Origin of the sequence: Mycobacterium sp. MAA66 (genome assembly GCF_041261665.1) — a bacterium.
GTDB lineage: Bacteria > Actinomycetota > Actinomycetes > Mycobacteriales > Mycobacteriaceae > Mycobacterium.
Window position 1 is genome coordinate 1,191,455 of the sequence record NZ_JBGCCC010000001.1, and the last position, 56,627, is coordinate 1,248,081.

Genomic DNA, 56,627 nt, shown 5'->3' on the forward strand with positions numbered 1-56,627 from the left:
GGCGGCGTGTCCGATGACGCGTATGGTCTCGGGATTGCCGTTGTCGACGGCGAAGTTGATCGCCCGCGCCCGCTGCTGGCTGACATTGGCGGCTGCGACGGGTGCCAGCTGCGCGAACCGGTCCGGGAACTCTCCGAAGAAGTCGAACTCCGCGCGCAGGTGCTGGAAGTGCCCCGAGGTGAGCGACGAACCGATGTACGCACCAGCGGAGGTGCCGACCACCACCTGCGCCTGCCCTGCCGGGTCGACGCCGGCCTCCATCAGGCCATGGAAGAAGCCGCAGTACCAAGCCAGGTAGTACTCGCCTCCCCCGCCCAGGACCAGGGTCCGATCCAGGCCGGTGGCCAGTTCGGAAGCCGTCGGTGTGACGGGCACCGGGCGGGCCAGGCCGTCGTGAGCGAACAGCTTCCTCGAGATCGAGTCCGCGAGGTCTCGGGCGGGCTCAGCGTGCGCAACGCCCGGCACCGACAATGCGGCTGCCGCGAATCCGGCGCCAAGCCCGAATGCGCTGCGTCGCGAGACTTTCATCGGCCTCCTGTGCTGACGTGGTGTGACTGCTGATATTAATCAACGCACACGTCAGATAGACCGGGAAGTCCCCCAACCGACGCAGTCGGTGAAAACAAATGAGGGCTGATGCGGATTACTCCACATCAGCCCATCATTGTGTTCGGATCAGTTAGATCGCGGTGACGCCAATGGCCGCCGGGCCCTTGGCACCCTGTCCAACCTCGAACTGCACGCGCTGACCCTCGTCCAGCGTCCGGAATCCGCTTGCGCTGATCTCCGAGTAATGGACGAACAGGTCTTTGCTGCCGTCATCGGGGGTGATAAAGCCGAAGCCCTTCTCACCGTTGAACCACTTCACAGTTCCCTGTGCCATTTAGAACTTCTCTCATCTAGCCGAGGATGTACCAAAAACATCCACGCCGGAAACCCTAGCACCCCGTTAGTAAACGCGCGTACCACATGGCCTAGGCGAATCGAATTTTCATCGTCGCCATGCCGAAGATCTTCTTACCTGCAGACTTGGCACCGACGATGACCACCCCGTCACGCGTGTCAGGGTCGAGCGACTTGATCCGACCGGTGAACTCGATGTCCCCACGCTGATCGGCCGGGACGATCGCGGGTGCGGAAAGTCGCACCGCGTACTTGGAGACGGCCCCCGGGTCTCCTGACCATGAGGCGACGAATCCCGCGCCGAGCCCCAAGGTGAGCATGCCGTGCGCAATCACATCCGGCAGGCCGGCCAACTTGGCGATGCTCTCGTCCCAGTGGATCGGGTTCGCGTCGCCCGCGACGCCCGCGTAATTGACCAGGTCACCGCGCGAAAGCAGTAGGTGACGCTCGGGTAGCTGGTCGCCGACAGACAGGGTCTCGAATGCGCAGCTGCGCGGCGCGCGGGTCTCACCACCGTCGGAGATCCGCTGCTGCTCGCTGGCGGGTCGGACCGTCTTGACGTAGTCGGTCACCGCGGCCTCGGCCGCAAGCACGTCGACGTCGTGCATCATGACCTTCCGCACGGCCGTGGTGATCGCCGGATCGACCTCGTCCGCCGTGACTCCGACGACCGTGGTGTGCATGGTGTGAACGGTCTCGCCTGCGGTATCGACGAACGTATTTGTGATGGTGATCATGTCCCGGCCCGCGATTCGCCGCACCGATGACAGCTCGACGTCGGTGAGGAGCTCATCACCGACGACGATCGGCCGATGCTGTTCGAAGACCTGCTCGGTCTGCACGTAGGTGTCGTAGCCCACGACCACCTCTTGGAGCAGCTTCTGATTGGCCGCCATGGCGGGGATCGCGGTGAACGTCAATGGCGCCACCAGACCCGAGTAACCCAACGCGGCCGCGGCCTCCTCATCCCAGTGCGCCGGGTGGTAGTCCTGCACTGCCCGGGCGTACTCGCGGACCTTCTCCTGGCCTACCCGGTAGGTCCGGTCCGCCTTGTAGTAGTGGCCAACCCGCTCTTGGATAGCGGGCGCATCGGTTTCCGTGGTCATCGACTCTCTCACTCCTGGGTTCAGGTGATCGTAGTCCGGCCGGTATCGGATACCAGCAATCTCTGATGGGATGCACGGTTTCAACCAGCGGGTCTATCGACACATCGGATGGCGGACATGGCAAATCGACACATCCCGCCGGCCGTCCAGGTGCGTTCGCAAATTTTGACGCGGCCGCCAACGGCAAACCGTAAACTCACCGGGCACTCTGGTCATTTCGCAGGGCTGGCCCACGGCCGATGCTCAGCAAAAGATGTCATCTACTGAGCAACATGGGGAGCTGATGGACACGCGCTACGGCAGGTACGTCGGACGGGTCGGCGCACTCGCCGTCGCACTCGGGGTCGGATACGCCATCGCCACCCCGGCAGGTATCGCCTGGGCCGCCCCTGATGATGCGACCCACTCCTCCCCCTCCTCGGACACCCCGACCAATGCATCCGGTCCATCGCATGCCGCAGCCACGCCACACGGGCGCCCCGGTGGCGCTTCGAAGCAGAAGCCGAAGAAACCGAGTCCAGCGGGTTCTGACGATGCGCCGTCCGGCACCGCTGCCACGACACCTGCGGACGGGACGTCCGTGTCGAAACCGAGAAAACCCAAAGCAAAGCCGAAGCCGACCGCCAAGAGCGATATCGGCACAACGGACTCCGCATCGAGCGCGAGCCAGCCACAGCGGCCGCGGACCCAGACGCCCGTCGCAGCGGTCGTGTCGCCGAGTCCCATGGCGCCAGTAGCCGCTGTGCCGGTACCCGTCGGCGTCGCGATGCAGCCGACGACTTCGGTCGCGGTGGCCGCGGTCCGCCCTGTGGCGGTGAACCCGATTCAGGCCTCGATCACCAACGTGATCACCAGCGTCGTACGTCCGGTGTTGTCTTCATTGCTGGGTGCGTTCCCCGGTGGCACTGCGGAGTCGCCTCTCGCGTGGACGTTGCTTGCCGCAGCGCGGAAACAAGTAGGAACGACCGAAGCCACTGCCATCGCCGCGACCGCGACCCCGATGACCGCCGCGCAGCCGGCGGCAGCGACGGTGACCAACCAACCGCCGACCGCGGACGTCACCTGGGGCAGGCCCGATGCGACGACGGGCAAGGTGCTGGGACAACTGACCACCAGCGACCCGGAAGGCAACAAGGTCGCCGTAGGGGTGCTGACTCCACCGAGCGCGGGCACGCTGACCTACAACGCCAAAACGGCTACCTTCACCTACACGCCCACGACCGCGCAGCGATTCTCGGCCAGCCAGTCGTCCGCCACCGACACGGTCACCATGACACTTGGTGTGACAGACGGGGTCAGCCCCGTCGCGGTCACGGTGAACATCCCCGTGAGCCCATCACCGTTCTACAAGTCCACCGACATCACCACCGTGACCGCCCCCAGCGCGGTGGCGACCACGAGCAATCGTGCATACATCACGAGCCGCGACGCCGGTACCGTCACCATCTACGACACCATCAAGAACACGGTGATCGCCACCTATCAGGTGGGCGCGGCACCTGACGGTATAGCGGTCAAGAGTGACGGCACCCGGCTATACGTGTCGAGCTCGACCAACAACACGGTCACCGTCATCGACGGCGTGACGGGCAAGGTGAAAGCCACACTGGCAGTTACCAATCCGACCGCCATCACGATCAACCCCAGCGGCAGTACGGTCTACGTCGCCAACGGCAGCAGCGCGACCGTCACCAAGATCAGTACGTCGACCAACAAGGTCGCCGGCACCGTCAAGCTCGCAGCGGGCCTCAACCCCACGGAGCTCGCGGTGAGTTCCGATGGCAACAAGGTCTACGTCGGCAGCGCCACGTCGGCGGGCGGCAATCTCTCGTGGTTCTCGTCCGGCGCGACGACAGCCACGACGCTCAGCAATATCGCCGGTGCCCCAATCGGTCTCGCAGTAAGCCGGACCTACCCGATGTTGTTCGCCGCCACCGGCACCGGCGGCATCACCATGGTCAATACCACTACAGGCGGCACAACAACTTTCGACCTCGGTCAACCACTGAATGGTATCGCCCTGACCAACGACGGCAGCGCGTTGATGATCACCACGAGCACCGGCCTGCTCGCGGCGCTGAACACCACCGCCGGCGGATACGCAGGAGTCACCAGCATTCGCGACACCACGGCCGGCCCGGAGACGGTGCTGCCCGGCGTCGCGCTCAGCCCGGACGGCACACAGATGTTCGTGACCGACGCCGACACCAACAGCGTCCACGTCGTCTCACTCGTCCCGCCGAACACACCACCGTTCTCCAGCGCTCCGCAGTACAGTGTCTCCAACCCGTCGACGGGCGCGCTCGCCGGGACGGTGGGGGTGGTCGACTTCGACGGTGATCCACTTACCTACACAGTGAACACCAAACCCACCAAGGGCAAGTTGGTCTTCAACTCCGACGGAACCTACACCTACACACCGACTTCCACTGCTCGCCATGCCGCATCCGTGCCGGGCGCACCGAGTTCGGTGACACAGGACTCGTTCACCATCACGGTCTCCGATGGCCGCAACGGCACCCTCACCGAGACCGTCCCTCTCACCATCGACCCGAAAAACACTGCGCCGACAGTCAAGACGACCATCGGTAATCCCAGTACCTCGACGGGCGTCGTCAAGGGCACCGTCGCATCCTCCGACAGCGACGGCGACAAGCGGTCCTACTCGGTGACCGGCACGCCGGCAAAGGGCACCGTGACAGTCACCTCAAGCGGGTCGTTCACCTACACACCCAACGCTGCTGCCCGCTCGGCCGCGACCGCGCCGAACGCCACCCACGACGACAAGATGGACACGTTCACCGTCACGGTCGACGACGGCCATGGCGGCGTCGTGCCGGTCACGGTGAATGTCAAGATCGGTGCTGCCAACACCAAACCCTTTGGGGCCAAGGCGACCTTGACGAATTCCGACCCGCGCTCAGGAGTGGTTACAGGCACCGTCGGCGCCACCGACACCGACGGCGACACGCTGACCTATACCGCGAGCGGCACGACGAAGGGCACCACCGTCGTCAACGCTGACGGGTCCTTCACGTACACGCCCACCGCCGCTGCCCGACTGACGGCTTCGAAAGTGGGAGCCAGCACATCCACCAAGTCAGAGACCATCACTTTCACCGTCAGCGACGGATTCGGCGGCACTACAACGGCATCGGTGAAGGTATCCATCGCCCCGAACCCGTCAACCTCTGCACCTCCATCGAATGTCACTGTGACAGTTGGTAATCCGTCGACAGCCGTTGGCACCGTGACCGGTACGGTCACCGCGTCCGGCTACCAAGGCGACCCGTTGGCATACAGCCTCGGTACGGGGCCGGCGTCCGGCGTCGCGAAGGTGACATCTACGGGTCAGTTCACCTACACACCCAATGTGGATGCGCGGTACCTTGCGCTCGCGGTCCCCGGACAGAACACCGATAGCTTCACCGTCAACATCAGCGACGCGTTCGGTGGAACGGCCACGGCGACAGTGAATGTCACGATCGCCCCGCCATCGGCAAGCGCGATCGATCAACGTGCGACGACGATAGGCGTCAACACCCAGCAGCTGTACTTCTATTCGCAGACCGACACCGACAAGGCCTTGGGTCTGCTCAAAGCCGCCGGCGTCGACACGATTCGAATCATGTTGCCGTGGGCCGGAGTCGAATCCACGCAGGGCACGTACGACTGGAGTGCGGTGGACCGCATGGTCAACAGCGCCAACGCCAACGGCATCAAGGTGCTCGCCACCGTCGACTCGACGCCGGACTGGGCTGCGGTACCGGGTCAACCGCTGTACCAAGGGCAGCCGGCCAATCTCGCCGCGTTCGGCGATTTCATGAGCCAGGTCGCGACCCGGTACCAGGGCAAGGTCGCCGACTACGAGATTTGGAATGAACCCAACTACAACGGCTTCTGGGCCCCCACACCCAACTCGGCGCAGTACACCGCGCTGCTCAAGGTCGCCTACACCGCGATCAAGGAAGCCGACCCGAACGCCCTCGTCATCGCCGCCGGAGTAGCAGCGGTGGCGGAAACGCCGGGCGGTCCGGCGATCAACCCGGTGACCTTCCTGACCGAGATGTATGCGGCCGGCGCCGCCGGATACTTCGACGCGCTGTCGTTCCACCCGTACCAATACGGCGTGATGTTCTCGGTCGGCGAAGGCCATGCCGGCATGCCGATCACGCAAGCCGAGCAACTGCACGCGGTGATGGTCGCCAACGGTGATGGCAACAAGAAGATCTGGGCCACCGAATACGGCGAACCGACGTCCGAAGTGTCCGAAGACGCCCAGGCTGCGTACATCGGAGACTTCCTGCGTACCTGGCGCACACTCGATTACGCCGGCCCTGCGTTCATCCAGGCCCTGGTGGACTATCAGGACCCCGACCCCGCCCAGGCGACAATGGGCCTGTTCCATGAGGATTGGACACCCAAGCCCGCGCTCGGTGTGCTCGAGCAGGTGATCGCGGAGAACGCGGCCATCGTCGCCGCCGGGGACGCTGCCGGCGTGGTATGACAATCAGCGTGCGCCGCTCAGGCTCTGCGGACATCGGAGCCATCATGGCGTTGATGGGCCGATCCCGAGGCGATGCGTTGTCACCCGCGCAGCGAGCCGAACAGGGCTTTGTCCAAGGTGCGATGAACGCCGAGATGCTGACCCGGTTCCAGCAGGGAACCGGGGTCTTCCTGGCCGAGGAAGACACTCGGTTGGCCGGCTTTGCGATGACCAGCGTCGCCGACACGACACCTGGTGGTCCGCCGAAGCTCGCCGCGGACGCAGCCAAACGCGCTCTCGGAGAACAACAACGGATCTTCATGTACGGCCCGGCTGCGGTGACTCCCGAGTTCCAGGGACGTGGCGTGTTGACGACGCTGCTGAGGTACCTCAGCCGGGAACTGTGCGACCGATTCGATGTGGGCGTGGCCTTCGTCGAAGACGCCAATCAGAAATCCCTTGCCGTACACCGCCATTACGGAATGACCGAGGTTCCGGGGTTTCGTCACCAGGACCGGGACTACCACGTGCTGGTCTTCCCGCTCGAGCTGTTCACTGCCGGCGCCAAGGTCAGGCGGCCAGCAGCACCCAACTGACTGCGCACACCGTCACCAGGCAGACCACCGTCAGCGGCAGACCGAATCTGACGAAGGTGCCGGTGGAGTACCCACCCGGACGCATGACCATGAGATTCGACTGATGGCTGAACGGGTTCAAGAACGTGAACGAAATGCACGTACCCACCATCGTCAGCAGGAGTACGGGATTCAGGTCGGTTCTGGCCGCGATGGTCAGTACGACCGGCGTGAGGATGGCGGCCGCCGCAGCGTTTGTGACGACATTCGTCAGAACGGTGGTGCACACTGCGAGCACTACCACGACCAATACCGTCTTACCACCCGACAGCGTCAAGACCGCGTCCGAAATATAGCCTCCTAAGCCACTTTTCACGACAATCGCGCCGAGGCCGATCGACCCGGCGATGATCGCCAGGATGTTCCAGTTGAGCGCACGTACCGCCGAGCGGGGCGTCAAGACGCCGGTGAGGACGATCATCGACGCGCCGGTCACTGCGATGAGTTCTACGGGAGCCAAGCCGAAGGAACCGGCCACGATGACGGCCGCCAATATGAGCAGCGCGATCCACGTCTTGCCGGTCTGCGGCGCCTTGCCGGCTGTCTGCTGCCACAGGCCGACCAGCGAATGCTCGTCGAGGGCGGCCACCGAGTCGGCGGTGACCAGACAGAGCTCACCCGGTTCTGCCGGCGCTTCCCGCAGCGCTCCGGTGGTCTGCGCGGCCACCACCATGATGTCCTCGTCGTCCTCCAGGTCACGAACCGTAGCCTGCTCGTTGGTGGCTATGGCGACCAGGTAGAGGGGCTTCGGTGACAACCCGAAACGCGGGCTGCCCCAGAGGATTCGGACCCCTTCCTCGGTGGCCCGATAGATCAACCGGTCATCGGCTTGCAGCACGGACAGCATGTCGACCGGCTTGCCCCAGCGCCGGATTTCCACCAGTTCGAACTCGACCGTGGTTTCGATGCCCAGTTCGGCGGCAGTGCGGCCGACCGCATTTGCCTGGGTCGCGACCGGGATCTCGGCCTGCCAAGACAGGTCGCGTTCCTTGTCCTCGCTTCGCCCGCGCAACATCGCCGGCGCCGTGAACAGCAGGACCATCCAGCCCACCAACGCCACCGGAACCGCGATGGGCACGAACGAGAACATGGTCACCTCGGCACCCGAAGGTGCCGCCAGGGCGGCGATGAGCAGGTTCGAGCTGGTGCCGATCAGGGTGGCCGAGCCGGCCAGCGTGGTGGCGTGCGCGATGGGCAGCAGCACGCCCCGAGAGGCAACGCCGGAGCGCTGCTGTAGTTCCTTGGCAGCCGGGATCAGCATTGCGACGATCGGTGTGGTGTTGATCAGCGCCGAGATGAAGCCGACCGGCGGGATGAGTCGGCGCAGCGCCTGCCCCGAGGTCTGCACGCCCGACAACAGCCGGTAGGTGGCCCGCGAGACCACTCCGGTGTGGAGCACACCTTTGGCGATCACCAGCATCGCCGCGACGGTGATCACGCCCCCATTGCTCAGACCGGCGAAAAGCTCACCGGGCGTGGCGATCCCGAGCAAGCCACCCGCCACGAGCGCGCAAATCAGGGCCAGTACCGCCGGTAGCCGCCCCGTCGTCATCGCCACCAAGGTCAGGATCACGATCACTGCTGCAGTCAGTGCCACGCCATCCATTGTCGGCCATGGGCCACCAACCGATGACTAGCAGCCGGGCTCGTACAGCGGTATCCACTTGTTCTGGAACCAGAATCCCCACTGTCCGATATTCGGATCGAAGGTCGGATTCACCGTCTGACCCTGGTATGCGAAGGGTGGTGGAGGTGTCGCGTCGCGACGGAGTGGCTGCTGTTGGCACGCCGGCGGCTCGGTGTCAGTGCCGTCATCGGTGGCGTTGTCGGTGGTGTTGTCGGGCAACTGCCACCACCACCAAGGCGGTTCGGTCGGCGGCCGGTGCCACGGCGGCCGGTTGCCCGGTCCGCCACCGGGCCCGACAGGTGGTCCGCCGGGTCCGCCGTGCCCGTTCGGAGGTCCGCCGGGTGACTCGCCACCGGGGCCACCGTGGCCACGCGGGGGCGCGACCGGGCCGAGTGCGCCGCTGTCAGGCGGCGGTCCTGCGGCGTCGGCACTGCGCGGCGGCGCGCTTCGGTCTGGCTCCGATGAAGGGCCGCTCGGACCGGCGGGTGCCTGTGGAGCACCCGGTGAGGCCGGCGGCGCCCCGGACTCGCCGGCACCCGTGCCCGACTGGGTCGCGGGGCCGGAGTTCGACGGAGCCGACACCTCAGGCCCGCTGGGCCCGGAGATGCCTGGTTCGCCGCCCGAACTCGGTGATGAAACACCGCCGCCGGAACTCGGTGATGACACCGCGCCGCCGCCGGTCTCGGCTGACGAACCGCTCGACGACGAACCGCCACTCGTCGATGACGACGACCCCGAAGAACTCGAACTACCCGAGTTGCTGGAACCAGCAGACGAGCCTGAGTCGCTGGGCGCCATCGGCGCCGGTCCGGTCTCCAATCCCTGCGCGACGACGGCATTCGCCACTCCCGCTGTGCCACAGAATAATCCGATCCCAAGGCCCGTGGCGAAGGCCGTGCTGACAACTCGTTGTCCAATTTTCATGGCGTGCCTCCCGGCATACCCCCACCAACGCTGCGGCCGCGATCACCGAAACGGTGCCGGCCTCATCTTCGCTGCCTCCCTGCGCAGCATCGTCGAACTATCCATTTCGTCCGAGTGAAGCCAAGTTAGGACGCGAGGTTAGCGAAGGGCTCTGCGGGCGTTATACGTGAGCTATGAATGCTGGAGCTGCCGAGCAGATGTGCGACGGCACATTCGAACGAGCGGCCTGAATGCACATCAATTGCCATGTGGGTCAGCGGCGTTGAGCGTTGCCACCACATGGTCGTAGTCGCCACGTGCTTCACCGTAGCGCAGGAACTTGACCCGTTCGACCTGGATCTCGGCGGCATCGGGCTGAGACTCGTGGATACCGATCACTTCGGCGACGAACTGGTCCAGTGGCATGGCGAAATCACTCTCGCGTTGTCCCGGAAGCAGATCGGTGGCCACCGTCGGCGGCTGCAGCTCCAGAAGTTGCACCGAGGTGTCGGCCAGCTGCAACCGCAGTGTCTCGGTAAGCATGTGGATGGCAGCCTTCGAGGCGTCGTGGCTAGGCGTTGCTTTAACGGGCGCGAAAGCCGGACCGGATGAGACGGCGATGATCGCGGCGTCACGCTGTTGTTGACGATGCTCGATGAATGCGGCGATCAGTCGGATCGGGCCGAGGACGTTGGTGGTGATCACCTCCTCGGCAGAAGACAAAAACCCTTCGGGCTGATGCCAGCCCTCGATCTTCATGATCCCTGCCATCGCGACGAGAACATTCAGATCGGGGTGCGCGCCAAGCACATCGGCGGCAGCTGCCGTGACACCTGCGGGATCGGCGGTATCAATGCGGACGGTGTCGATGCCGGGGTGTTGGGCCGCGATCTGAGTAGCCGGTCCACACGACGGCCACCGATGATGACGGTGTTGCCCCTGCCCTGCAGCGCGAGGGCCAGGGCTAACCCGATTCCGCTGGTGGCGCCCGGGATGAAGACGGTGTTGCCGGTGATTTTCACGGTGTGGTCCATCCTGTTGACGGTTGGATTGCTGCCGCACGTACTTTCATGAAAGGCGACTATGAGTGGGCCCAGCACGTCATGCGCGGCAGATGGTCACAGGACGCTCTGCCGGCGTGAGCAAGTCGCTGAAGCCAATGCGATGCAACATCTCGCTCCGTAACCGGTCCAGGACGACGAAGCCGACATCGTGGCGGCGCCGACCTTCTTGCGGCAGAATCTGCGCGGCGGCGCAAAAGGCAGGGGAAACAACAATGATCGAATCCTGGGATGTGGTCGGCCGGGCGAGCTACGTGTCGTTCACCAGCTACCGCAAGGACGGCAGCGCCATATCAACCCCGGTCTGGATCGCGCCCGGCGAGGGCAAGCTCTACTTCTTTTCAGAGGTCGGCTCGCACAAAGTGAAACGCATCCGTCGCAATTCCGCGGTGACATTGCAACCCTGCGACATTCGGGGCAATATCGTTGCCGGCTCGCCGATCGTCGACGGCACTGCACGCGTCCTCGGCTTCGAAGACGCCGGCAGAGTCCGCAAGATCATGAACCGCAAGTACTGGTTGCTAGGGCCGCTGAGTGAATTCGCCGTCTGGATTACCCGGCGCCAACAGGCATCATTCGCCATCGAGATCTCGCCCCGCGACCCTGCTCAGCCGTGACCTGGCTCAGCCTTGCAACACCGAGACGACCTTCTTGGCCGTCGCCTTCGCCGACCCCGGGTTCTGGCCCGTGACCAGCCGACCGTCGACGACGACATACGAGGCGAATGGAATCAGTCCTTTCTCGTAGCGGGCGCCGCGCTTCTTCATCTCGGCTTCGACGTTGTAGGGCACCAACTTATCGACGCGAGCCACCACCTCCTCCGCCCAGGAGAACCCGGTGAGCTTGCGGCCGGCGACCAACAGCGATCCGTCGGACAGTGTGGTATTGAGCAAACCGCAGTAGCCGTGACAGACAGACGACACAACTCCCCCACGCTCGAAAATCTCCCGCGAGATGCGTTGCAGGCCTTCACTATCAGGGAAGTCGAACATCACCGCGTGACCGCCGGTGAAGTAGATCGCGTCAAAATCGGCGGAGTCGATGTTCGCGGGTGAGGCAGTGTTCACCAAGAGCGCCATCTTCGCGTCATCGGCTTTCCACGCCTTGGCGCTCTTGTCATAGTTCGGGAACTTCAGTGATCGCGGTTCCAGCGGCGAGAGGCCACCGTTCGGGCTGACGATCGTCTGCTCGTACCCCGCCTCGGCGAAGACGTGATACGCGTGCGTCAGTTCCGACAGCCACAGGCCGGTCGGCTCGGACGGGTCCGCGTAGTGCGAGACGTTGGTGACGACGTTCAAGATGCGCTTGGCCATTCACCAAGCATTGCGCTTGTGGCCTGGCGGCGCCGCGAAGTGGCCGCATCCGACAAATCTGTCCGATGCACTCCTCAAGGCAAATATCGACGCGACCTCACAGCGGATAGCTAACGTCGCCCAATCTCGCTGCTAAAAATCAGGCGCTGCATTGAGGCATGACAAACAAACCATCAAGTCCCATTGGGCACGTGGCATCGGTTGTATTGGCCGGGGCCGCGACCGTCGCAACGTTTGCGCTGTTCAGCACCGTTTCTCCCGCCAATGCCCAAGCCGCCGTGGCATCAGGTTCGATAGCAGCGACAACTTCGGCCGGCCCGCAATCCCCACTGACCGGCCGCATCATCGCCGTTGACGATGACAACGGGAACAGCGTCAACGACCAGGGCCAAACGTCCGGCGATATCTTCACGCAGAATGCTCAAGACCAGAGCACCGCATGAGGAAGTAGATCGACGGCGCTGCCCGGCGCTGTCGTGAGATCGGATCCTTTGTGTCCCTTGAGTGTTCAGGACGCCGATTCGCGCGACAGTTCTGTGCTCACCCGACGCTCCACCAAGAGCGGCACGAAATCCCTGATCGGGCTGGACGCGAAACACTCACGCGCACGCTGCACCGAATAGGCGATGTCCGACGGATCGCGCGATGGGTGTCGCGTGACCAGGCGAGTCATCACCTCGGCCATCTGCTGGTCTTCACTCATCGTGAGCATCACGCAATATATTCTGACCTACTTGCCGCGCAATCGCACCCAGCTCAGCTGCCATACCGGTAACGCCGGCGAGACACTCCAACCACAACCGGCACTCGTGTGTCGCCGGCACGTAACCGACGGTCAGTACAGTCGCACCCATGGCCGCAGACTCCCCCGATTTGGTCGAGCAGACCTTTCAGGACCTGCTCGCCGCGGCGCTCGCAACAGGCCGCAGGCCTGCGCATAACACTGTCCTGGGCCCAGCGTGCCAGGTCGCGATAGACATCGTGGCCCGCGAGCACCCCGACGCCGCGCCGGAACACATCGTCGCCGCCTATGACGCCTACGCCATCGAGAGTCTGGGCACCACCCCTTCGATCGGACTACCGGACGATGATCCATTGACCGCCAGAGCCGCCGAATATGCCGCCATCAACGCACTGGTCGCCCAGCTCAGCATCACCTATCCGAACGTCGATCCCCGGACGGTGACCGCAATCGTGCGCCGCATCCACGCCGACTTCCACCATCATGCAATCCGCGACTTCATCCCGCAGTTCGTCGAGCAGGCCGCACACCGAAAACTCGCGTGACACCTGACGGTCGCCAGATCAGGCAGAACCCGTTGCACGACAATCGATTTGAGACTCGACGCCGTCGCGTCTGACGTTTACGATGTTTTGCCATGGCCCGTAAACTCGCGACAGCCGATATGGTCGGCCTCCCCGATTTGCTTGACTTCGTCCGTCCCCGGCACGCGATGGTGCTCACCACGTTCCGTACGGACGGGTCCCTGCAGAGTTCACCGGTCACAGGCGGCCTCGACGAACAGGGACGGCTCGTCATTGCCAGCTATCCACAACGCGCCAAATGCGTGAACATCCGCCGGACACCCACCGCCAGCGTGGTCGTGCTGTCCGCCGAGTTCAACGACGCTTATGTGCAGGTCGACGGTGACGCTGAGGTGATCGACCTCCCGGATGCCGTGGAACCACTGGTCGACTACTACCGCGCGATCGCCGGAGAGCACCCCGATTGGTCGGAGTACCGCCAGGCGATGGTCGATCAGGGCAAGTGCCTGATCCGGATCACACCGCGCCGCTGGGGGCCGGTGGCCACGGGCGGCTTCCCGCCCAAGTGATGCCCCACCAGTATTGATCTAGGCTGCAAGGCTATTCAGTGTCCCTGACAGCGTCGAGGCGCTGATTCACCCGAGTCAGCGCCTCGTCGAAGACCTCCACCTTTTCACTACGCTTCTCACTGGCCGGCTGGGCAGCGCCGCGGCCGCCCTCGGCCTCCACTCGGGCAGCGCCCTGGCGCCGCAGCAAGCTGAAGTTCTTCTCGCGTGCTTGCCTGAGTCGACCCTGCAGTTCCTTCAACGACTTCTCGTCCATGCGTGCGAGAGCGTCGGGATGGCACTCGCCGATCAGCGCGTTTTCCTGTGGGGTCAGGTTCACGTGGTTGCTCATCATTGATTCATAGCCCGGGGCCGCAACACGTGTTAGCCGAATCGCCAGACTGCACAGATTGTTTGAAGCTAACTGGTGGCCGTGACCGCGTGCTCCGCTGCGCGACGGCCAGAGAAGACGCAATCAGCCAAGGAAAGTCCGCTGACGTATGAATCTGCGCACAGACCGATCGCCGTACGGCCGGCAGCGTAGAGCCCTTCGATCGACTGTCCTGCAGGAGTTTTCACAGTCCCGGTGAGCTCGTCGACCACGAGACCACCAAGGGTGAACATCGGGCACGGATTGATCAGGCTGGGCTTGATAGATATCTCGATCAATGAGAAAGGCCCCTGCTCGACCGGATGTACGAAATCGGCGGGCTTGCCCATCGGATCGGGCAAGCCTGCGGCGGCCGCCGAGTTGTGGGCCTCGACGGTGGCGCGCAGCCCTGCCGGATCGACTCCGGCCTTGGCTGCGACCTCTTCCAAGGTCGAGGCCGAGACCCGGTCGGTGCGCAACATGGCTTCCATCTGCAGACGCTGAAACCAGATGGCCTGCTTGGGAAGCTGTGCCCGCGCCTGGGTGAGCAATGAGTGGTCGGCCAGCATCCACCCGCGGCCACCGTGGTCCTGAATCATGGCGTGGCCTACGGCGGCGCCGTAGCGCGTCTCGTCGATGAATCGTTGGCCATCTGCGTCGACCACGAGGGCCCCGAGGAGCGCGCTGGGCGGAGTGATGAAACGCCAAGCGGACACGTTGTCCAGTCGATCGACAGCGGCGCCGACATCGGCCGCGAGGGTGATTCCGCTGCCATCGTCCGCGGTGGTACCGAGCTGCAGCCCGTCGCGGTACGCCGGCGCGTGCTCGGCGATCCATTCTCGATTGGCGATATAGCCACCCGCACTGAGGATGACGGCCTTGCGCGCATGAATGTCGACCGTGCGCGCGTACCGACGTTCCAGACCGCTCATCAGTCTTTCCATCGTGGCCCGTAGCGGCGGGTAGTAGATGCCCGGCTTGATCGCGAGTGCGGCATACGAACGGTAACGGCGCTGAATCCGAGCCGGTGCGTCGGCCAGTGTGCTGGCCCGGACCCCGACCACCCGACCGTCAGCGTTGGTCAACAGGGACACGGCGCGAGTGAGGAACTGCGTGCGCACCCCGAGAGCGGCTGCCGAGGCCGCGAGAGGCTGATAGATCTTTTTGCCCGACGCGCCTGCGCCTTTGGCCCGATGCCCGCGTTGCGCCGGCGGGGTGATGGTGCGAAAGCGCCCGGAGTTTTCACTGCCCGAGTAGTAGAGGTAGTACTTGTTGTTCGGGTACGACGTCTTGTACGGACACACCGAGGCCTCGAACGGCACTCCATGGTCGGTGAGCCAGTCGATCATCGCGGGGCTGGTGTCGACGAAACGTCGCAGTGTTTCGGGACGTACGGAATCGCCGATCTCGGCCTGCAAGTAGGCGTACATGGCGTCGGCGCTGTCATCGACACCAGCCTCGCGCTGAACCCAGGTACCGCCACCGGCGTAGATGATTCCGCCCGAAACCTGAGTCGCCCCACCACCGTTGAATCGGTCGATGGCCAGCACCTCAGCACCCCGCGATCGGGCTTCCAGCGCAGCGCAGACGCCCGCGGCACCGTAACCCACCACAAGAACGTCCGTTGACTGTGTCTTTGGCATGACTCTCCCCGACAACCACCGTTTGTACTTCTAGTTTGTACCACAAGTACAAACTAGAAGTGGGGGTTCAGCTCGTAGACTGCGCTCGTGGCTGAACAAAATGGGCGAACGGTGCCCGCGTCGGTTGCTGACAAGCTCTACGCCGCGACAGACCTCATCGCCGCCCGCGGCCTGGAGAACACCAAGATCGAAGACATTGCCGCGGCATCGGGCGTCCCGAAAGCGACGCTCTACTACTACTTCAAAGGCAAGGACGACATCCTGGCCTTTCTTCTCCGCGATTCCTTCGGCGGACTGGCACGCGAGGTCGCCGCGGCCGCCGACGGCCCCGGTCTGGGTCGGGACCGATTAGCGGCCGTAATCCAGGTCCAGATCGCCCACACCATGGACCGCCCAGGCACCAGCCGGGCACTCGTCGGTGACCTCGGACGCGCAATTCGGTTACCCGAGCTGACGTCGTCTGTGCAAGAGGCCTTCTACGAGCCGATCGCTCGGGTACTTGCGGCGGGTGCTGCCGACGGCTCTTTGAAGGACATCGACGATCCGCAGACCGTCGCGATCAGTATCTTCGGCGCCATGATGATGACCGCTCTGCTACACAACGTCATCAACTCCGAAAAGACGAAAGACGCTGTGGCCCAGGACGTGATCGAACTCATCATGAACGGGATCGCAGCTACGTGAGGTGGCGTCGCGGGCCCAGTCCGCGACAGCTCCCAAGGATCAGGCAGGCTTGACAGCGATGCCCGCCCCACTGCCCGATCCCCCGCTCCTTCTGGATGACCCGGATGACCTGTCCGCGCTGCGCACGCGCAGCGCGGATGCCGACGCGCTGTACACCGACTTTGCCGCGTGGGCGGAGGCGAATGGCACGTCGCTGTACCCGGCGCAGGAAGAAGCGCTGATCGAATTGGTCAGCGGCGCCAACGTGGTGCTGGCCACCCCGACCGGATCGGGCAAGTCGCTGGTCGCCACCGGTGCGCTCTACGCGACGCTGGCCGCAGGTGCGGACGCGACGAGTAAGACAGGTATCGGCCGCAGCTATTACACCGCGCCGATCAAGGCGCTGGTCAGTGAGAAGTTCTTCGCCCTGTGTGACGTGTTCGGCGCGGTCAACGTCGGCATGCTCACCGGTGACGCGGCAGTCAATGCCGACGCGCCGATCATCACCTGCACCGCGGAAGTGCTGGCCAACATCGCACTCCGGGAGGGTGCGCAGGCCGACATCGCGCTGGTGGTGATGGACGAGTTCCACTTCTACGGAGATCCAGATCGCGGCTGGGCGTGGCAGGTGCCCCTGCTGGAACTGCCGCGCGCCCAGTTCCTCTTGATGTCCGCCACCCTCGGCGACGTCACGTTTCTGCGCAAGGACCTCACCCGCCGTACCGGACGCCCGACCGCTCTGGTCGCCAGTGCCCAACGCCCGGTGCCGCTGTTCTACTCGTATGCGACGACGCCGATGCACGAGACGATCCAAGATTTGCTCGACACCAAACAGGCACCGATCTATGTCGTGCATTTCACCCAGGCCTCGGCGCTGGAGCGCGCGCAGGCGCTGATGAGCGTCAATGTCAGCACCAAGGAGGAGAAGGCGGCAATCGCCGAAACCATTGGTGCGTTTCGCTTCTCGTCGGCCTTCGGCGCCACACTCTCGCGGCTGGTCCGGCACGGGATCGGGGTGCACCATGCCGGGATGCTGCCCAAGTACCGGCGACTGGTGGAGCAACTCGCCCAGGCCGGCCTGCTCAAGGTCATCTGCGGTACCGACACCCTCGGCGTCGGCATCAATGTGCCGATCCGGACCGTGGTGTTCTCGGCGTTGTCAAAGTACGACGGCACCCGCACCCGGTTGCTCAATGCCCGTGAATTCCACCAGATCGCCGGCCGCGCCGGACGGGCCGGCTACGACACCGCAGGCACCGTCGTGGTCCAGGCACCCGAACACGAAGTAGAGAACCTCAAGCAGTTCGCCAAGGTGGCCGACGATCCGAAAAAACGGCGAAAGCTGGTGCGCCGCAAAGTTCCCGAAGGCATGGTGCCGTGGAGTGAAGCCACCATGAACCGGTTGGTCGACGCCGCTCCGGAGCCGTTGACGAGCAACATGCGGGTGTCGACGGCGATGATTCTCGACGTCGTGGATCGGCCCGGAGATCCGTTCGTAGCCATGCGCCGACTGCTTACCGACAACCACGAGCCGCGCAAGAAGCAGCTGCGACTGATCCGTGAGGCGGTCGGTATCGCCCGCTCGCTGCTGCAGGCCGGGGTGATCGAGCGTCTCGAAGAACCGGAAGCCGACGGGCGCCGGTATCGGCTGACCGTCGACCTGCCACCTGACTTCGCACTGAACCAACCACTGTCCACCTTTGCACTGGCAGCCATCGACCTGCTCGATGCGACATCGGAAAGCCATGCGCTGGACGTGGTTTCGGTGATCGAGGCGACACTGGAGGATCCACGCCAGATCCTGGCCGCCCAGTTGAACAAGGCCAGAGGCGAAGCCGTTGCGCAGATGAAGGCCGACGGTGTCGAGTACGAGGAACGAATCGAGCTTCTCGACGACATCACCTATCCCAAACCACTCGACGAACTGCTCGGCCATGCATTCGAGGTGTACCTACGCAGCAACCCATGGGCGGCCGACGGACGACTTTCCCCCAAGTCGATCGTGCGTGAGATGTGGGAGCACGCGATGACATTCCGGGAATTCGTCAGCGGCTACGGCCTGATGCGGTCCGAGGGAGCGGTGCTGCGGTACCTGTCCGACGCCTTCAAGGCATTGCGGTCCGGCGTCCCGGCCACTGCCCGTACCGAGGAGATCACCGACATCGTCGAGTGGCTGGGCGAGCTTGTCCGCCAGGTCGATTCGAGCCTGCTCGACGAATGGGAGGAGTTGACCAGCGGTGCCGAGCCACAGCAGGTATCGGTCGCGACGCCGGTACGGGCGCTCACCGCCAACACCCGCGCGTTCACCGCGATGGTGCGCAATGCATTATTCCGGCGGGTAGAGCTGTTCGCTCGGCAGCGGTGGGACCAACTGGGCGAGCTCGACGGTGCTACGGGGTGGACCGCGGAACGCTGGGCAGCGTTGGGGGCCGGATATTTCGACGAACACTCCGACGTGGGCACCGGCCCCGACGCCCGCGGTCCAGCACTGCTGGTCTTCGATAGGCAGCCCGATGTGTGGCGGGTGCGGCAGATCCTCGATGACCCCTCTGGCCACCACGATTGGGGGTTCGAGGTCGAAGTGGACCTCGCTGCTTCGAACGAGGCCGGAACGGCGGTGCTGTCGTTGACCGACGCCGGGCGACTGGATTGAGCGGCAGGACGGCTACGGCGACGACGCAACGATGAGGTCCATCGCCTCTGCCACACTGTCGGTGCAGTGGATCAAGGCAAGGTCGGATTCGGAGATCTTTCCTCCCGGCAGAACCGTGTTGCGGATCCAGTCGACCAGACCCGACCAGTAATCGACTCCTAGCAGGATGATCGGAAACTCGGTGACCTTGTGTGTCTGCACGAGCGTCAAGGCCTCGAACAGCTCGTCGAGAGTTCCGAATCCTCCAGGCAGGCAGACGAACGCCTGCGCGTACTTGACGAACATCGTCTTACGGACAAAGAAGTAACGGAAGTTGATCCCGAGATCGACCCACTGGTTGAGTCGCTGTTCGAAAGGCAGCTCGATACCCAGACCGACTGAGTAGCCGCCGGACTCGCTGGCCCCACGGTTGGCCGCCTCCATCGCCCCGGGACCGCCTCCGGTGATCACCGCGTAGCCGGCTTGCGCCAACGCGGTTCCCAGTTCACGCCCGAGCCGGTACTCGGGCGAGTCCTGTTCGGTCCGAGCGGAGCCGAAAACCGTTACAGCCTTGGGCATTTCGGCGAGCGTATCGAATCCCTCGACGAACTCGCCCTGAATCCGCAGCACCCGCCAGGGGTCGGTGTGCAGCCATTGGGTGTCATCGTGTCGGTCCAGCAGACGCTCATCCGCGGTGGTGACGGTGCAGCGTTTGCGACGCAGTTGCACCGAACCGCGAATCTGAAGCCGGCTGTCGTCGTTCTCGGTCACGCGTGTCAGAGTAAGGGACGCCGCGCCGGCCGATTGCAAAAGGAGTAGCGACATGGAAACGCTAAGCGTTATGTCGATCCAACTCGCTGCGTCGCCGAACGTCTCCTAGTTGATTGCCGGTGGTGGTGGGTGGAATGGTTGGTACCACCACCATTGGGCGTGTTCGCCGGTGGGTCCGGGGCATGGTGGGACGTCGGGTGGTGGGGTGGTTGGCGGACGGGCCAGTGACCGGCTGGTGAGTTGTTGTCCGGTGGTGTCGGTGACGATGAGTTGGTCGGCGGGTCCGGTGATGGTGATGGCGCCGCGGTGATGCAATCGATGATGGTAGGAGCACAGCAGTGCCAGGTTGTGTAGTTCGGTGGGGCCGCCGTCTTCCCAGCGCTGGAGGTGGTGGGCGTGCAGGCCGCGGGTGGCCCCGCAGCCGGGCACCACACAGCACCGGTCCCGGTGCTCCAGGGCCCGGCGTAGGCGGCGGTTGATCTGCCGGGTGGTACGTCCGGCGCCGATCACCTGCCCGCGGCGCTCTAGCCATACTTCACAGGTGGTGTCGCAGAGCAGCAATCGACGTTCGTCATCGGTGAGCAATGAGCCCAGATGCAATGCGGCCATGTCATTTTCGATGTCCAGGTGTACGACGACGGTGGTGTGCTGTCCGTGCGGGCGGCGGGCCACCTCGGTGTCCCAGCCCGCTTCGATCAGGCTCATGAACGCATCGACGATGTCGGGGAACGGCGGCGCCTGCTCCGACACCGACGCCTCGGTGTCGTGATCACGTTTCCAGTCCGCGATCAACCCATCGTGATGGGATGCCAACGCGGCGGCGAATGTCGCGGCCTGCAGCTTGGGTAACCGGATCCGCCAGGTCGTGTACTGGTCGCCGATCGTCTTGGTGATGAAGCGCTCCGGCTCAGGCCGCGGATCGGGGTCAGGGCGCGGTTCCAGTTTGACCGCGGTGCGCAACTGGGTGACGGTAGCCACTGCGGCCAGTTCGGCATAGTGCGCATCGGAACCCTCGGCAGCGTGTTCGGCGATCACCCCGACCTGATCCAACGACAGCCGGCCTTCGCGCATCCCGTCGGCGCAGCGCGGGAACCCCGCCAGCCGCTGGGCGACCGCGACCATCACCGCTGCATTGTGTGGTGTCACCCCGGTTTTCCAGGCCACCAACGATGGCAGTGACCGGGCGCCGGTGGCACCCCACAATCCATCGCGCTCGATCTCGGCGACGATGTGCACCAGACGACCGTCGATCGCGTTGCGCTGACCGGTCAGCTCCGCGATCTCCTCGAACAACACCTCCAGGCGCTCACCGGGATACGCCCCGGTGGCCAAAGGTGTTGCGGCGGTGGACATAACCCCATCATCGCAGAGGCCACCGACAAATTCTCGCCCCTGACAATCCGACCATCGCTGGTCACCAGCTGATTCCGGCCGGCACACCAAATTGAGAGACAGGCGCTTCGCAGGAGGTGCGCCGACCTTCGATCCGATGCTGCCAAGTACCGACTCATCTACGACCGGTCGGCGAGATCGACCCGTGAGGAGCCGGGTGCCGATGGCCATATTTTTAGTGCAATGCAGTTTCACTATTAGTGCAGCCGAGTTGCAGTAATTGCGCAGATCGGCCCACCCGCGGAACGGTGGTCGACCCCTACTGCGGTAGGAGAAGGTCCAGGTCGAAATTTCCGACCGCAGCACGATCCGATTGCACGCCGCGCTTCCTACGCTACTGAATACACAGTGCACAGCCGATTTCGGACATCACGACCAAAGAAGGTCCCGGCACCGGCGCACGAAAGCGAGAGGGCTTATGGACAATCCGCCGGATTCGTCAAACACCAGATGCCCACGGGTAGCCGTGGCGGTGGCAATGGCGGTCGCCGCCACGGTCGCGGGCGCCGAACCGGTATGGGCGTCCCCGGCGCATCGGATGCTCCTACTCCCAAACATGCACACCTGCGACTTCCAGCCCGTGACATCCCAATTCGGTCGCGCCGGGGCAACGTCCTTTGCGGATATCACCTTCGACGGGCAAACCGCTGTCGCGCACATCAACATGACACAGGGCGCAGACAACGCCCAGTATGTCGTCCGGATGATTCCAGCCCCACACGCGGTACTGGGCTGCGCAGCAGGCGACCCCGGCATCACCACCGGACTGCTGCACACCGATGATTTCGGTACCGGCAGCGTGACGCTGCAGGCTCCACTTGCACGCTTCACCACCGGCGTGTGGCTCGCGGTCGATCTGCCGTCCGCACACTCGCAGATGCCACGAGAGTTCTACAGCAGCAACTACATCGCGTCGGTCTGATCAGCTAGAGCCGGATACTCCAGCCGATTTGACGCGATGGCGCGCGCCAGCGCAATGAAGGGTGCGCGTTTCACCGATTCCGACGTGCCGGGCGCCTCCGGATGCCATTGGATGGCAAGCACCCAACCGTCGCTCGCCTCGAACGCTTCGATCAAACCGTCTGGCGCGTATCCCGTGGCCACGAGACCTGTACCCAGCGACGCGATGCCCTGGTGATGAGCCGATGCGACGACGACGGTGTCCGCGTCATGTGCAGCACGAACGCGACTACCCGTCGCGAGGTTGACCGGGTGCCACGCGAATACCTCACCGGCAGTTGCGCTCTGGTGCGCTACTTCGCCTGGCGCCAGATCGATGTGGAGATCGCCGCCGCGCGCTACGTTCAGCACTTGTGCTCCGCGACAGATTCCGAGCACTGGTAGGCCCACGTCCTGTGCCCGTGCGGCCAGGGTGAAGTCGAGTTCGTCTTGCTCGTCGTTGACGTCGTACACCGCAGGGGTCGCGGCCCGGCCGTAGCGCAGCGGGTTGATGTCGCCGCCGCCGGTCAGCACGAGTCCGCCGGCATCGGACAACGACACAAACGGATCGTCGACCACGAGCGGTGTGAGTCCCGCGCTGCGCACCAGCTCGACGATCCGCTCGAAGAGCTCATTCGCAGCGGTGACGCGGGGATCGTCGCCAACTGACAACCGACGCGGCACGACGACAACCCGTGGGGTCACCTTTGGGTCCTTCCTGACGGCACCTGCTCAGAAGTATCCGGAGTTGGGCGGAAGTGTGCCATTGACGACGAAATCTCCAGTTGCCCAGGCTTTGTATGCAAGCGGGTTGTGGCTTGCGATGATTCTCGCGTTACGCCAGTGGCGGTCCAGATTCAGTGTCCGCGCGGTGGCCGACGCGCCGGCGGTGTCGAACAGCCGCTGTGCGGCGTCGAGAGTGAGCCGTTCAGCGACGAGTTGCGCCTTGGCCACCTCGATCGCCGCAGCACCGATGGCCTGCTGGTCGTCGATCCGATCCGAATCCACCACTCGATCCAGTGCCTCCGCAGCACTGATGGTGACGGCCTCGGCGGTCGACGTCCAGGCCGCTATCTCCCCGACGGCCTGCAGCACGAACGGATCCTGCGTGGCTGAAGTACCGAGCGAATGTGCTGCCGGACGTGCCTTGTTCTGGATGAACCAGATCGCGTCGCGCAACACGCCCTTGGCTATTCCCACGGCCACCGCCGTCAGGTAGAGCTGCAAGAAGGTCTGGCTGTGTGCCAGGCGGCGGTCTTCTGGAACCAGCGAGATCTCCTCGTCGTAGACCGGCACGGCGTCGAATGACGTTGCCCCGCTGGCAGTCAGCCGCTGCCCGAATCCGTCCCAGTCGTCGAACAACGTCACCCCGTGTCGGTTGGCAGGGATGATCACGTGCACTTCTCGGCCGTCCTCACGCTCGGCGGAGACCGCGATCAGATCTGCGTACAAGGTGCCGGTCGAGTAGAACTTGCGGCCGTCCAACCGATATTGACCGGGACCGTCGGCACGCAGCGTGGTGCCAGTCGACGCCGGCGATGCGCCGACAGCTTCTGTGATCGCATTGCCGACGATCTTTCCGCCGATGATTTCGGGAAACCACCGAGCACGTAGAACATGGCTGCCGCGGTTACCCAGAAGCCGTTCCACGAATCCGAAATGGGCGCGGAGAGCCTGGGCCACGTTGGAGCTCGCCGCCGCGATGTCGATCACCGTCGCGACGACGTCGACGATGGAACCGCCGGGGCCGCCGAATTCGCGCGGTATCCGCAACGCGAGTACCCCGGTGTCCGCGATCGCCCGTGTCGACTCGTGGTGCAACGTGCGGTTCAGTTCGTATCGGGCGTCTTCCTCGGCGAGTGTTTCGACGACCGACTCCAGTAGTGCCCGCCGATCAGCGACGGAACCAGCGGCCAATGCCGTTACGGTCATGGGGTTTTCCTTCTCAGCTCATCGGAATAGGGGCATGATGTGGGTGGCGAAACGTTCCATCTCGGTTTCCAGCGGTTGGAACTGCAGCATGAACAGGTCGATGCCGAGATTGGCGAACGCCGTGATCCGTTCGGCCACTTGCTCGTAACTGCCGACCAGTCCGGCCAGGGTGCCGCCGTTGGTGCCGACACGAGCGACACCCTCATGGACCTTGAACATCGCAGTGGCCGCATCGGCCCCCGCGGTGCGGTCACGTTGCCCCGAACTGTCGACGAGGCTCTGCAGGTAGTGGAACTCGCGCTGAGCTTCTTCCTCTGACTCCCTGGCGATCACAAACGCCGACAAGCCGAACTGCAACGGATCCAGCTTATTTCGTTCGCGCCGCCGCATATCGTCAACGAGTTCGGCGACCTCAGCCGGTGGCCGTCCGTTCAGGAAGAACACATCGGCCTGCGCTGCGGCCAAGGCCCGGGCCGCGTCGGATTCACCGCCCAGATAGACCCGAGGTGCACGCGTGAGCGCGGGCCGCAACTGGGCGCCGGCTGCTACTGCCCCGTCAAGCCCCGACTCGATGGCCTCACCGCGCCACAGTCGCCCGACCACGTCAAGCCATTCGCGTGAGTATTCATATCGATCACCATGGGTGACGTCACCCAGACCGATCGCTTCCAGCTCGGGAAGAAACCATCCGCTGACCAGATTGATCGCCAACCTGTCGGCGGCAATCTGCTCGATATTTGCAACAGTTTTCGCAAACACCAGCGGATTGAACAGCAGTGGCTTTATCGCACCGATCAATTCGACACGGCTGGTGGCCTCGGCGAGCCCTGCCAGCGTCGACCAGGTTTCGAGCACGTCGTGTTCGGGGCCGCCCGGGTGCAGTACGTGTTGGGCCACCAGGGTCGAATCGAAGCCCAGTTGTTCGGCCCGCACAATGAGATCGCGCGTACGCCGGTAACTCGCGTCGGGCATCTCGATGGGATGCGTTCTGGCACCCCATGTTCCATAGACGGGAGCCCACACCCCGAATCGAGGCGCAGTCAGTGTGGCGGTCATGAGTTGGCCAGGTAGCGCTGGAATTCCCAGTCGGTGACCGCACTGGAATATTCGTCCCACTCACTCTGGGCAATCTCGGCAAAGTCGTGCACCGAGTCGGCGCCCAGGATGTCCAAGATGGCGTCATCACTGCGGGCCAGGGCGATGGCGACGCCGAGCGATTCCGGCAGCCGCACACCGACGTCGTAGAGGTTGCCCGTCAGCGGTCCCGGCGGATCACGCCTGGCTTCCAGGCCGGCGACTACGGCAGCCAGCGCGGATGCGATGAGCCAGTATGGATTTGCATCGGATGCGCCCGTTCGGAGCTCGATTCGCGTTGCCCCCGGCGAGGATTCGAGTAGCGACCTGACTGCGGACGTACGGTTGTCCCGGCTCCAGGTCAGAGTGGCCGGGGCAAACGATCCGGGCACATACCTGCGGTAGGCGTTTACCGAATGTGCGCCGAACAACGTGATCGATGGCAGGTGTTCGAGTAGACCGGCTATCGCATGTAGTCCGATCTGGCTCTCTGTTCCGTCGCCGCCGGCCAGCACCGGCTCACCGTCCCTCCACAGGGAGATATGGAGATGCGCAGAGCTGCCGGAATGCTCCGAGAACGGCTTCGGCATGAACGTCGCCAACTTGCCGTTACGCCGGGCGATTTCCTTTACCGCGTACTTGAGCCTGGCACTGTTGTCTGCGGCGTCGAGCGCGTCGCTGTAGACCAGGTTCGCCTCGACTTGACCGGGTCCGTACTCGGTGAGCAACCCCTCCAACGAGGTGAACGATCGCAACACCGAATAGAGCTCACCGAGTAGTGGCTCCAATGTGTTGGCGTTCTGTAATGAGTACGCGTGCACGTCGTTCTGGAAGATCGATCCATCAGGATTGAGCAAGTAGAACTCGAACTCAGCACCGACCTTGGCCGTGTATCCAAGTATCTCGAGCCGCCGGATCACTCGCCGTAGGACACCTCGGGGATCCAGTGGTGACGGCGTCCGATCGTGGGAGACGATGTCGGAGATGACGTGCCCCACGCCGGGCCGCCAGGGCAGCTCTCGGAAAGTACCCAAATCGGGTATCGCGAACGCGTCGGGGTAACCCGTATTCCAATTGGTGAGGCGAAGGCTCTCGATTACCCGCGCGTTGGTGTTCCACGCGAGTGCCCCATCGCAGAAGCCGAAACCTGGTGCTTCGGCGCGCTGCAGGAACTGGTCCGCGGGTACCCGCTTGCCCAGTGCGTGACCGAACTGGTCGCTCCAAGCGACCTCGACCTCGGTGATCACCGCGGTGTCGATCAGGTCGACAAAGCCCCTGTGTCGCTGGTCAATTCCGGCTTCTGTGGTCACGGACATGTCAGCCCTCCTCTGCTACATCGATAGACGTCTGGCTGCGAGGTGGCACCACTCGGGCTCGCCTGAAGCCCAGTACCGCACCGCCGACAAAACTCAGCACGAGCACCAGGATCACGGCCAAGGCCAATCCCGACGAACCGCCGACCAGGTCTTTCAGGTTCACCAGGATCAACCCGAGGAACGCCACCAATCCGGCTAGTCCGAGAGCCGGGGCGATACGGACTCGCCACAACGAATAGTGCCGCCGGTCGCGCGAGAAGAATTTCAGGACCGCTGCGCTGGTCAGCACCATCAGCGCGAGAACACCGACCGTCGTAATCCCCGAGAGCCAGGTGTAGAACTCGGTACTGGGATCGAGTTGGGCCACAGTGGCCACGCCGACAACGGCAAGGATCAGCGCCGACAGTGCCAGCGACGCGATGTGTGGTGAGCCATGACGGGTGTGCGGCCGGCCAAAGGCAGCGGGCAGAACTCCGCGGCCGGACAGCGCGAAGAGGTATCGGGACACCACGTTGTGAAAGGACAGGATGCAGGCGAAGAGACTGGTGACGAAGAGGACCTGAATCACGTCGGCGCCGACGGCACCGAGGTAACGCTGCGCGGTGTCGACAAGCATGGTGCCGCCGGAATTCGTTGCGCGTTCCACAGCTTCGTGGTCGCCCCAGGCCGAGATCAGTGCCCAGCTCGACACCGTGTAGAAGAGTCCGATGACGGCCAGCGCGATGTAGGTCGCGTAGGGAATGGTCCGGTCCGGGTCGCGTGCCTCGTCCCGGAAGATGGCCGTGGCCTCGAATCCGAGGAACGAGATGATCGCGAAGAGCAGCCCGATTCCTGGTGCCCCCGAGACGATCTCCGTCGGGTTGAGCAGTCCTGTCGACAATCCATGGTCACCGCCGCGGCCGACGATCACAGCGTCGAGCACAACGACAATGGCGATCTCGGCGATGAGCAGGACGGCAAGCACTCGACTGGAGAGCTCGATGTTGCGGTAGCCCAGATACGTGATGACCGCGAGCCCGGCCAAGGCCCATACCGGCCACGGCAGCTGCGGTACGCCGACCAAGGCCAGCAGGCCGCCGAGCTGAGGACCCAACAGGCCATACACGGCGGCTTCCATGGACGCGTAGGTGAGCACTGCCACGAACGCCGCACCTATCGCCGGACTGACCCCAAAGCCTTGCTGCACATAGGAAAAGAACGCTCCGGCCTCGCGAACGAAGGGCGTCATGGCGGTGAAACCTATCGCGAACAACAGCAGCACGACGGTGGCAATGACAAAGGTTGCCGGGAAGCCAGGGCCGTTGCCGGTTGCGATGCCGAGCGGCACCGGACCACCGATGACACCCAGGGGTGCCGCCGCGGCCAGCACCATGAAGACGATGGCCAGGATTCCTAGATTTCCGCGTAAACGCTCACCGACGGCGGGAGAACCGCCATCGGCGCGTGCGGCGGTATGTTCGACCGTCACGACCAGTCCCCTAGATGCTCGATGAATGTTGTTGAATACAAAAACTATTGGCTTCCGCTCGACGGCTCCAGCCAGGAGTACACCGGCGCTGACAGTACGTAACATTGGGTAACACTGAGGGCACGTGACGGTTCACAGATCGCGCGACCATCGGTAGTGTTCCTGTCACACGACGGTGGCGAGCATCATCCAAAGGGGTTGCCGATGGGCACTATTCGATCGATACGGGGATCCGGCGAGGTCTTACGCGTGGGTGCGACTCCGGTGCCCCACGCAGAAATCCTGGACCACATCCGGCCAGCCCTCGCTCGTGACGGAATCGACCTCCACATCGACGTATTCGATACATTCGATGAGCCGAACCGGCACCTGGTCACCGGGTCCATCGATGCAAACTTCTTTCAGTATTTGCCTTTTCTCCAAGAGTTCAACGCCTCTTCGGCCCTGCAGTTGATCCCAGTCGCACCGGTGCACATCGAGCCATTCGCCCTCTACTCAGAATCCATTGCCGATCTCGCCGATGTGCCGACGTACGCACAGGTGGCGCTTCCCGGAGATCCGGCGAACGTCGGACGGGCACTGCGCATCCTCCACGAGCTGGGTCTGCTGACCCTTCGCCATGAGGCGCTCGACCATCCAGGCCTGGACGCGATCGCGGACAACCCAAAACAATTGCTGTTCAAAGAGATTGCCAGCGCGCGTCTTGCCGATGTCCTGGCCGACTTCGATCTGGTTTTCCTCTTCGGCAACTACGCGATGGATCGCCAGATCGACCTACGCTCGGCGCTGTACTGCGACCGGGCGAACAGCGCCTATGCCGAATACCTCGTGGCGCGACCGGACAACTGCCACAGTGAGCCAATCAGGTTGTTGGCTAGCGCATTACAGTCAGAATCCGTGCGGGCATTTCTGGCCCGCGCGTACGGAGACCAGGTTGTTGCCGCGTTCTGAAGGTCAGGCGGACCGGATCGGTCGCTGGCCCCGGAATCGCGTCGAAGGGTGCGGATCGAACCGGTAGCCCTGGCCGCGCACGGTCGTCAACGTCATCGCATGGACCCCCAGCTTTATCCGGATGCGGCGGACATGGGTGTCGATCGTCCGCAGTGATGCAAACCCGTAGTCCCAGACGTTCTCGATCAACTCTTCGCGGGAGATGATCCGACGGGGATGCTGCGCCAGGTACGCGAGCAATTCGAATTCTTTGTACGCCATCGAGATCGGCCGCCCATCGGCGCTGACCTGCCGTGTCGATCGGTCGATGACCAATCCGCCGGCCGGCACCGCCGCCGAGGTCGGGCCAGAATCCGGGGTGATCGCCGCTTTTCCCACCCGGGCACCGGGCACCCGATACGCCATGTACGCGCTGAACTCGTCGATCAGGGCCATTACCTGATCCTGAGCATCGTCGGTCGCAGTGGGAAGCTCCACCGTCAGCACCACTTTCGATGCCCGGACACTGCGGCCCTGATACATCCACGCTCCCTTGTCGATCAGAACTCGATTCTGCGCAACGGCAACGGCCGTGGACACCGTTAGCGTCAGACTGAATCGAACCCGTCACCATCAGGGGCCCGCACCGCGGGGTACGGAACGACGTCCCGAGCCGCGGCGGTGGCTCTCATCCCGGTTCCGACGTCGGTTTGTATCCGGCTGCGGACTGGCGCAGCTGCCAAATCTGCTCAGGGCACAGCTCATCGATGGCCTGGTTGATCAGATAGCCGGCCTGGTATTCATCGGCGGTCTGCTGATCAGCCTTGACCTGGCCGATCACCACAGAATAGGGATGGCCCGCGCCGACGTCGTCGCACAATCCGCGCCCGTAGCGCAGCGCATCGTCGGGCCCGGCGAACTGGTAGCCGGGTCGCACCGTGATGTTGATCAGGTAACCAGCTGTATCTGCCTGTGCTGCAGGCGGATTAAGCACCGCAGCAGCCAATGCCGCAACAGCAGCGGCTGCGCCGGCGAGGTGTCTGTGGTTGAGGACGTCAGTCACGTTGCGTACTCCTCGTTGGATACGAGTGCGGTCTGTCGGCATCCATCCTGCCCCAAGTACGCTGCGCTGGCTGTCCGCAAGCTGCAGGTCCGACCTCTCGTACGACCCCGCCTGGTCCGGCGCATGACCGACGACCAGGATAGATTCATGCCCTCACTTCTGTGGTTTCGCCGTGATTTGCGGCTACGCGATCATCCCGCGTTGCTCGCCGCCGCGAATGCGGGCCCGGAGGTTCTCGGCTGCTTTGTGTTGGATCCTCGCCTAGAGGCTTCCTCCGGTGCGCGCAGACTGCAATTTCTGGGCGACTGCCTCCGACACCTACACGACGATCTCGACGGTCGGCTACTGGTAACCCGCGGGCTTCCGGAAGAGCGAATTCCGTTGATCGCCAAAGAACTCAACGCCAGTGCAGTTCACGTTTCAGCCGAGTTCACCCCCTTCGGGCGTCGCCGCGACGAGAGGGTTCAGGCAGCGCTTGGGGCGGTGCCGCTGGTCATGACCGGCTCCCCCTATCTGGTCTCGCCGGGCCGTGTGGTGAAAGACGACGGCGACCCATATCGGGTGTTCACACCATTCTTCCGACGTTGGCGCGAGCACGGCTGGCGGGCGCCCGCCCAATCCGATGTCCAATGCGCCCGCTGGCTTGAGCCGGCTGAGCTGTCCGACGCCTCAACCGGATCGGTGGACATACCAAACCCACGGGTGCCACTGCACTGCGCCGCCGGTGAGCAGCATGCCCTACTCCAGTGGCAGAAGTTCATCGAAGAGAACCTGGGGAACTACGCCGGACAGCGCGACTTTCCAAACATCGACGCGACCAGCCAGATGGCGGTACATCTGAAGTTCGGCACCATCCACCCGCGCACCCTGGTTACCGATCTCTCGCTGGACCAACCAGGCGACGCAGCATACCTGCGCCAGTTGGCTTTTCGCGATTTCTACGCCGCGGTGCTGCACCACTGGCCGCACAGTGGGTGGTGCAACTGGAACCGGGACTTCGACGCCATCGAGACCGACACGGACACGGCTGCGATGCAACTATTCGAAGCGTGGAAGGACGGTCGGACCGGGTTCCCGTTCATTGACGCCGGTATGCGTCAATTGCGCGAGACCGGCTTCATGCACAACCGACTTCGGATGGCCACTGCCTCATTCCTGGTGAAAGACCTGCATCTGCCGTGGCAGTGGGGAGCCCGCTGGTTCTTGGAACAGCTGCTCGACGGCGACGTCGCGAACAATCAGCACGGCTGGCAATGGTGCGCCGGCAGCGGCACCGACGCTGCGCCGTATTTTCGGGTGTTCAACCCGACAGCGCAGGGGCAGAAATTCGACCCGGACGGTGACTACGTTCGCCGGTGGGTTCCCGAGCTGGCCACCGTCGACGACGCACATTTGAAGAATGGACCGCGACCGGCCGGCTATCCGTCACCGATCGTCGATCACGGGCACGAACGGGCCGAAGCGCTGTTGCGTTATCGGGCCATCAAGGCCGGCCGGGCACATTCTGGTAGCCTCGAAAACGACTAGCCGAGGCGGCTGACCGCCAGGCCCGAAGCGTTCAGCTTCGGCGACTTGGCAATTGAACAGTCAGTGCCACAACGATTTTGACCATGCCGATGTTGACGGCTGCTAGTTGAACGTCATCGACGAAAGGAGTCCGGTGCGAATCACCACCCTCCTGATCACCGGAGCAGCCAGTGCCGCGAGTGCGGCCTTGGGCGGTCTGGCGACCGGCCCTGCCGTCCGATCGCACTGGTACGAACAACTGGACAAACCCGCCTATCAGCCACCGCAAGCGGTGTTCCCGATTGTCTGGCCCGCGCTGTATGCCGACATCGCGGTTGTATCAGCCGCCACGATTGATCGACTGAATGCTTCCGGGGCCGAGAGTGAACGCCGGGGCTATCAAGCCGCGCTTGCGGTCAATCTGGTGCTCAATACGGCCTGGTCGTGGGTGTTCTTCAGAAGACACCGGATTGGCTCTGCAGTCCTGGTCAGTGCCGGCCTGACCGCCAGCAGCGTCGACTTGGCTCGGCGTGCACAAACCGTCCTCGGTCCGCGCGCAAGACCGCTGGCGCTCTATCCGCTGTGGTGCGGTTTTGCCACCGTGTTGTGCACAGATATCTGGCGGCGCAATCGGCGGCCCTGATTCGCCGCACTCCCCTACGCCGTCGACACCGTGTCCGGTCCTCAATATGCTGTCGACACGGCGCTCGCACCCGGCGAACGCGCGTCTTTCGGAGGACTGGAGATGAGCCGGTCGAAGCCCGTTGTCCTGATGCTGCTCCCCGCGATGGATTACGACCCCACCGAGTCGGCCGTGATCTGGGACGGCCTGACGACCGCCGGAGTCGAAGTCCAGTTCGCGACCCCAGGCGGTGAGCCCGCGTACGCCGACTCTCGGCTTGTGGACGAGGGCTTCTCGGTGCTGTCGCCTGTTCTCATGACGCGGCCGGACGCACTGTCGGCTTACCGGCGCATGACCGACGATCCACTGTTCGCACGGCCCCACGCCTACGACGGCATCGATATCGACGAGATCGACGGTCTCTTCATCCCCGGCGGCCACGCCAAGGGTGTCCGCTCGCTACTGGAATCCACAGTGGCACAACAGGTTGCTGTATCGGTGTTCGACCGGAACCTACCCGTGGGCGCCGTCTGCCACGGTGTGCTCCTGCTCGCCCGCTCGATCGATCCCTCGACGGGACGGTCCGTCCTGTACGGACGCCGCACCACCGCGCTCACTGAGTCTCTGGAATTGAGCGGTTGGCGCTTGACCCGGCTCTGGCTGGGCGATTACTACCGCACCTACCCGGTCACTGTCGAAGCCGAGGTCACTGCGGCTCTGGCCTCGGAGCAGGATTTCGAGCGCGGACCCAGTTTCACCGTGTTGCGCGACAGCTCGGGCCACCTCGGCCGCGGGTTCACCGTGCGGGACGGCCACTATCTGTCGGGCCGGTGGCCCGGCGATTGCCATCGGCTGGCCGCGGAGTACGTCGATCTGGTGCTCGAGCACTGCCGTTCGAGCGCCGGCGACTGACGACGGGTGCCGCCGCCTACTCGGTACCGAAGCCGAATGTTGTTGTCGAATCGTAGGTTTGGCCCGGGTTCAGGGTTGTGCTCGGGAAGTTGGGATGATTCGGCGAATCCGGGAAGTGCTGGGTTTCCATGGTGAATCCCGCACCTTGCCGGTAGATATGCCCGCTGGTACCCGTGAATGCGCCGTTGATGAAGTTCGACGTGTAGAACTGCACGCCCGGTTCGGTCGTGGAGACGGTCAGGGTGCGCCCGGTCTCGGGATCCTCGATCTTGGCCGCCTGCACCAGCCCAGTGTTGTTGGCGCGGTTGATCACCCAGTTGTGGTCGTAGCCGTGGGCCAGCAGGAGCTGCGGGTCGTTGGCATTGATGTGTTCACCGATCGCCGTCGGCAACGTGAAATCGAATGGGGTGCCCTGGACTGGGGCTATCTGCCCCGTCGGGATCTGGGTGGCATCGGTCGGCGTGTAATTGTCGGCATTGAGGGTAAGCTTCTGGTTGTAAATACCTAGCGTGCTCTCGCCGGCCAGGTTGAAGTAGCTGTGATTGGTCAGATTCACCACAGTCGGCGCATCGGTCGTCGCGTGGTAGTTGATGCGCAGTTCGTTCTTCTCGTCGACGGTGTAGGTGACCGTCGTCGTCAATGCGCCGGGATATCCCATTTCCCCTGAGGGACTGACATATTGGAGTTTCAGCCCAACGCTGTCACTGCCGTTCTGCGGGCTGGCCTGCCATACCTTCTGGTCGAATCCCACCGTGCCGCCATGCAGGCTGTTGCCGTTGTTGTTGATCGGCACGTGGTACGTGGCGCCATTCAGCTTGAAGGTCCCCTTGGCGATGCGGTTGCCGTAGCGGCCGATGATCGCACCGAAGTACGTCTTCCCGTCGCCGGTGTTGTTCACGTAGCCATCCAGCGTGGGGAAACCGAGCACCACGTTGTCAGCTCGGCCGGCACGATCGAGCGTCTCGATCGACTGAATGATGCCGCCGTACGTCAGGATCCGCACGCGTACACCGTGACCGTTGTTCAGTGTGTATCGACTCACCAGGGTGCCACCCACCTGGCCGAACGGCTCACTGGTGATGGACGGTGCGCCGCTGCTCTCGTTTGTTTTCGTCGTGCTGTTACTGCACGCCGCCAACCCCACCACGCCCGCGATAGCGATCAATTGCTGTAGTCGTTTCCCCCGCATGACGCTCCTGACTCTCCCTGGTGATGCAGCAGTGGAGAAGCATTATTCGCCGCACACGCGTGGCGCGAGTGTCATATGAGGCGATTCCGGCGGCTTGTCGTCTCCACCGAGCACATCTGTGCCGCGTAACGAGAGGCGGCTCTCGCTCCCGGTCGAGAATCATCGCCGGCGTACCACGACCACTGTCGCACTGACGGGCTCTACACCAGGACACCTTCAGGTACTTGCAATCCGCGAGGAGCAGCCTGATTCTTGGTGTCATGACCGCAACAATCGACGCACGCGACGTCGGCACACTGCCGCTCGCGCCGAGAAACCCACTGCCCTTACGGCAGTTGCTCACGACGCGGCAATTACACACCGGACTGGTACTGCTGAGTGAAGTCGGTGGACCGGTGAGCCGCATCGCAGTGGTGCCCAAGGTAGTGACCCCGCCCATTGTGCTGGTCACCTCACCCGGCGGTATCCGCGACGTATTAGGCCGCACCGACAGCCTTGCCGAGCGTTGCCAGATCCACGAAGAGGTACGAAACATTGTGGGCGACAACCTCTTTGTGCTACCCAACCGCTCATGGGCGCCGCGGAGACGCGCACTGCAACCGGTGTTCACCAAACAGCACGTCGACGGCTTCGGCGGACACATGACCCAGGCGGCGCGAACGACCGCCGATCGCTGGCGCGCAAGCAGCGAAGTCGACCTCGACATCGAGTGTCGTCGACTGGCCATGCGGTCGCTGGGCTACTCGATTCTCGGTCTCGACATCAACGAACACAGCAACACAATCGCAGAGAACATGCACGTCGCATCCCGTTACACGGCCGACCGCGCCCTGCGGCCGATCCGGGCGCCACAGTGGCTCCCGACGCCGGGACGCCGTCGTGCTCGCGCCGCGGTTGCGCGGATGCGCCACATGACCATGGACATCCTGCAGGAGTGCCGGGCAGATCCGACTCGCGATGCGCCCCTGGTCAAAGCGCTGCTTGGGGCCACCGACCCCGACACCGGCCGGTCGCTCTCCGACGACGACATCTGCAACGACCTGCTGATCTTCATGCTGGCCGGCCACGACACGACGGCGACGACGCTGACGTACGCCTTGTGGCAGCTGGGCCACCATCCGGAGATGCAGGACCGAGTCGCTGCCGAGGTGGCCGCCATCGGCGATCGGGAGCTGACGCCCGACGATCTACCGCAGCTCAAGTACACCGCCCAGGTGCTGAACGAGTCGCTGCGCCTGTGCCCGCCGGCAGCAGGTGTCGGGCGCTTGGCAATGCGCGACATTGTGGTCGACGGCTACCGCGTGGAAGCCGGCAGCATCGTGGCCATCGGGATCAGCGCCGTGCACCGAGACCCGACCCTCTGGGAACGCCCTCTGGTCTTCGACCCCGACCGGTTCAGCCCCGAGAACTCGAAGAACCGCAACCGCTGGCAGTTCATCCCGTTCGCCGCCGGCCCACGTTCGTGCATCGGTGAACACTTCGCGATGCTGGTGACCACACTTGCGCTCGCCACCATCATCCAATCGACCCGAATCCGCTCGCTGGACAAGGACTTTGCCGTCGAATCGCCGTACACCACCATCGCCAAAGGGCCCATCCCGGTTCGGGTCGACGCGCGGCGGTGACGTTGACTACGCGGTCAGCCGCCGGCGCTCTCGGCCTTCCACATTGAGTACCCGAGACCCGCTGCTGTAGCGCCGAACTTGATCAAGGCTGCGACCTGGGCGCGTCGCGCGTTCACCGCGATGTCCTGCCGGTTCAGGACGCGGATAAGCGAGACTCCCTCGACGGCGTCGGCCGCGACAGCGCCCGCAGCCAGGGACGACAGCCACGCGGGGTGCTCTCGGGACCTCCGGCGCCGCTCGATGAGCAGAGCGAGCAGCGTTCCGTACGTGGTCATGTACCCGAAGTCGAGCCACATCGATTGGCGCGCCGCCCGTTGGCCGTCCTGGCCCCACCGCCTCATGATGTCTTCGGCTTTGGCGGCGCTGCCCGCGAGTTCGAAGGGGATGATGCCCGGGCCACCGGCCGCGCGCATCCGACTCTCCAATCGGAGCATCACCACGGAGTAGCCGACGTAGGCGGTCGTCGCAGCCGCGATCCGGTGCTCACGTACCCAGCGGATGACAGAAGCGTTGGCGTGGGTCATATCGGCAGCGTATCCACGTCGGCTGATGTTCTCGCGCATTGTGCGCCGGACGGCGGTCCAAATTCTCAACCGGCGCAAGCGGTTCGACGTCTAGTCGAGCCCGACCCGCACTGTGACCCGGCCTTTGTCATCACGGTCGGCGACAGCGTGCCCGGTGCGGTCGGCGCCGCGGAAGTTGAGCAGCGTGATGGGTCCGCCCTCGCCAAGGAAGTTGCGCCACCAACTCTTGGCATCCGGAGTCATGACGCTGATGACGACCTCATCACCGGAGAGTCGGTAGTTCACCGGGGTCTGGAAGCTGCGCCCCGATTTGCGACCGGTGTAGCGGATCTCGACCAGATTGCGGCCGACAAGTCCGCCGAGAAACGGGACGGTGGTCAGGCCGACGGCGAGCCGGTTGAATGCGCGTGCGACGGGGTTGTCGAAGAAGCTGTTGGACATGATCGCCAGGCTAGCGCCCGTAAGGCGCCACAGCTTGTCCGAAGGCAGCACGTCCTCCTCGCCGCGCCGCGCCGAACACCATCGTCGGTCCGTTGTCAATCTAGAGGATGCGCTCTAATATCATTTTAGATGACCCACTCTAGAACGGCTGGGTGGACACTCGACCGCGATCTGCCCGCACTCGTCGGATAGTGGTGGCGGCATTCGCCGCTACAGGGTCAGCCAACCCGGCGCCGTGTTGAAAGTGAGGAACGCTGATGACCCAATCCATCTACCAGGCATTGATCACCGAGGGCGACGCCCCGGACGCCCCACGCCGCGTGCGCGTGGAGCACCGCGGCGACCGCGCAGTAATCACACTCGACGAACCGGATCGCCTCAACGCGCTATCGGCACCGCTGGTGCGCCAACTGCGCCGGGCCCTCGAATCCATCGATGACGAGCCGAGCGTGCGCAGCGTCGTATTGACCGGCGGCGGAGCCGGATTCAGCGCCGGCGGCGACCTGCAGATGATGAGTCAAGTAATCGCCAGACAGACCGAACCGGCGGGGATGACCGACGTGTGGCGATGGATTCGACGCGAGTTCGGCGGTATCGCACGACTCATCGCCCGGTCGGACACCATCTTCATCGCCGCACTCAACGGTCCGGCTGCAGGCGTCGGGCTGGCCTGGGCGATGTCATGCGATCTGACCATCGCCAGCGACAACGCGGTGATCGTGCCCGCGTTCGGCCGCATCGGACTCCTTCCAGAAGTGGGCACCAGCTGGGCACTGACCCGGCGCCTGGGCTACCAGGGGGCGCTGGCCTACTACCTGCGGGGCGAACACATCGACGCCCACGCCGCTCAACGTATGGGACTGGTGCATGACGTCGTCGCCCACGACCAGCTGCTTGCCGCCGCCGACGAATGGTGCTCGCGCGTCGCCGCTCTGCCCGAACACGTGGTGGCAATGACCAAACCGCTGCTGCGGGCCGCCGCGGACGCCAACTGGAACGACGCGCTCACCATGGAGGAGTTCGCCGAACCGACCTGTTTCACCACTGCGGCGTTCGCCGACAACGTGACCGCCTTGCTGAGAACGACGTAGGGGGCAGCGTGTCCACTTCCCACGCGTCGCGCGTCGTCACAATGCCATTGGTGGCGGCAGACTTTCCCACCGACTACTGGGACTGCTTCCGCGTCAACTCCGGTGCGGGCAGCAGGCCGGCCCGTGAGTGGGCCCAACTATGTTTGCGTGGCGCAGAAACCGCGAACCGTGCGTTCAGCCGCATCGCATGGCAGGGCCTGCTCGGCTTCCGCCTCGCCGCTCGCGGCACGAACGGGACATTGGTCGGCTGGCGGATTCTGGTCGATACACCAACCCAATTCGTGCTGGACGCCGACGGGGCACGCATGGCTGGGCGAATGGTGTTCACCGTTTCCGACACGGACGTGGAATGGACGACGATGCTGCACTACCACTGCACTGCGGGGCGCCTGGTGTGGGCGATTGCCGGGAACGCACACCGGGCGCTCGCGCCTGCATGTCTCAACAGAGCCGGCGATGCACTCCTGTGTTAATCCGTGGGCGTCGCCAGGATGACACCCGCGAGGTCGCGGACCAGCACGGTCACCCGTTTTGGCGGCGGTTCACCCGCCAGAAGGTGACGGCGCATCGCAGCCAGTGGCAGATCCAGCATGGCGAAAGTGATCTGATCGGGGGGCCGGCCGGTCTCTTTGGCCAGCCCCCGCACTATGCCGCTCAGGCGCCGCTGCGAAATGTCCTCCATCGTGGCCAGTTCGGTGCAGGCAGACTCAGACCATTCTTCGGGCTCGAACGTCCGCACGCCGGCCTGCAGCACGACAGCCTCCGGCAGGTGCGTGCGGCACCAGTCAACGGTCCACACCGCTGCGCGCACCGCATCGTCGGCGGTGGGCCGCTCCCCCAGAACTTCGAGGTAGCCGCTCTGAAAGCGGCGTGCGGTGCGCATCCACAAGGCAGCGAGCAGCGCAGCTCGATCGGGGTAGCGGTGATAGACCGAACCGCTTGGGGCTCCCACCTCGCGGGCAACCGCATTCATCGTCAGCGCGCGCAACCCACCCGCCGCGAACAGGCGCGCGGCGGCGCCCAAGAAGTCGTCAGCGCTGTGCACCGGAGGTCTACCCATGAACTAGAGGATATGCTCTACTAGAGTTTTAGATGAATAACTCTAAAAAAATGCGCCTTGGTTGGATGTCCATTCCCATCCCCGAAAGAAGCTGCACATGAGCACATCTGACGCGATTCCCGCCACCGAGGTAGTCGCGCGCCTATACGCTGCATTCGCCGCCGGCGACGGCCCCACACTGGCCGGCCTGCTGCATCCAGAATTCACCGGCCGAGTCAGCGACGGCATGCCATTCGGCCTCGGCGGCATCGTGCACAGCCCCGAACAGATGCTGCGCGACGTCTGGGGCGCCACGCACACCCACTACGAAACCACACCCCACCCAGACGAATATCTCGCAGTCGGCCGCGATCGCGTCATCGTGCTCGGCTACTACCGCGGGCGCAGCCGGGCCACGCACCGGCAGTACGAGGCCGCGTTCACGCACGACATCACCATCCGCGACAGAAAGATCGCCTCGCTCGTCCAGATCACCGATACCAAGCGCTGGCACGACGCGCTGATTTCAGATGGGGTGTACGACAGAGCGTAGGGACCGCGCTTCCCCGTTCACCCGGCCAGGACCAGAGCAGTCGAAGCGGGGACCGAAACACACCGACAGAATTCGCTGCACCGGACACGACCTTTCCCCTCCACCAAATTGGCTTAGCGACGGCGCGAGCACTCTAGCGTCAGTGAATTCAACGTGGGCGCACGCCGCTAGCAATCTCCACAGCAAGAGTCAACCCCCAGCGAAAGATCGCGGTGCGTCATCCTCGACCGAATCGGAATAGTACTTTTGGTATTACCCATGGAGCAATCTTTAGCCATTTGCAGTTCGTTTGCTTGATTTGAACGCCCTGACCTTAATTGCAGCTCATTCGCAGTCCTTGCCATCATGATTGCCCATTGCCGTTAGCCATGGATTGGCCAGCGAAATATCGTCACCTGAAGTCGACAACCTTCCACGGATGGATTAGTCGAATAATTCTCGACGGCTGCGCGAGTTATTCACAAAGCCTATTTAATTGACGTCATCGTAGATGCAGCTAAAAGTCGCGATATCCGCTCCAGGGCAGCACAATTCAACGTACGCTCACGTTCGCTGTCGTCGAACATGCAATGGCTTGGGGGTTGCCGCATGAAAACAACAAGAATGGCGAGCTGGTCGCTCAATGCCGCCGTCATCGCAATGGCTGTCGGGCTGGCCGCGCCGCCAGCCATAGCCGACGTCGGCACCGAAAGTGCCACCGACCTGGTGTTCATGAAGGCGTTGAACGATAAGAGCATTCACATGACCAACGATCGGGCCATCGACCTCGCTCACGGGGCGTGCTCTGAACTACAGCATGGCGGTGACTTGATCTCGACGCTTGTCTACATCAAGAACAATTCCGCGTTGTCCGACAACGACACGGTCATCTTCGATGGACTTGCAATCTATGCCTACTGCCAGCAGTACTTTCCCGAGGTGCGCGCAGCTGCCCAAAGCGCTGCCCCACAACCATTTTGAGTAGGACCCGAGCCTAGCTGCGGAGTTCACCCGGGCCCGCTTGGGCAATCAGTTGCAGCACGGCGGGATGCCCGGCGCCGCCGGCGCACCGGGGTACGCGGGTCGTTGGCCCCACTGCCTCCAGCGTGCAGTGCCCGGGGGTGCCGCACACGTGACGCAGCGGATATCGCTCAGCAAGTATGTTGAATGCCAACGATATTGGGCCAGCACAAGCCCTCGAGAAGCTGACGACCAGCGCGTGAGTCGCACCGAACAAGGCGTCTCTGAAAATCCGGTCATGTTGGTAGACCGAACTGGTGACAATCACCGACCTGATCTGCGTATCGAGCTCGGTGCCCCACACCGACGGCCCACAATCCCCGGACAGTTGGTATCCCGCGAGGTGTTGATTCATCGCCGCGACCAAATGCTCCGCCGATCGGTGCGGCGCTGCGACGAACACCGCGCAAGATGCATCTGCCTTCTCCAACTTCGACGTCCTCCCCCAAATACGTCCGCGGTGCCGCAGCAGGACTCCCGCAGGCTGCACGGCTGCCGGCACCGTCGCCGGCGGACCCGTTCCCCCAAACAGGTAGCGGCACTGTGGACTTCAGCCGGTCGACAGACCAGAAGAAAATCTGCAGTGCCGTTAACACCACCACCATACGGACCGCGAGTCGGTTTGTCGCAAGCCCTATGTCGATCGCCAGCTAGCAGACGCGGGTTACTACGGGCTACCACTTGCAAACAAACCGTCCGTTAACTCGGCATTCCCGGCTTTGCTGTGAGCACCGACGCTCTTGCGCACATGAGTAGACCGAATTACCTGTGAAATACCCAAAATAACCTGGCAGCCACCACCAGCGGACCTGGGCAAAGGCACGACCCAGCTAACCTGACGTATTCGCTACAGCTGATCTAAGCTACATCGTGAGCCACACCTGGGGAGGGGCGAGCTCAGAAGGAGCTGGGGGACGTGTTTGTTCGGTCTGTAGTGCTGGCGGGCGTGGCCACGGTGCTGGGCGCACTGTTGGGCTTGGCAGCACCAGTACATCTGCATTCGGTTGATCGAACCGGCACGCCCATCCCATGCGGCGACGCGCTTCGGCCTCGATACACCGTGGCCCAGGAACAGGACCAACTCAACCTCGACCAACACACCACCGGCGGGCCGATGTTCCTGGTGAGCAACTACGCCGATCAGTGCGCGGCGGTGGTCTCCGATCGTCAGTCGCTGGCCATACCTGCCGCAGCCGCCGGCGCCGTGGTCGCTCTGATCGCACTAGTGCCGATGTTGCGCCGCCGGACGTCGCCTCACGGCCCGATCCCACAACTGCCGCCCGTCACCGAGGCGACCCTTCCCTTCAGGTCGAATCTGTCCCCGTCACAATCCCAGCGATAAAAAGTCGTCTGCCTGCTGGGCTGCCTTCGCCGCGAGTGCGGCTAGCTGGCAACGCATCATCGATCAGGTAGGGCCGCGGCTCATGCCGACGACTGGCTGTTGGGCGACGCAGTGAGGCCGACTCGATCAGGCACGTCGTCCGACGGGTGCTGACCGATTCCACCGCGCAGCGAATCGAAGATCGCCAGCCCCTGCCCCACCAGTCCGGTAGCGATCTCCCCGAGACCATCGGCGCCGTTGAGGACCGTCAGGTTGGCCCCCGAAAGACCTTGCGCGGCTTGCTTGACGATCTCGGGAAGCTGGTCGATCAACATCCGGTCCAGTGCGACCCGATTGTGCGACGCGGCCGCCTCGGCCTGAATCTTCATCTTCTCCGCGTCGGCGACCGCAAGGATCCGGACCCGCTCCGCCTCGGCCTCGGCCGGCTTGACCACTTCCGAGATCAGCTCTTGCTGTCGAAGGTCCGCGGCGCGCTGTGCCAACTCGGTCCGCATCTCCAGCACTTCGCGCTGGGCCCGCGCCTCGGCCAACGGTCCGGCCTGGGCTGCTTCGGCCTGAGCTTTGTCGACCTCAGCTTTGTACTGCGCCTTGACGATTGCCGTCTGCCGCGCAAACTCGGCCTGGTTGCGTTGTGATTCCTGTTCGGCCTCGGCGGCCGCCTGGTTGGCCCTGGCCTGCGCGATCTGAGCTTGCTGCTGGATGGCGGCGTTGTGTGGGGCAGACATCGCGAGGATGTATCCCAGATCGCCATCATCGATCGACTGGATCTGTAGGGCATCCACGGTCAGCCCGATCTTGATCATCTCCTGCTTGGACCCGTCGAGGACTTCCGTGGCGAGCTTCTGCCGCTCGGTGATGATCTGTTCAACGGTCATCGACCCGATGATGGAACGGAGATGCCCGGCGAAAATTCGCCCCGTCAGTACCGCCATCTGGTTCTGATCCGACAAGAAACGTTGACCGGCGCTGACGACGCTCTCGCTGTCGTTGCCGACCTTGAAGGCGATAACCGCACGAACATTCAGGGTAATCCCCTGCTGGGTGACACATTTCTCTTCGACCTCGGCCTCACACATCGCCAGGGTGAGGAACCGAACCTTTCGGAAAAGCGGCATGATGAACGCGCCGTGACCGGTGACAACACGAAACGGCGCATCCCCGGCGGCACGGCCACCGGAGATCAACATGGCCTGGTCCGGTGCGGGAACTCTGTATCCAAACATGTTGGACTCCTTGGTTGTTGGCGTTTATTGCCTAGGACACGAGCGGTTCAGAAATCCAAGCTGGACCAAGCCTCGACGACGACTGAGCGCGGACCGCGGGTATCTATCACCAACACCTGGGTCCCTCGGCTGAGCGGCTCTTTCGACCAGGCCAGATAGGCCTCCTTCGCCCCCCGCACATTCAGAAGAACTTCTCCCGCGCCCTCGACGCCGCGGGTTGCCACAACCAGCGGCCCGACACAGCCGATCACCGAAACGTCGCCCACCACCTACATGCTCCTCCACCGAAGGCGTTCCCGGCGAGCACCGAAACACCTGGCTCGAGTCCGCATTCGGCGAGCAACGGCCCGCTGCCTCGTGCAGGGCTATGGCCCTAACTCTCGACGTCGTCGTCGTTCCCGGCGCTGTTGCCGGTAATGATCTCCTTTACCTTCGTCACAGCGTGGGTGCCGATGTCGATCGAGTTCTGGACGATCCCGGAGATCCCTTCGGTCACGTCGCCCTTGACGATGTCGGCGGCGTTATCGACGATGTCCGAAGCTTTCTCGACCGAATGGGCAGCGATGTCCCGCACTGCCTCGAGCGATTCCTTTGGGTTGAGTGGCATCGCAGCTTCCCTTGGTCGGCGGTTGACTACGACGTTAGACCTCGTGACACACGCGTCGCTGTGCATTGCGGCATGTGTCGTTCAGCCCGGGCCACAAGCAGATTGACGGTCATTGGCGATCGGATACCTCAGACTCCGCGAGCGCAATAGTGAGCTCTTGGATTCTGCGGGGGTCCTGCAGGGCATCGCCGTAGAGTTCGCGCAGCTGCCCCAGCCGGTAGCGCACAGTCTGCGGATGCACGTACAGCGAGGCAGCGATGTCATCGCGGCGGCCCTGGTGCAGCAGCCACGCCCGCAACGTCTCCACCAGTTTCTCGCGGGCCGTTTCGCGCAGCCCATCCAGCGGCGCCAATGCACGGGCCCGCAGATCGGCGAGCGCGTCGGCGTCGGCATGCAGGACGAGTTCGATGAGATGCTCCTCGGTATCGATGAGAGCCGTTGTCCCGCCCAATAATTCAACGGCTCGCAGCGCCCGCCGGACAGATTGCCCACCGTGCGCCCACGGACGCTCTGGTCCGAGCACCACGCCGGGGATCTCAATCGATTGCAGCACTGACTCCCGCGAGCGGCCGCCCAGATCAGCCAACAGCAACACAGTGACGGGGTGCGCGAGCGACGGGAGTGCGTCGTCGGGAACTTCCAGACTCCCCGCTCCCAAGACCGGGGGCAGCCGCCGTTCATTTCCGCGAGGCACCGTCACCGCAGTCAGGGTGCGCGGCGGATGCCATTGCGCACGTTCGGCAGCCGCGATCAGGTCATCGGTCGGTGCGGATGCAAGAAGCTGCCGCACCAGAGCTTCCCGGTGACGCTGCCGAGCCAATCCGGTTTTGGCGAGTTCGTCAGCGTGCCCAGCCACACTGGTCGCGGACAATCGGTCGATGTAGGCGAACACCTGCTCGGCGAATACGGCCAGCTGGTCGCCGGGTACTGCATGTGACACCGCGACAGCACTCCATTCCCGCCACGCCGTCCGCGCCCCGACCCGGAACGCGGCCAGCAGCACGTCCGTCGAGCGCCCCCCGCGCGCCTCCCCCTTTCCCAGCGCAAATGCGCCGTCCAGCGCTGGCTGGACCGTCGGTGAGGTGTCCGGGTCACCACCGTCGGACACCAGTCGCAGGAAGGCGGCCAGCGACTGCTGCACAGCCCGCTCGATGTTCTCGCCCATCGACCCGCCAAAGGCGTCGGCGTAGCTGGGTACGTCGTCGATGACGGCTACCACCGTGCGTTCAGCGACAGCCGGCAGCACCGACCACATGGCCGCCAGCACCGCCTCGGGCAACGCGGCCGGTGTACCACTGCGCGCTACGTCCACCCCTCAACCCCGCCTCTCACCTTTTTATCCGTAGTGAACAATTTATCTTGCGATTTTCACACGGACCAGTCGAGAAATATCCGGTAATCACAATCAGAATAGAACCATGACCTCGCTCATCGCAGGAACCACCTACCGGCCACTGCGGTCCATCGCGCGGATGATCACAACGCCGCTGGTGCCGCGGGACTTCGTCGACCTGATCGACCCGCTGGGCAGCCCACATAATCTCCGTGGTCGCATCGTCGCCGTGACTTCGGAGACCGCGGACGCCGCAACCGTGCGGATCCGTGTTGGACGGGGCTGGCTGGGCCACCGTGCCGGCCAGTACGTCCGTGTCGGTGTGGACGTCGACGGCGTCCGGCACTGGCGCACCTACTCGATCACCTCGCAGCCAGACAGCCGCCACATCGCGATTACCGTGAAGGCACAAACCGCAGGCATCGTCTCTACCCACCTCGTGCGCGCGGCGAAGACCGGCGCCCTGGTTCATCTCGACCAGGCCGGCGGGGATTTCTCGCTACCGACCACGCGACCGGACAAGGTGTTGTTCGTGACCGCAGGCAGCGGCATCACACCGGTGATGGGCATGCTGCGCAACCACATCGGTGAGCTGACCGACGTCACCGTCATCCACAGCGCGCGCACTACCGACGACGTGATCTTCGGCAGCGAGGTGCGTGCCCTTGCCCGAACAGGCGCCATTCGACTGATCGAGCGTCACACCGCCACCGCACCACGTATCACCACCGCCGAACTTGTTGCGCTCGTTCCCGATTGGGCCGACCGAGCAACCTGGGCTTGCGGACCTGCAGCATTACTCGACGACCTCGAGGCCCACTGGGCCCAGCGCGGTATCACCGAGAATCTCCGCACGGAGCGGTTCAGTATGCCCGCCATCGCAGTCGGCGAGGGCGGCCCGGTGACGTTCACCAGGTCCGGCACGACCGTCGACACCGGCTCAGCCACCACCCTTCTCGAAGCCGGCGAGAACGCCGGGGTGCTCATGCCATCGGGTTGCCGCATGGGAGTGTGCTTCGGCTGCGTGCTGCCCCTACGCAACGGCACGGTCCGCGACGTCCGCAACGGCGAACTGACCGTCGGCGCTCCCGATGCAGGCGTGCTGGTGCAAACGTGCATCTCCACCGCCGCAGGCTCCTGCGAAATCGATATCTGAAGCTGTCCAACCACATTCACGTTCCAGACCCTTCTTTGGAGGACACCTCATGACCGCCATTCAGAACAAAGACACCAATCCCATCGCCCACCTCAGTGCCGATGACATCGCCAACCTCGGACGTGACCTCGACGCCATCCGCCAACAGGTTCTCGACACTCGCGGCGAGGCCGACGCCCGCTACATCCGCACCGTGATCAAGACCCAACGTGGTCTGGAGGCCGGAAGTCGCGCCGTACTGCTCTTCTCACTGTTCCCGCCCGCCTGGTGGCTCGGCACCGCCGGCCTGTCTGTCGCCAAGATCCTGGAGAACATGGAGATCGGCCACAACGTCATGCACGGGCAGTGGGATTGGATGCGCGACCCCAAGATCCACTCCACCACTTGGGAATGGGACAACGCCTCGCCGTCGGATATGTGGAAGCACTCGCACAACGAGCTGCACCACACCTACACCAATGTCTTGGGCAAGGATGGCGACCTCGGCTACGGCATCATGCGCGTCGACGAAGACCAAACGTGGAGCCCCTTCCACCTCGGCCAGCCATTGTGGAATGCCATCAACGCCTTGATGTTCCAGTACGGCATCGCCGCCTACGACCTCAAGCTCGGCAAGAACCTCAAAACCGCACAGCGCCGTCAGAACCCCGAATTCCGCAGCCGGGTCAAGGCCACGCTACGCAAGATCGGCACGCAGGGGCTGCGTGACTACGTCGTCCACCCGTTGTTGTCCGGACCCAGCTTCCTCACCACGTTGACCGCCAATCTGACCGCCAACGTCGTACGCAACGTATGGACCCACTCGGTGATCATGTGCGGGCACTTCCCCGAAGGCGTGCAGACATTCACCTACGACAGCATCGACGGTGAGACCCGCGGGCAGTGGTACCTACGGCAAATGCTGGGCTCCGCCAACATCAGTGGCAGCCCCTTGATGCATCTGATGAGCGGCAATCTGTCGTTCCAGATCGAGCACCACTTGTTCCCCGATCTGCCCAGTAACCGCTACGGCGAGGTCGCACCTGCGGTGAGGGCGGTCTTCGAGCGCTACGGGCTGACCTATACCAGCGGCCCGCTGGTCAAGCAGGTCGCCTCGGCCTGGCTCAAAGTGATCCGCCTGTCGTTGCCCAACGACCTGCTTGCCGGGCGGCAGACCGACGGCACTCGTCAGGTCGCAGCCCAGGCCGCCTGACGGGCGAGCGTTCGGTTCTGAATTGTCAATGGACCGGCCAGTAGCCCGCCCGGATCTTGCGCTTCATCAGCTTCCCGGTGTCCTCGCGGGGCAAGTTGTCATCGAACACAACCACTTTGGGCACCTTGTAGCCGGCGAGGTTGGACCGAACATGTTCGCGCACATCGTCTTCGGTCAGGCCGGTCGCTTCCACGTGAGCAGCGATGGACTCCCCGAACTCGTCATCTGGTATGCCGAACACCGCAACGTCGCGCACACCATCGAGAACGATCAGGCACGCCTCGATCTCGGCCGGGTAGATGTTCACCCCGCCCGAGATGATCATGTCGGTGCTGCGGTCGTTGAGATAGAGGAAGCCGTCGTGGTCCAGATAGCCGACGTCGCCGATGTCGAGATAGCCGTCGTGCTCCATCGCGGTTCGCTTGTCCGGATTGCCGTGGTAGGTGAAGTTCGGCAAAACCGACGGTGGCCGTAGGTGGATGCGCCCAGATTCGCCTTCCGGCAGCAGATCTCCGTTCTCGGAGTAGATCCTGACGTCGGCATCGCCGATCGGCCGTCCGACGGTGCCGGGGTGCGTGAGCCAATCAGCGCTGTCGCACGCCACGCAGGGACCGGTTTCGGTGCCGCCGTAATACTCACGGACGATCGGGCCGAACCAGTCGATGATCCGTCGCTTCACCTCGATCGGGCATGGCGCAGCGGCGTGTACGACGGACTTCAGTGATGAGACGTCGTACTTCGCCTGGACCTCGTCCGGAAGATTCAGTAATCGGACGAACATCGTTGGGACAGCTTGGAAATGATCGATCTGATGTTCTGCGATCTGTCGCAGCAAGTCCTCGGCATCGAACTTCCCCATGATCGTCAGATCGACGCCGGCGGCCGCACTCACCAGTGCGTGAGCATTTGGCGCGCTGTGGTACATCGGCGCTGCCACCAGGGTTCGCATCCCCGGAGCCAGTCCGAATGCCTCGAGCAGCAACCCCGCCATGGCTTGCGACTGCGCGGGAGCGGACGGCGCTCGGACGATGCCCTTGGGTCTGCCCGTCGTGCCGGACGTGTAGACCATCGCCATCGGCGCCTGCCGCGGTGGCTCAGACCACCCACTGTGCCCCGCGATCCAGTCCTCGTAACAGGAATGCCTGCCGCTCGGAACATCTGAACCCTCAATGACTTCGATCAGCGGCCGCCCGCCGGCGACCGCCTCGGCAGTTGGGACGAGGCTGGTGTTCGCAAAGATCACCTTGCTGTCGCTGTCGTCGAGCAGGTAGGCGAGCTCAGCCCCTTTCCAGTGCCAGTTCACCGGAACAGGTATCGCTCCCAGCATGCCGACACCGACGCTCGCTTCGATGAATGCGATGTCGTTGTGCAGGCAAATCGCGACGCGATCGCCGGCTTCAACACCCAGAGCGGCCAGCCCGCCGGCCACCGCGCTCGCACGCGCGCGCACGTCGTCGTAGTCCCGGAAGACCCGCCCACACCGCACACCGGACATCAGTCAGCGCTCCGGGACATGCGCCAGCCCGAGAACGTGTCAGCGAACTCGTCGCCGTGTATCGCCGTCGCCTGCATCACCCCTTCTAACTCGATGGCTCGGGCGAGGTCGCGGCGGGCGGCATCCCGGAGCAATCGTTTGGTCGCCATCACCGCCGTGGCGGGGCGCGCCGCGAACATGGCGGCGAGTTCGACCGCGGATGAAAAGGCATTGTCGCACAATCGGTTTACCAAGCCCAGCTGTTGAGCCGAATCGGCATCGACGGGTCGGCCGGCGAGAAACATCTGCAGTGCGGCACCCTCACCGATCAGTCGCGGCAAGAACCAGCTGGCACCGGTGTCCGGCAGCAGGCCCATCCTGATGAACGACGGGAACAACGTCATCGACCGCGACCCCACCCGGATGTCGCAGGCCAGCGCCAACGACATACCCGCGCCCACGGCAGGACCGTCGATGGCGGCGATCGTCGGCTGCGGCAACGCCCACAGCATTTCGCCGACCAACATCACCTTGCCGAGTAATTCGGCCACCTCGGACTCGGCCAGCTGGGACAAGTTCTCCAGCTGGCTGAAATCCGCACCTGCACTGAATACGCCATTCCCGCCGGTCAAGATCAGTACCCGCACCCCCGAATCGGTGCGTACTCGCTCCAACTCGTCGGCCAATCGAGCGAGGACCTCAGCATCAAGAGAATTGCGACGCTCCGGACGGTCGAGCACCAACACCCGCACGCCCTCGGCCGGATGTTCTACGCGCAGCCCACCTTTGGCCGGGACCGCTCGGACCGATGTTCCGGTGCTGGACAAATTCAGACCCTCCAAACGGAATATTACAGGTCAATTGACCTGTCGCCAGGTTACAGGTCAACTGACCTGCCGTCTATAGAATGATCCGATGGCATCGACCCCCGGTCGCGGCGGCGCTCCCCAAACCCAGCAGGAGCGGCGCGACAAGACCCGCGCGCGACTCATCGACGCAACGATCACAAGCATTGCCGACCACGGATATCCAGCCACCACCACTCGGCAGGTCGCCGAGCTCGCCGAGGCTTCACTCGGTGCCCTCGCGCATCATTTCCCGGCTCGGATCGACCTCATCACCACCGCACTCGACGAGGTCGGCCGTCGCATGCAAGCCGAAATACGTGACCGGGCAATGCAATCCGTGAGCATTGCCGGCGCTGGGCGAACCCCAGCACTGCTCGACGCGCTGTGGACCGCGTTCACCAGCGACCTGTACACCGTGTGGGTCAAGGTATGGATTGCCGCAGCCGACGACCCCGAGCTCTATACCGCGCTAGCCGCACTGGAACGACCCCAATCCGCCCTGTTTGCCGCCATCGCCGTAGACACCGCCCCTAAGAGACTGTCCCGCGCCGACTGGACCCGGCGATTCAGCGCAGCACTCGACGCCATGCGCGGCCTCGCGCTCACACTCGCCACCCAACCACGGGCCACACCGATCAATCACGACCCCTGGCCGGATCTACGACGCGAGCTCACCCAACTCCTGGATCGCTGACCGCGACGGAGAACCTGGGATAAACCTCACCCATACACCCGCGCGTAGATCGCTTCGATCTGCGTTGCGCTCGGGACGACCGGATTGTTGGCGGGCGAACCAGACGCCAGCGCTTGCTGCGCCATCAAGGGCGTCAATGACTCCCAGGCTCGGCGGTCGATGCCATACGACTGAGGTGTGGGAACTTCGAGTTCAGAGCACAACTCGGTCAATGCCTCCACCAGAGACCGAGCGGCTGCGGGGTCGCTGGTGTGAACGTCTGCCACGCCGTAGGCCCGTGCGCACTCGGCGTATCGTCCCTCGGCGCCGGCGACGGAGAATTCCGTGACCGCCGGAAAGAGCATGGCGTTGGACAACCCATGAGCTACCTGAAAATTGGCGCCGATTGGACGGCTCATTCCGTGCACGAGCGCAACGCTCGAGTTGGAGAAGGCCATCCCGGCCTGAGTGGCGGCAACCATCATGGCCTCACGTGCCCGAGGATCTGATCCGTTCCGGTAGGCCTGCTTGAGATTGCCGGCGATGAGTCGGATCGCCGAGAGGGCAAGGCCGTCGCTGATGGGATTGGCCTTACGGCTGACGTAGGCCTCCACTGCGTGGGTGAGGGCGTCGACACCGGTGTCGGCGGTCAGCCGCGGTGGCATCGACACTGTGAGTTCGAAGTCGACGATCGCGGCGACCGGCAGGAACGACAAGCCGGGACAGAGCATCTTCTCGTGGGTATCGCTGTCACTGATCACCGTGAACTGCGTTGCCTCCGAACCGCTTCCCGCTGTCGTCGGAATTGCAATGATTGGTAGCGCCGGGCCGGCGTAGCTGCTCGGCGCCTTGAACTTGCGCATCGGTCCGCCTCGATGCGCCAGTACCGCCAACGCTTTCGCGGAATCCATCGGGCTTCCGCCGCCGAAACCGATGACGCAATCAGCATCGTGCGCGCGCACCGCCTCCACGCCCTCCTCGAGGGATGCGGACGTGGGGTCGGGGACGGTGCGATCAAAGACGGCCGCGGCCATTCCGGCCTCACGCAGCAGATTGAGCACCCGTTCTGCCGCGCCGCTCGCCGTCAAGTACGAATCGGTCACCAAGAGTGGTCGATGCAAATCCAAAGTGCCGAGCACATCGGCGACGTCGTTGATCGCGCCCGCCCCGATACGAACGTGACGAGGAAAGGAGATCAGTGCGGACAACGGGTTCGCCTCTCGTTTCGTACTGGCAACGGGTTGGGCAGGTGAGGGCATCGCGCTTCTACGCTACTGCGGACCGCGATCGGAAATCGTGGCTTCTATCTGGAGCGCGTCACCGACCAAACCTGAAAAGAGCGCAACGTTCTTGGTCACATCACCGCGCAACGAATTTGGGCTTGCGCCAGTCGGAAAGTGTCGTCTGACGTGCGGGTAGTCGGTGAACCAACCCGCTACCAGCCGACCTGACGCGGGCGAGCACCAGATGGCTCGGGGTCAGCGGCAGCAGGACAGTCAGCCTTAATCGGGTATTGTGTTAACAAGTCGGTAATCTTGCCGACCCTCAGGGCAGACCACTCGCTGGATGTTGGGCTCATCGCCTCGCCTCGATCCCGTCGCCTCCTCTGAGACTTCTCAGAGGATCTCAATGTCTTCGCGTACCAGTGGTATCCCTTCTCTCGACACGTCCAAACACAGCGAGTCGATCGCTCCGGCAACTCCCTTCGCGCTGCCTACCGGTTCCACCGCGATCGTCTACTGCGAGGGTCAGTTCGGCGAGCAGGACGGTAAGACGGCCAACGGCCTGGTCCGGCACTCGGACAAGTACGAGATCCTCAGTGTCATCGACAGCCTCCGGGCCGGAGTCGATGCCGGGAAGTTCCTTGACGGCACCGCGAACGGCATCCCGGTGCTGGCGTCGCTCGCCGAGTCCATCGCGCACGCCGGCCGCGTACCTGACTATCTGATCTGCGGGCTCGCGCCTGCAGACGGCCTCCTGTCCGACGAGCAGCGGGTCGTGCTGCTCGACGGCATCGCCCGTGGGATGCACATCATCAACGGCCTGCACGAGTTCCTCAACGACGACGCCGAATTCGCGGCGGCAGCCGTGATCGCCGGCGTCACCATCACCGATGTCCGCCGGCCGAAGGCCACGCGCGACCTGCACCTGTTCTCCGGCCGGATCTTCGACGTCACCTGTCCCAGGATCGCGGTCCTGGGCACAGACGGGGCAATCGGCAAACGCACCACCGCCACCTTGCTGGTCCAGGCGCTCAACGCGCACGGCATCAAGGCGATCATGGTCGGCACCGGTCAGACCACCCTGATCCAGGGCGGCAAGTACGGCGTCGCGCTGGATGCGCTGGTCCCCCAGTTCTGTTCGGGCGAGGTTGAGCATCAGGTCGTCGCTGCATTCGAAGGTGAGAACCCTGACGTGATCGTGGTCGAGGGTCAGGGCGCGCTCAGCCATCCCGCGTACATCACGTCGGCTCACATCCTGCGTGGCAGCCGCCCGGCCGGCGTGATCGTGCAGCATGCGCCGAAACGCACTGTGCTCGGCGATTTTCCGATGATGCCGATGCCGACCGCGGCCAGCGAGATCGCACTGATCGAGGCGTTTGTCGACACCCGCGTCATCGGCGTCACGATCAACCACGAAGAGATGACCGACGGCGAGCTGAGCGATGCGATCTCCCAACATCATTCGCAGCTCGGCCTCCCGGTCACCGACCCGCTGACACGCCCCGCGTCGGATCTGGTCGACATGGTGCTGACGGCCTTCCCGGCGCTCGCGGCGATGGCCGACACGACCACCCCCGTGTGACGCTTCGGATCGAGACCGACCTCGACAAGATCGAACAGAACACGCGGATCCTGGTTGACCGGCTGGCCCTAACGGGCATCGAGGTCACCGGGATCACCAAGGCCGTGTTGGGCTCACCAGGTGTCGGCGCGGCGATGCTGCGCGGCGGTGCCCGCGGCCTTGGTGATTCCCGGGTGCCGAACCTCGCTCGGCTGGCCGGACTCGACCGATCACCGTTACGCACATTGATCCGCTCACCGATGCTAAGCCAAGTGGCACAGGTCGTTGACGTCGCCGACGTCAGCCTGAACACCGAAGCCGTCGTGCTGGCGGCGCTCAATCAGGCGTCATCTCAACAGCATCGGATACATGCCGTTGTGCTCATGATCGAGCTCGGCGACCTTCGTGAGGGCATCGCGCTCGACGACGCCGCCGAGGCAGTGCGGACCGTGCTGGGTCATTCCTTTCTGCGGCTCGCCGGGCTCGGCGCCAACCTCGCTTGTCAGAACGGTGTCGTGCCCGACGACCGGAACATGGGCATCCTCACCGGGCTTGCGGACGGCATCGAGGCACGGCACGGCATCGCGCTCGGCGTCGTCTCAGGAGGCAACTCGGCGAACCTGAATTGGGCTCTGCACACCCACGACGTCGGACGGATCGACAACCTCAGACTGGGCGAAGCCATCCTTCTCGGCGTCGATCCGCTGTACCGGACACCGATCCCTGGCCTGCACACGGACGCCTTCACGTTGACCGCCGAGGTCATCGAAGTCGGCACGAAACCGGCTCAACCCTGGGGCGATCGTGCTCAGGCAGCCTTCGGCGTGGCGCCGGTCCGCACCGGCAGCAGGACCGTGCACCAAGCAATCTTGGCCCTCGGCCGCCAGGATGTGGACCCGGACGGTCTGCAGCCGCCCGATGGCATCACGATCCTCGGAATGAGCAGCGACCACCTGGTGGTCGACGTCGGGGATTACCCTGTGGCGGTCGGCGACGAGATCGTTTTCGGTATCGGATACGGCGCACTCGTGCGGGCGATGACGTCGCCTTTCGTCACGAAGATCGAGCACCTTGGCCATTCCGTCGTACCCGAGGCGAGGCACTTAGCCTTGAGATCTGGCGATTCGTGGTGACCAGTGCCGGTATGGAGCCGGTGAACAACGAGAATTCGCTGGTCGGTCCGACCGGATTTCAATCTGCGACCACTGGAACCCCCAGGCGGTAGCGTTTGGGCGTTTCGTGACGTGGCACCCCACTTCATCGGGCGCACGAAACGTCAGTCTCTGAGCTTGCCTTTCTCACCGGTGACTTGGAAAACCACACGGCGACCGATTTCGACTGCGTGGTCTGCGAAGCGTTCGTAGAACCGACCCAGCAGTGTCGCATCGACGGCCGCGGCGACGTCGTGTTTCCACTCTTTGTCCAACAGGACCCGAAAGAGGTGGCGATGCAGTTCATCCATCGCTTCGTCGTCATCACGGATGCGGCCCGCTCGCTCGGCGTCCGACGACAAGACGACCTCGCGTGCGGTGTTGCCGAGGTCGACAGCGATTCTGCCCATTTCGGCGAAATAGCCGTTGACCTCTTCGGGCACCGCATCGCTGGGGTGACGACGACGCGCGATGTTGGCAACGTGTAACGCGAGGCCGCCCATGCGCTCGGCGTCGGCAACGTTCTGCAACGCCGAAACGACACTGCGTAGGTCGCCGGCGACCGGGGCTTGCAAAGCCAAGAGCAGGAAGGCCTCATCTTCCGCCTGGGCTTTCATTCGCCGCAGATTCTCGTGGTCGGAGATCACCTGCTCGGCGGTGATCAAATCGGCTTGCAGTACCGCTTGGGTTGCTCGCTCCATCGCTGTGCCCGCAAAGCCGCACATGTCAGCCAGGGTGGTCGTCAGGGCGTCGAGACGCTCGTGAAACAGGCCGCGCATCAGGTCACTGTAGAGCGGACCTCCAGATTCACCACGCCGGTGGCGGTAAACGCTGCGTCAATAGTGGCCTGACATCGAGTAAAACTGTTCACCAGGTTTGACGCCACCAACAAGGGTCATACCGTACGTGTCACGTCGTAACGGAGAAAGGTCAGCCGATGGCACTATCTGATGCGGTCGCTCGCGTGGTGGCCTTTCTGCGAGCCGGGTATCCCGACGGTGTACCTACCGCCGACTACATTCCGTTGCTTGCCGTGCTGCGCCGACGTCTGAGCGACGACGAGACCGTTCAGGTGGCCAACGAGCTTGTCTCTGCCGGCCAACTACCCATTGACGGCACCGACATTCGGGTGGCCATCACCAAACTGACCGACGAGATGCCCTCGTCAGAAGACACCGGACGGGTCCGTCAGCGCTTGGTCTCCGCGGGCTGGCCGGTGCACGATTCCCTTGAACCGTAACGTCATTGACGTAGCAACGCAGCTACGAGAGCTTGAAGCGGACAGTTAGCGCGCCCAGGATGCGGTCGGCTTCCTCGATCCGGGCATTCAACCGGGCTATCCGCTCCGGTGGCGCCTCCTCGGTGCGGACATGCTGGCGCGCATGTCGTTTTCGCTCGGCGATAGCGACAACCTGCCGCATATCACCGATCTCACCACGAAGGATGGCGGCGAACCGCCGCGCCTGCTCACGCTCGTTACGGCTGTCGGCATCCAAAATGGTGACAGAACCCCCCGGCCCCACGTCCATGTCCTATTCCTAGCCCAAATCAGGGGCGAAGAACAGACTGCATAGTTATACCGGGTCCTTTGTCAGGGTTCGATACACCCGTGGCCCTCCTCATGGCCCAGCGTGGCGGCGCTCGGTGGTTCCACCACGGACACGGCCCTGCGAGGACGAGCGGCGAACATTCACCCCAGACCCGGCCTCCGCAGGGCGGACAAGGTGTCTGCGCAGGGCAGTGACATGACGAGACGCGCAAATGCCGTTGAATGACGAACTGGCGCTTGGCGTTAGCTCCGCACCGCCATAATTGGCCCGCGTCCGTGCCGTCAGCCCGTCACTGCGCACGCTGCGCCGCGTCGATACCCATGTTCCACAGCAACCCCGTGTGCAAATGGACGATACGGTCGCCGCCACATAGCAAACAATAGAATAGCGGCACAGATAATATATCTGTCTTTGGCCTGGGAATCTGTGAACCAATCCGGGCGGTGGTTACACACGCGGCAACATGGTACAAACAGTACCAGTGAGCTGGCGGAACCCGAGCTGAGGTGCGATCAGTGCGGGTAGCCGGCTCAGAAAGGGGGCACGGTAATGGGCAAGAGCGATCGCGGGGCATGGGGGCAGCGGCGGAACCGGGGTGCCGACGATCCGGGTGATACCACGGCCATCGCCGTCGGGGTACGGGTGCGGTGGCAGCGGGCCGATCGGCTCGATGCCATCGGGGTGGTGATCGAGGATTACGACGGATACCACGGTGTCGCCGTTCACGTCGGTGACGACCGCATCGTTGGGGCGGC

58 protein-coding genes and 1 pseudogene (2 of these 59 running past the window's edge) are annotated in these 56,627 nt (G+C 63.8%); 27 read left to right on the forward strand and 32 right to left on the reverse strand.

Translation table 11 applies throughout. The annotated features are described in order from the left end of the window. From ABIA30_RS05815 to ABIA30_RS05830, 4 genes are all read right to left on the reverse strand, one after another. Positions 1–528, reverse strand: partial view of a patatin-like phospholipase family protein gene (locus ABIA30_RS05815; RefSeq protein ID WP_370062923.1) — the beginning only. It extends 546 nt beyond the left edge of the window; only the first 528 of its 1,074 coding nucleotides appear in the window; its start codon is at positions 526–528; its stop codon lies beyond the left edge, outside the window. A gap of 151 nt (positions 529–679) precedes the next feature. Beyond that, the gene (locus ABIA30_RS05820) at positions 680–883 is read right to left on the reverse strand and encodes a cold-shock protein (protein ID WP_370062925.1); all 204 of its coding nucleotides are present in this window, start codon (positions 881–883) and stop codon (positions 680–682) included. Positions 884–974: 91 nt separating this feature from the next. Beyond that, positions 975–2,009 (reverse strand): fused (3R)-hydroxyacyl-ACP dehydratase subunits HadA/HadB, encoded by a 1,035-nt coding sequence (locus ABIA30_RS05825; protein ID WP_370062927.1) that lies wholly within the window; start codon positions 2,007–2,009, stop codon positions 975–977. Between the two features lie 294 nt (positions 2,010–2,303). Continuing rightward, positions 2,304–2,735: a hypothetical protein gene (locus ABIA30_RS05830; protein ID WP_370062929.1), complete on the reverse strand. Its 432-nt coding sequence runs from the start codon at positions 2,733–2,735 to the stop codon at positions 2,304–2,306. Here ABIA30_RS05830 and ABIA30_RS05835 point away from each other — a divergent pair. Both ABIA30_RS05835 and ABIA30_RS05840 read left to right on the forward strand, forming a co-directional pair. Then, complete coding sequence (locus tag ABIA30_RS05835) at positions 2,734–6,516, forward strand: tandem-95 repeat protein (protein ID WP_370062931.1); 3,783 nt, start codon at positions 2,734–2,736, stop codon at positions 6,514–6,516. The genes ABIA30_RS05830 and ABIA30_RS05835 overlap by 2 nt on opposite strands. Before the next feature lie 8 nt (positions 6,517–6,524). Next, on the forward strand, positions 6,525–7,091 hold the full coding sequence (locus ABIA30_RS05840) for an N-acetyltransferase family protein (protein WP_370062932.1): 567 nt from the start codon (positions 6,525–6,527) through the stop codon (positions 7,089–7,091). Here the strand turns inward: ABIA30_RS05840 and ABIA30_RS05845 are convergent. Further along, on the reverse strand, positions 7,066–8,727 hold the full coding sequence (locus ABIA30_RS05845; protein ID WP_370062934.1) for an SLC13 family permease: 1,662 nt from the start codon (positions 8,725–8,727) through the stop codon (positions 7,066–7,068). The genes ABIA30_RS05840 and ABIA30_RS05845 overlap by 26 nt on opposite strands. 202 nt (positions 8,728–8,929) lie before the next feature. On the opposite strand from ABIA30_RS05845, the gene ABIA30_RS05850 reads away from it, so the two are divergent. Further along, positions 8,930–9,799, forward strand: a complete 870-nt coding sequence (locus ABIA30_RS05850; RefSeq protein WP_370062936.1) for a hypothetical protein — start codon at positions 8,930–8,932, stop codon at positions 9,797–9,799. Positions 9,800–9,918: 119 nt separating this feature from the next. On the opposite strand, the pseudogene ABIA30_RS05855 reads toward ABIA30_RS05850, so the two are convergent. Further along, positions 9,919–10,682: pseudogene (locus tag ABIA30_RS05855) on the reverse strand (SDR family oxidoreductase). Between the two features lie 254 nt (positions 10,683–10,936). Here ABIA30_RS05855 and ABIA30_RS05860 point away from each other — a divergent pair. After that, positions 10,937–11,338 (forward strand): PPOX class F420-dependent oxidoreductase, encoded by a 402-nt coding sequence (locus ABIA30_RS05860; protein ID WP_370063376.1) that lies wholly within the window; start codon positions 10,937–10,939, stop codon positions 11,336–11,338. A gap of 6 nt (positions 11,339–11,344) precedes the next feature. Here ABIA30_RS05860 and ABIA30_RS05865 read toward each other — a convergent pair whose 3' ends face one another. Next, positions 11,345–12,034: a type 1 glutamine amidotransferase domain-containing protein gene (locus tag ABIA30_RS05865; protein ID WP_370062938.1), complete on the reverse strand. Its 690-nt coding sequence runs from the start codon at positions 12,032–12,034 to the stop codon at positions 11,345–11,347. Positions 12,035–12,225: 191 nt separating this feature from the next. Here ABIA30_RS05865 and ABIA30_RS05870 point away from each other — a divergent pair, with 191 nt between their 5' ends. Beyond that, positions 12,226–12,477, forward strand: a complete 252-nt coding sequence (locus ABIA30_RS05870; RefSeq protein ID WP_370062939.1) for a hypothetical protein — start codon at positions 12,226–12,228, stop codon at positions 12,475–12,477. Positions 12,478–12,542: 65 nt separating this feature from the next. Here the strand turns inward: ABIA30_RS05870 and ABIA30_RS05875 are convergent, their stop codons facing one another. Continuing rightward, complete coding sequence (locus ABIA30_RS05875; protein WP_370063377.1) at positions 12,543–12,746, reverse strand: three-helix bundle dimerization domain-containing protein; 204 nt, start codon at positions 12,744–12,746, stop codon at positions 12,543–12,545. 140 nt (positions 12,747–12,886) lie between these two features. On the opposite strand from ABIA30_RS05875, the gene ABIA30_RS05880 reads away from it, so the two are divergent. Together ABIA30_RS05880 and ABIA30_RS05885 are read left to right on the forward strand one after the other, a co-directional pair. Next, a complete protein-coding gene (locus ABIA30_RS05880; RefSeq protein WP_370062941.1) occupies positions 12,887–13,321 on the forward strand; it encodes a three-helix bundle dimerization domain-containing protein in 435 nt (144 codons plus the stop codon). A gap of 92 nt (positions 13,322–13,413) precedes the next feature. Continuing rightward, on the forward strand, positions 13,414–13,869 hold the full coding sequence (locus ABIA30_RS05885; RefSeq protein WP_370062943.1) for a PPOX class F420-dependent oxidoreductase: 456 nt from the start codon (positions 13,414–13,416) through the stop codon (positions 13,867–13,869). Between the two features lie 31 nt (positions 13,870–13,900). On the opposite strand, the gene ABIA30_RS05890 is transcribed toward ABIA30_RS05885, so the two are convergent. Both ABIA30_RS05890 and ABIA30_RS05895 read right to left on the reverse strand, forming a co-directional pair. Then, positions 13,901–14,197, reverse strand: coding sequence for a hypothetical protein (locus tag ABIA30_RS05890; protein ID WP_370062945.1), 297 nt, complete (start codon positions 14,195–14,197; stop codon positions 13,901–13,903). Between the two features lie 68 nt (positions 14,198–14,265). Continuing rightward, entirely contained in the window at positions 14,266–15,858 is a 1,593-nt protein-coding gene (locus tag ABIA30_RS05895; protein ID WP_370062947.1) for an FAD-binding protein, read from the reverse strand. Positions 15,859–15,945: 87 nt separating this feature from the next. On the opposite strand from ABIA30_RS05895, the gene ABIA30_RS05900 reads away from it, so the two are divergent. Together ABIA30_RS05900 and ABIA30_RS05905 are read left to right on the forward strand one after the other, a co-directional pair. Continuing rightward, complete coding sequence (locus ABIA30_RS05900) at positions 15,946–16,542, forward strand: TetR/AcrR family transcriptional regulator (RefSeq protein WP_370062949.1); 597 nt, start codon at positions 15,946–15,948, stop codon at positions 16,540–16,542. 58 nt (positions 16,543–16,600) lie between these two features. Next, complete coding sequence (locus tag ABIA30_RS05905) at positions 16,601–19,174, forward strand: DEAD/DEAH box helicase (protein WP_370062951.1); 2,574 nt, start codon at positions 16,601–16,603, stop codon at positions 19,172–19,174. A 12-nt stretch (positions 19,175–19,186) separates the two neighbouring features. Here ABIA30_RS05905 and ABIA30_RS05910 read toward each other — a convergent pair whose 3' ends face one another. After that, positions 19,187–19,924, reverse strand: a complete 738-nt coding sequence (locus ABIA30_RS05910; RefSeq protein WP_370062953.1) for a TIGR00730 family Rossman fold protein — start codon at positions 19,922–19,924, stop codon at positions 19,187–19,189. Between the two features lie 105 nt (positions 19,925–20,029). Beyond that, a complete protein-coding gene (locus ABIA30_RS05915) occupies positions 20,030–21,277 on the reverse strand; it encodes a DUF222 domain-containing protein (RefSeq protein WP_370062955.1) in 1,248 nt (415 codons plus the stop codon). 517 nt (positions 21,278–21,794) lie between these two features. On the opposite strand from ABIA30_RS05915, the gene ABIA30_RS05920 reads away from it, so the two are divergent. Continuing rightward, the gene (locus ABIA30_RS05920; RefSeq protein ID WP_370062956.1) at positions 21,795–22,238 is read left to right on the forward strand and encodes a hypothetical protein; all 444 of its coding nucleotides are present in this window, start codon (positions 21,795–21,797) and stop codon (positions 22,236–22,238) included. Here ABIA30_RS05920 and ABIA30_RS05925 read toward each other — a convergent pair. The 5 genes from ABIA30_RS05925 to ABIA30_RS05945 form a co-directional block, all read right to left on the reverse strand. Continuing rightward, positions 22,220–22,960 carry a gamma-glutamyl-gamma-aminobutyrate hydrolase family protein gene (locus tag ABIA30_RS05925; protein WP_370062958.1) on the reverse strand — a complete coding sequence of 247 codons (741 nt, stop codon included), beginning with the start codon at positions 22,958–22,960 and terminating at the stop codon, positions 22,220–22,222. The two genes, ABIA30_RS05920 and ABIA30_RS05925, sit on opposite strands and share 19 nt — an antisense overlap. 27 nt (positions 22,961–22,987) lie before the next feature. After that, positions 22,988–24,187 carry an acyl-CoA dehydrogenase family protein gene (locus tag ABIA30_RS05930; RefSeq protein WP_370062960.1) on the reverse strand — a complete coding sequence of 400 codons (1,200 nt, stop codon included), beginning with the start codon at positions 24,185–24,187 and terminating at the stop codon, positions 22,988–22,990. Positions 24,188–24,205: 18 nt separating this feature from the next. After that, entirely contained in the window at positions 24,206–25,159 is a 954-nt protein-coding gene (locus ABIA30_RS05935) for an LLM class flavin-dependent oxidoreductase (protein ID WP_370062962.1), read from the reverse strand. 80 nt (positions 25,160–25,239) lie between these two features. Continuing rightward, positions 25,240–26,577, reverse strand: coding sequence for a glutamine synthetase family protein (locus ABIA30_RS05940; RefSeq protein WP_370062964.1), 1,338 nt, complete (start codon positions 26,575–26,577; stop codon positions 25,240–25,242). 1 nt (position 26,578) lies between these two features. Further along, the gene (locus ABIA30_RS05945; RefSeq protein WP_370062966.1) at positions 26,579–28,045 is read right to left on the reverse strand and encodes an APC family permease; all 1,467 of its coding nucleotides are present in this window, start codon (positions 28,043–28,045) and stop codon (positions 26,579–26,581) included. A gap of 204 nt (positions 28,046–28,249) precedes the next feature. On the opposite strand from ABIA30_RS05945, the gene ABIA30_RS05950 reads away from it, so the two are divergent. Further along, entirely contained in the window at positions 28,250–28,996 is a 747-nt protein-coding gene (locus ABIA30_RS05950; protein ID WP_370062968.1) for a MetQ/NlpA family ABC transporter substrate-binding protein, read from the forward strand. A 3-nt stretch (positions 28,997–28,999) separates the two neighbouring features. Here the strand turns inward: ABIA30_RS05950 and ABIA30_RS05955 are convergent, their stop codons facing one another. Both ABIA30_RS05955 and ABIA30_RS05960 read right to left on the reverse strand, forming a co-directional pair. Next, complete coding sequence (locus ABIA30_RS05955) at positions 29,000–29,575, reverse strand: winged helix-turn-helix domain-containing protein (RefSeq protein WP_370062970.1); 576 nt, start codon at positions 29,573–29,575, stop codon at positions 29,000–29,002. Between the two features lie 88 nt (positions 29,576–29,663). Beyond that, positions 29,664–30,038 (reverse strand): DUF732 domain-containing protein, encoded by a 375-nt coding sequence (locus tag ABIA30_RS05960; protein ID WP_370062972.1) that lies wholly within the window; start codon positions 30,036–30,038, stop codon positions 29,664–29,666. Positions 30,039–30,185: 147 nt separating this feature from the next. Here ABIA30_RS05960 and ABIA30_RS05965 point away from each other — a divergent pair, with 147 nt between their 5' ends. The 3 genes from ABIA30_RS05965 to ABIA30_RS05975 all read left to right on the forward strand — a co-directional run bounded on the left by ABIA30_RS05965 (position 30,186) and on the right by ABIA30_RS05975 (position 33,078). Then, the gene (locus ABIA30_RS05965) at positions 30,186–31,565 is read left to right on the forward strand and encodes a deoxyribodipyrimidine photo-lyase (RefSeq protein WP_370062974.1); all 1,380 of its coding nucleotides are present in this window, start codon (positions 30,186–30,188) and stop codon (positions 31,563–31,565) included. A gap of 133 nt (positions 31,566–31,698) precedes the next feature. Continuing rightward, entirely contained in the window at positions 31,699–32,187 is a 489-nt protein-coding gene (locus ABIA30_RS05970) for a TspO/MBR family protein (RefSeq protein ID WP_370062976.1), read from the forward strand. Positions 32,188–32,289: 102 nt separating this feature from the next. Next, on the forward strand, positions 32,290–33,078 hold the full coding sequence (locus ABIA30_RS05975; RefSeq protein WP_370062978.1) for a type 1 glutamine amidotransferase domain-containing protein: 789 nt from the start codon (positions 32,290–32,292) through the stop codon (positions 33,076–33,078). A 16-nt stretch (positions 33,079–33,094) separates the two neighbouring features. On the opposite strand, the gene ABIA30_RS05980 is transcribed toward ABIA30_RS05975, so the two are convergent. Next, positions 33,095–34,267, reverse strand: coding sequence for an aldose epimerase family protein (locus tag ABIA30_RS05980; RefSeq protein ID WP_370062980.1), 1,173 nt, complete (start codon positions 34,265–34,267; stop codon positions 33,095–33,097). Positions 34,268–34,527: 260 nt separating this feature from the next. On the opposite strand from ABIA30_RS05980, the gene ABIA30_RS05985 reads away from it, so the two are divergent. After that, positions 34,528–35,892 carry a cytochrome P450 gene (locus ABIA30_RS05985; RefSeq protein ID WP_370062982.1) on the forward strand — a complete coding sequence of 455 codons (1,365 nt, stop codon included), beginning with the start codon at positions 34,528–34,530 and terminating at the stop codon, positions 35,890–35,892. A 14-nt stretch (positions 35,893–35,906) separates the two neighbouring features. Here ABIA30_RS05985 and ABIA30_RS05990 read toward each other — a convergent pair whose 3' ends face one another. Further along, positions 35,907–36,416, reverse strand: a complete 510-nt coding sequence (locus tag ABIA30_RS05990) for a hypothetical protein (RefSeq protein ID WP_370062984.1) — start codon at positions 36,414–36,416, stop codon at positions 35,907–35,909. Between the two features lie 90 nt (positions 36,417–36,506). Beyond that, positions 36,507–36,857, reverse strand: coding sequence for a hypothetical protein (locus ABIA30_RS05995; RefSeq protein ID WP_370062986.1), 351 nt, complete (start codon positions 36,855–36,857; stop codon positions 36,507–36,509). Positions 36,858–37,114: 257 nt separating this feature from the next. Between ABIA30_RS05995 and ABIA30_RS06000 the strand changes: the two genes are divergently transcribed. Together ABIA30_RS06000 and ABIA30_RS06005 are read left to right on the forward strand one after the other, a co-directional pair. Then, a complete protein-coding gene (locus tag ABIA30_RS06000) occupies positions 37,115–37,948 on the forward strand; it encodes an enoyl-CoA hydratase/isomerase family protein (protein WP_370062988.1) in 834 nt (277 codons plus the stop codon). Positions 37,949–37,998: 50 nt separating this feature from the next. Then, entirely contained in the window at positions 37,999–38,421 is a 423-nt protein-coding gene (locus tag ABIA30_RS06005) for a hypothetical protein (RefSeq protein ID WP_370062990.1), read from the forward strand. Here ABIA30_RS06005 and ABIA30_RS06010 read toward each other — a convergent pair. Then, positions 38,418–39,008 carry a TetR/AcrR family transcriptional regulator gene (locus tag ABIA30_RS06010; protein ID WP_370062992.1) on the reverse strand — a complete coding sequence of 197 codons (591 nt, stop codon included), beginning with the start codon at positions 39,006–39,008 and terminating at the stop codon, positions 38,418–38,420. The two genes, ABIA30_RS06005 and ABIA30_RS06010, sit on opposite strands and share 4 nt — an antisense overlap. Before the next feature lie 97 nt (positions 39,009–39,105). On the opposite strand from ABIA30_RS06010, the gene ABIA30_RS06015 reads away from it, so the two are divergent. The 3 genes from ABIA30_RS06015 to ABIA30_RS06025 all read left to right on the forward strand — a co-directional run bounded on the left by ABIA30_RS06015 (position 39,106) and on the right by ABIA30_RS06025 (position 41,881). Further along, on the forward strand, positions 39,106–39,540 hold the full coding sequence (locus ABIA30_RS06015; protein WP_370062994.1) for a nuclear transport factor 2 family protein: 435 nt from the start codon (positions 39,106–39,108) through the stop codon (positions 39,538–39,540). Between the two features lie 588 nt (positions 39,541–40,128). Beyond that, positions 40,129–40,500 (forward strand): DUF732 domain-containing protein, encoded by a 372-nt coding sequence (locus ABIA30_RS06020; protein ID WP_370062996.1) that lies wholly within the window; start codon positions 40,129–40,131, stop codon positions 40,498–40,500. A gap of 955 nt (positions 40,501–41,455) precedes the next feature. Next, on the forward strand, positions 41,456–41,881 hold the full coding sequence (locus ABIA30_RS06025; protein ID WP_370062998.1) for a hypothetical protein: 426 nt from the start codon (positions 41,456–41,458) through the stop codon (positions 41,879–41,881). 80 nt (positions 41,882–41,961) lie between these two features. On the opposite strand, the gene ABIA30_RS06030 is transcribed toward ABIA30_RS06025, so the two are convergent. From ABIA30_RS06030 to ABIA30_RS06045, 4 genes are all read right to left on the reverse strand, one after another. Next, a complete protein-coding gene (locus tag ABIA30_RS06030) occupies positions 41,962–43,104 on the reverse strand; it encodes an SPFH domain-containing protein (protein ID WP_370062999.1) in 1,143 nt (380 codons plus the stop codon). Between the two features lie 47 nt (positions 43,105–43,151). Beyond that, the gene (locus ABIA30_RS06035; RefSeq protein WP_370063001.1) at positions 43,152–43,373 is read right to left on the reverse strand and encodes a hypothetical protein; all 222 of its coding nucleotides are present in this window, start codon (positions 43,371–43,373) and stop codon (positions 43,152–43,154) included. Between the two features lie 104 nt (positions 43,374–43,477). After that, positions 43,478–43,711 (reverse strand): hypothetical protein, encoded by a 234-nt coding sequence (locus tag ABIA30_RS06040; protein ID WP_370063003.1) that lies wholly within the window; start codon positions 43,709–43,711, stop codon positions 43,478–43,480. 109 nt (positions 43,712–43,820) lie between these two features. After that, positions 43,821–45,023, reverse strand: coding sequence for a PucR family transcriptional regulator (locus ABIA30_RS06045; protein WP_370063005.1), 1,203 nt, complete (start codon positions 45,021–45,023; stop codon positions 43,821–43,823). 106 nt (positions 45,024–45,129) lie between these two features. Between ABIA30_RS06045 and ABIA30_RS06050 the strand changes: the two genes are divergently transcribed. Further along, positions 45,130–46,200 (forward strand): ferredoxin reductase, encoded by a 1,071-nt coding sequence (locus ABIA30_RS06050; protein WP_370063007.1) that lies wholly within the window; start codon positions 45,130–45,132, stop codon positions 46,198–46,200. 49 nt (positions 46,201–46,249) lie between these two features. Continuing rightward, the gene (locus ABIA30_RS06055) at positions 46,250–47,392 is read left to right on the forward strand and encodes a fatty acid desaturase (RefSeq protein WP_370063008.1); all 1,143 of its coding nucleotides are present in this window, start codon (positions 46,250–46,252) and stop codon (positions 47,390–47,392) included. Positions 47,393–47,417: 25 nt separating this feature from the next. Here ABIA30_RS06055 and ABIA30_RS06060 read toward each other — a convergent pair whose 3' ends face one another. Beyond that, on the reverse strand, positions 47,418–48,887 hold the full coding sequence (locus ABIA30_RS06060) for an AMP-binding protein (protein WP_370063009.1): 1,470 nt from the start codon (positions 48,885–48,887) through the stop codon (positions 47,418–47,420). Beyond that, on the reverse strand, positions 48,887–49,708 hold the full coding sequence (locus ABIA30_RS06065) for an enoyl-CoA hydratase/isomerase family protein (RefSeq protein WP_370063010.1): 822 nt from the start codon (positions 49,706–49,708) through the stop codon (positions 48,887–48,889). The genes ABIA30_RS06060 and ABIA30_RS06065 overlap by 1 nt, the downstream gene beginning before the upstream one ends. A 73-nt stretch (positions 49,709–49,781) precedes the next feature. Between ABIA30_RS06065 and ABIA30_RS06070 the strand changes: the two genes are divergently transcribed. Next, the gene (locus ABIA30_RS06070; protein WP_370063011.1) at positions 49,782–50,408 is read left to right on the forward strand and encodes a TetR/AcrR family transcriptional regulator; all 627 of its coding nucleotides are present in this window, start codon (positions 49,782–49,784) and stop codon (positions 50,406–50,408) included. A 26-nt stretch (positions 50,409–50,434) separates the two neighbouring features. On the opposite strand, the gene ABIA30_RS06075 is transcribed toward ABIA30_RS06070, so the two are convergent. Beyond that, positions 50,435–51,595, reverse strand: a complete 1,161-nt coding sequence (locus tag ABIA30_RS06075) for an iron-containing alcohol dehydrogenase (RefSeq protein ID WP_370063012.1) — start codon at positions 51,593–51,595, stop codon at positions 50,435–50,437. Between the two features lie 421 nt (positions 51,596–52,016). Here ABIA30_RS06075 and ABIA30_RS06080 point away from each other — a divergent pair, with 421 nt between their 5' ends. After that, positions 52,017–53,192 carry a DUF1611 domain-containing protein gene (locus tag ABIA30_RS06080; protein ID WP_370063013.1) on the forward strand — a complete coding sequence of 392 codons (1,176 nt, stop codon included), beginning with the start codon at positions 52,017–52,019 and terminating at the stop codon, positions 53,190–53,192. Next, positions 53,189–54,304 carry an alanine/ornithine racemase family PLP-dependent enzyme gene (locus ABIA30_RS06085; RefSeq protein WP_370063014.1) on the forward strand — a complete coding sequence of 372 codons (1,116 nt, stop codon included), beginning with the start codon at positions 53,189–53,191 and terminating at the stop codon, positions 54,302–54,304. Before ABIA30_RS06080 ends, ABIA30_RS06085 begins: the two co-directional genes overlap by 4 nt. 143 nt (positions 54,305–54,447) lie before the next feature. On the opposite strand, the gene phoU is transcribed toward ABIA30_RS06085, so the two are convergent. Continuing rightward, positions 54,448–55,101, reverse strand: a complete 654-nt coding sequence (gene phoU / locus ABIA30_RS06090; RefSeq protein ID WP_370063015.1) for a phosphate signaling complex protein PhoU — start codon at positions 55,099–55,101, stop codon at positions 54,448–54,450. Between the two features lie 158 nt (positions 55,102–55,259). On the opposite strand from phoU, the gene ABIA30_RS06095 reads away from it, so the two are divergent. After that, entirely contained in the window at positions 55,260–55,562 is a 303-nt protein-coding gene (locus ABIA30_RS06095) for a DUF3349 domain-containing protein (RefSeq protein ID WP_370063016.1), read from the forward strand. Between the two features lie 22 nt (positions 55,563–55,584). On the opposite strand, the gene ABIA30_RS06100 is transcribed toward ABIA30_RS06095, so the two are convergent. After that, positions 55,585–55,851, reverse strand: coding sequence for a hypothetical protein (locus ABIA30_RS06100; RefSeq protein WP_370063017.1), 267 nt, complete (start codon positions 55,849–55,851; stop codon positions 55,585–55,587). A gap of 570 nt (positions 55,852–56,421) precedes the next feature. Here ABIA30_RS06100 and ABIA30_RS06105 point away from each other — a divergent pair. Then, positions 56,422–56,627, forward strand: the 5' portion of a protein-coding gene (locus tag ABIA30_RS06105; RefSeq protein ID WP_370063018.1) for a hypothetical protein. Its footprint extends 88 nt past the window's final position; the window shows 206 of its 294 coding nt (coding positions 1–206); the start codon lies at positions 56,422–56,424; its stop codon lies off the right edge, out of view.

Coding starts and splice junctions, on each gene's coding strand:
- ABIA30_RS05935 (WP_370062962.1), bottom strand. CDS start 25,159: ATGCCCGACGCGAGTTACCGGCGTACGCGCGATCTCATTGTGCGGGCC.
- ABIA30_RS05915 (WP_370062955.1), bottom strand. CDS start 21,277: ATGTCCACCGCCGCAACACCTTTGGCCACCGGGGCGTATCCCGGTGAG.
- ABIA30_RS06030 (WP_370062999.1), bottom strand. CDS start 43,104: ATGTTTGGATACAGAGTTCCCGCACCGGACCAGGCCATGTTGATCTCC.
- ABIA30_RS06050 (WP_370063007.1), top strand. CDS start 45,130: ATGACCTCGCTCATCGCAGGAACCACCTACCGGCCACTGCGGTCCATC.
- ABIA30_RS06060 (WP_370063009.1), bottom strand. CDS start 48,887: ATGTCCGGTGTGCGGTGTGGGCGGGTCTTCCGGGACTACGACGACGTG.
- ABIA30_RS05950 (WP_370062968.1), top strand. CDS start 28,250: ATGGGCACTATTCGATCGATACGGGGATCCGGCGAGGTCTTACGCGTG.
- ABIA30_RS05990 (WP_370062984.1), bottom strand. CDS start 36,416: ATGACCCACGCCAACGCTTCTGTCATCCGCTGGGTACGTGAGCACCGG.
- ABIA30_RS05930 (WP_370062960.1), bottom strand. CDS start 24,187: ATGACCGTAACGGCATTGGCCGCTGGTTCCGTCGCTGATCGGCGGGCA.
- ABIA30_RS05985 (WP_370062982.1), top strand. CDS start 34,528: ATGACCGCAACAATCGACGCACGCGACGTCGGCACACTGCCGCTCGCG.
- ABIA30_RS05885 (WP_370062943.1), top strand. CDS start 13,414: ATGGCCCGTAAACTCGCGACAGCCGATATGGTCGGCCTCCCCGATTTG.
- ABIA30_RS05905 (WP_370062951.1), top strand. CDS start 16,601: ATGCCCGCCCCACTGCCCGATCCCCCGCTCCTTCTGGATGACCCGGAT.
- ABIA30_RS05890 (WP_370062945.1), bottom strand. CDS start 14,197: ATGAGCAACCACGTGAACCTGACCCCACAGGAAAACGCGCTGATCGGC.
- ABIA30_RS06020 (WP_370062996.1), top strand. CDS start 40,129: ATGAAAACAACAAGAATGGCGAGCTGGTCGCTCAATGCCGCCGTCATC.
- ABIA30_RS05865 (WP_370062938.1), bottom strand. CDS start 12,034: ATGGCCAAGCGCATCTTGAACGTCGTCACCAACGTCTCGCACTACGCG.
- ABIA30_RS05895 (WP_370062947.1), bottom strand. CDS start 15,858: ATGCCAAAGACACAGTCAACGGACGTTCTTGTGGTGGGTTACGGTGCC.
- ABIA30_RS06080 (WP_370063013.1), top strand. CDS start 52,017: ATGTCTTCGCGTACCAGTGGTATCCCTTCTCTCGACACGTCCAAACAC.
- ABIA30_RS05820 (WP_370062925.1), bottom strand. CDS start 883: ATGGCACAGGGAACTGTGAAGTGGTTCAACGGTGAGAAGGGCTTCGGC.
- ABIA30_RS05880 (WP_370062941.1), top strand. CDS start 12,887: ATGGCCGCAGACTCCCCCGATTTGGTCGAGCAGACCTTTCAGGACCTG.
- ABIA30_RS05825 (WP_370062927.1), bottom strand. CDS start 2,009: ATGACCACGGAAACCGATGCGCCCGCTATCCAAGAGCGGGTTGGCCAC.
- ABIA30_RS06095 (WP_370063016.1), top strand. CDS start 55,260: ATGGCACTATCTGATGCGGTCGCTCGCGTGGTGGCCTTTCTGCGAGCC.
- ABIA30_RS05965 (WP_370062974.1), top strand. CDS start 30,186: ATGCCCTCACTTCTGTGGTTTCGCCGTGATTTGCGGCTACGCGATCAT.
- ABIA30_RS05835 (WP_370062931.1), top strand. CDS start 2,734: ATGGCGCCAGTAGCCGCTGTGCCGGTACCCGTCGGCGTCGCGATGCAG.
- ABIA30_RS05995 (WP_370062986.1), bottom strand. CDS start 36,857: ATGTCCAACAGCTTCTTCGACAACCCCGTCGCACGCGCATTCAACCGG.
- ABIA30_RS06000 (WP_370062988.1), top strand. CDS start 37,115: ATGACCCAATCCATCTACCAGGCATTGATCACCGAGGGCGACGCCCCG.
- ABIA30_RS05920 (WP_370062956.1), top strand. CDS start 21,795: ATGGCGGTCGCCGCCACGGTCGCGGGCGCCGAACCGGTATGGGCGTCC.
- ABIA30_RS06040 (WP_370063003.1), bottom strand. CDS start 43,711: ATGCCACTCAACCCAAAGGAATCGCTCGAGGCAGTGCGGGACATCGCT.
- ABIA30_RS05875 (WP_370063377.1), bottom strand. CDS start 12,746: ATGCTCACGATGAGTGAAGACCAGCAGATGGCCGAGGTGATGACTCGC.
- ABIA30_RS06015 (WP_370062994.1), top strand. CDS start 39,106: ATGAGCACATCTGACGCGATTCCCGCCACCGAGGTAGTCGCGCGCCTA.
- ABIA30_RS06055 (WP_370063008.1), top strand. CDS start 46,250: ATGACCGCCATTCAGAACAAAGACACCAATCCCATCGCCCACCTCAGT.
- phoU (WP_370063015.1), bottom strand. CDS start 55,101: ATGCGCGGCCTGTTTCACGAGCGTCTCGACGCCCTGACGACCACCCTG.
- ABIA30_RS06010 (WP_370062992.1), bottom strand. CDS start 39,008: ATGGGTAGACCTCCGGTGCACAGCGCTGACGACTTCTTGGGCGCCGCC.
- ABIA30_RS05975 (WP_370062978.1), top strand. CDS start 32,290: ATGAGCCGGTCGAAGCCCGTTGTCCTGATGCTGCTCCCCGCGATGGAT.
- ABIA30_RS06070 (WP_370063011.1), top strand. CDS start 49,782: ATGGCATCGACCCCCGGTCGCGGCGGCGCTCCCCAAACCCAGCAGGAG.
- ABIA30_RS05940 (WP_370062964.1), bottom strand. CDS start 26,577: ATGTCCGTGACCACAGAAGCCGGAATTGACCAGCGACACAGGGGCTTT.
- ABIA30_RS05980 (WP_370062980.1), bottom strand. CDS start 34,267: ATGCGGGGGAAACGACTACAGCAATTGATCGCTATCGCGGGCGTGGTG.
- ABIA30_RS06100 (WP_370063017.1), bottom strand. CDS start 55,851: ATGGACGTGGGGCCGGGGGGTTCTGTCACCATTTTGGATGCCGACAGC.
- ABIA30_RS05830 (WP_370062929.1), bottom strand. CDS start 2,735: ATGGGACTCGGCGACACGACCGCTGCGACGGGCGTCTGGGTCCGCGGC.
- ABIA30_RS05860 (WP_370063376.1), top strand. CDS start 10,937: ATGATCGAATCCTGGGATGTGGTCGGCCGGGCGAGCTACGTGTCGTTC.